This window comes from Deinococcus murrayi DSM 11303 (assembly GCF_000482805.1).
Lineage (GTDB): Bacteria > Deinococcota > Deinococci > Deinococcales > Deinococcaceae > Deinococcus > Deinococcus murrayi.
Genome location: NZ_AXWT01000028.1, coordinates 1 through 44,535 on the forward strand (window position 1 = coordinate 1; position 44,535 = coordinate 44,535).

44 protein-coding genes are annotated in these 44,535 nt (G+C 70.6%); 23 read left to right on the forward strand and 21 right to left on the reverse strand.

Annotated elements, in window-relative coordinates; all coding sequences use genetic code 11:
* Positions 1-47: 47 nt before the first annotated feature.
* Positions 48-1,262, forward strand: coding sequence for an NADH:flavin oxidoreductase/NADH oxidase family protein (locus tag H565_RS0106990; protein ID WP_027460413.1), 1,215 nt, complete (start codon positions 48-50; stop codon positions 1,260-1,262).
* Positions 1,263-1,311: 49 nt separating this feature from the next.
* On the opposite strand, the gene H565_RS0106995 is transcribed toward H565_RS0106990, so the two are convergent.
* Genes H565_RS0106995 through pheS form a run of 5 tightly spaced genes read right to left on the reverse strand, consistent with a single transcriptional unit; the run spans position 1,312 to position 5,852 of the window.
* Positions 1,312-3,771, reverse strand: a complete 2,460-nt coding sequence (locus tag H565_RS0106995; RefSeq protein WP_027460414.1) for a phenylalanine--tRNA ligase subunit beta — start codon at positions 3,769-3,771, stop codon at positions 1,312-1,314.
* 22 nt (positions 3,772-3,793) lie between these two features.
* Entirely contained in the window at positions 3,794-4,153 is a 360-nt protein-coding gene (locus tag H565_RS0107000) for a type II toxin-antitoxin system PemK/MazF family toxin (protein WP_027460415.1), read from the reverse strand.
* Positions 4,150-4,395 (reverse strand): hypothetical protein, encoded by a 246-nt coding sequence (locus H565_RS0107005; RefSeq protein ID WP_034405534.1) that lies wholly within the window; start codon positions 4,393-4,395, stop codon positions 4,150-4,152. The genes H565_RS0107000 and H565_RS0107005 overlap by 4 nt, the downstream gene beginning before the upstream one ends.
* A gap of 9 nt (positions 4,396-4,404) precedes the next feature.
* Complete coding sequence (locus H565_RS0107010; protein WP_027460417.1) at positions 4,405-4,812, reverse strand: NUDIX hydrolase; 408 nt, start codon at positions 4,810-4,812, stop codon at positions 4,405-4,407.
* Positions 4,809-5,852 carry a phenylalanine--tRNA ligase subunit alpha gene (pheS, locus tag H565_RS0107015; protein WP_157468912.1) on the reverse strand — a complete coding sequence of 348 codons (1,044 nt, stop codon included), beginning with the start codon at positions 5,850-5,852 and terminating at the stop codon, positions 4,809-4,811. The genes H565_RS0107010 and pheS overlap by 4 nt, the downstream gene beginning before the upstream one ends.
* Positions 5,853-6,098: 246 nt before the next feature.
* Between pheS and glyA the strand changes: the two genes are divergently transcribed.
* Positions 6,099-7,334: a serine hydroxymethyltransferase gene (glyA, locus tag H565_RS0107020; RefSeq protein ID WP_027460419.1), complete on the forward strand. Its 1,236-nt coding sequence runs from the start codon at positions 6,099-6,101 to the stop codon at positions 7,332-7,334.
* Between the two features lie 41 nt (positions 7,335-7,375).
* Here the strand turns inward: glyA and H565_RS0107025 are convergent, their stop codons facing one another.
* Complete coding sequence (locus H565_RS0107025; protein WP_027460420.1) at positions 7,376-8,281, reverse strand: metallophosphoesterase; 906 nt, start codon at positions 8,279-8,281, stop codon at positions 7,376-7,378.
* Positions 8,282-8,482: 201 nt separating this feature from the next.
* Between H565_RS0107025 and H565_RS0107030 the strand changes: the two genes are divergently transcribed.
* From H565_RS0107030 to H565_RS0107045, 4 genes are read left to right on the forward strand one after another with little or no spacing between them, the layout of a single operon-like run.
* Complete coding sequence (locus H565_RS0107030; RefSeq protein WP_027460421.1) at positions 8,483-8,761, forward strand: hypothetical protein; 279 nt, start codon at positions 8,483-8,485, stop codon at positions 8,759-8,761.
* A 1-nt stretch (position 8,762) separates the two neighbouring features.
* Complete coding sequence (locus H565_RS0107035) at positions 8,763-9,599, forward strand: metallophosphoesterase (protein WP_027460422.1); 837 nt, start codon at positions 8,763-8,765, stop codon at positions 9,597-9,599.
* A gap of 43 nt (positions 9,600-9,642) precedes the next feature.
* Positions 9,643-10,419 (forward strand): CHAD domain-containing protein, encoded by a 777-nt coding sequence (locus H565_RS14620; RefSeq protein WP_051363462.1) that lies wholly within the window; start codon positions 9,643-9,645, stop codon positions 10,417-10,419.
* A 20-nt stretch (positions 10,420-10,439) separates the two neighbouring features.
* On the forward strand, positions 10,440-10,904 hold the full coding sequence (locus H565_RS0107045; RefSeq protein ID WP_027460423.1) for an SRPBCC family protein: 465 nt from the start codon (positions 10,440-10,442) through the stop codon (positions 10,902-10,904).
* 3 nt (positions 10,905-10,907) lie between these two features.
* Here the strand turns inward: H565_RS0107045 and H565_RS0107050 are convergent, their stop codons facing one another.
* From H565_RS0107050 to H565_RS0107060, 3 genes are read right to left on the reverse strand one after another with little or no spacing between them, the layout of a single operon-like run.
* On the reverse strand, positions 10,908-11,219 hold the full coding sequence (locus H565_RS0107050; RefSeq protein ID WP_027460424.1) for a metal-sensitive transcriptional regulator: 312 nt from the start codon (positions 11,217-11,219) through the stop codon (positions 10,908-10,910).
* Positions 11,216-11,764 carry a DUF305 domain-containing protein gene (locus H565_RS0107055; RefSeq protein WP_027460425.1) on the reverse strand — a complete coding sequence of 183 codons (549 nt, stop codon included), beginning with the start codon at positions 11,762-11,764 and terminating at the stop codon, positions 11,216-11,218. Before H565_RS0107055 ends, H565_RS0107050 begins: the two co-directional genes overlap by 4 nt.
* Positions 11,761-11,970: a CopZ family metallochaperone gene (locus tag H565_RS0107060; RefSeq protein ID WP_027460426.1), complete on the reverse strand. Its 210-nt coding sequence runs from the start codon at positions 11,968-11,970 to the stop codon at positions 11,761-11,763. The genes H565_RS0107055 and H565_RS0107060 overlap by 4 nt, the downstream gene beginning before the upstream one ends.
* 171 nt (positions 11,971-12,141) lie before the next feature.
* Here H565_RS0107060 and H565_RS0107065 point away from each other — a divergent pair, with 171 nt between their 5' ends.
* The 4 genes from H565_RS0107065 to H565_RS0107080 all read left to right on the forward strand — a co-directional run bounded on the left by H565_RS0107065 (position 12,142) and on the right by H565_RS0107080 (position 16,750).
* Positions 12,142-14,655: a heavy metal translocating P-type ATPase gene (locus H565_RS0107065; protein ID WP_027460427.1), complete on the forward strand. Its 2,514-nt coding sequence runs from the start codon at positions 12,142-12,144 to the stop codon at positions 14,653-14,655.
* 258 nt (positions 14,656-14,913) lie between these two features.
* Positions 14,914-15,234, forward strand: coding sequence for a four-helix bundle copper-binding protein (locus tag H565_RS0107070; protein ID WP_483782839.1), 321 nt, complete (start codon positions 14,914-14,916; stop codon positions 15,232-15,234).
* 89 nt (positions 15,235-15,323) lie between these two features.
* The gene (locus H565_RS0107075; protein ID WP_027460429.1) at positions 15,324-16,265 is read left to right on the forward strand and encodes a CobW family GTP-binding protein; all 942 of its coding nucleotides are present in this window, start codon (positions 15,324-15,326) and stop codon (positions 16,263-16,265) included.
* Between the two features lie 17 nt (positions 16,266-16,282).
* Entirely contained in the window at positions 16,283-16,750 is a 468-nt protein-coding gene (locus tag H565_RS0107080; protein ID WP_027460430.1) for a PaaI family thioesterase, read from the forward strand.
* A gap of 168 nt (positions 16,751-16,918) precedes the next feature.
* On the opposite strand, the gene csaB is transcribed toward H565_RS0107080, so the two are convergent.
* The 4 genes from csaB to H565_RS0107100 all read right to left on the reverse strand — a co-directional run bounded on the left by csaB (position 16,919) and on the right by H565_RS0107100 (position 21,909).
* Entirely contained in the window at positions 16,919-17,890 is a 972-nt protein-coding gene (gene csaB, locus H565_RS0107085; protein WP_027460431.1) for a polysaccharide pyruvyl transferase CsaB, read from the reverse strand.
* Between the two features lie 130 nt (positions 17,891-18,020).
* Positions 18,021-19,955: a DUF5693 family protein gene (locus tag H565_RS0107090; RefSeq protein ID WP_245576183.1), complete on the reverse strand. Its 1,935-nt coding sequence runs from the start codon at positions 19,953-19,955 to the stop codon at positions 18,021-18,023.
* 162 nt (positions 19,956-20,117) lie between these two features.
* Positions 20,118-20,732, reverse strand: a complete 615-nt coding sequence (udk, locus tag H565_RS0107095; protein ID WP_027460433.1) for a uridine kinase — start codon at positions 20,730-20,732, stop codon at positions 20,118-20,120.
* 121 nt (positions 20,733-20,853) lie between these two features.
* On the reverse strand, positions 20,854-21,909 hold the full coding sequence (locus H565_RS0107100) for a Glu/Leu/Phe/Val dehydrogenase family protein (protein WP_027460434.1): 1,056 nt from the start codon (positions 21,907-21,909) through the stop codon (positions 20,854-20,856).
* A 200-nt stretch (positions 21,910-22,109) separates the two neighbouring features.
* Here H565_RS0107100 and H565_RS0107105 point away from each other — a divergent pair, with 200 nt between their 5' ends.
* The 4 genes from H565_RS0107105 (at position 22,110) to H565_RS15720 (ending at position 28,509) form a co-directional block, all read left to right on the forward strand.
* Positions 22,110-23,444 carry an E3 binding domain-containing protein gene (locus H565_RS0107105; RefSeq protein ID WP_027460435.1) on the forward strand — a complete coding sequence of 445 codons (1,335 nt, stop codon included), beginning with the start codon at positions 22,110-22,112 and terminating at the stop codon, positions 23,442-23,444.
* Positions 23,445-23,602: 158 nt separating this feature from the next.
* Positions 23,603-24,817: an adenylosuccinate synthase gene (locus H565_RS0107110; RefSeq protein WP_027460436.1), complete on the forward strand. Its 1,215-nt coding sequence runs from the start codon at positions 23,603-23,605 to the stop codon at positions 24,815-24,817.
* A gap of 126 nt (positions 24,818-24,943) precedes the next feature.
* The gene (folE, locus tag H565_RS0107115) at positions 24,944-25,555 is read left to right on the forward strand and encodes a GTP cyclohydrolase I FolE (protein WP_027460437.1); all 612 of its coding nucleotides are present in this window, start codon (positions 24,944-24,946) and stop codon (positions 25,553-25,555) included.
* A 191-nt stretch (positions 25,556-25,746) separates the two neighbouring features.
* Complete coding sequence (locus tag H565_RS15720; RefSeq protein WP_051363463.1) at positions 25,747-28,509, forward strand: HD domain-containing phosphohydrolase; 2,763 nt, start codon at positions 25,747-25,749, stop codon at positions 28,507-28,509.
* A 15-nt stretch (positions 28,510-28,524) separates the two neighbouring features.
* On the opposite strand, the gene H565_RS0107125 is transcribed toward H565_RS15720, so the two are convergent.
* Positions 28,525-29,727 carry a M20 family metallopeptidase gene (locus H565_RS0107125; protein WP_027460438.1) on the reverse strand — a complete coding sequence of 401 codons (1,203 nt, stop codon included), beginning with the start codon at positions 29,725-29,727 and terminating at the stop codon, positions 28,525-28,527.
* An 89-nt stretch (positions 29,728-29,816) separates the two neighbouring features.
* On the opposite strand from H565_RS0107125, the gene H565_RS0107130 reads away from it, so the two are divergent.
* Entirely contained in the window at positions 29,817-30,029 is a 213-nt protein-coding gene (locus tag H565_RS0107130; RefSeq protein WP_027460439.1) for a hypothetical protein, read from the forward strand.
* Between the two features lie 47 nt (positions 30,030-30,076).
* On the opposite strand, the gene H565_RS0107135 is transcribed toward H565_RS0107130, so the two are convergent.
* On the reverse strand, positions 30,077-30,388 hold the full coding sequence (locus tag H565_RS0107135) for a hypothetical protein (protein ID WP_027460440.1): 312 nt from the start codon (positions 30,386-30,388) through the stop codon (positions 30,077-30,079).
* A 104-nt stretch (positions 30,389-30,492) separates the two neighbouring features.
* Here H565_RS0107135 and H565_RS0107140 point away from each other — a divergent pair, with 104 nt between their 5' ends.
* The 4 genes from H565_RS0107140 to H565_RS0107155 all read left to right on the forward strand — a co-directional run bounded on the left by H565_RS0107140 (position 30,493) and on the right by H565_RS0107155 (position 33,482).
* A complete protein-coding gene (locus H565_RS0107140; RefSeq protein WP_027460441.1) occupies positions 30,493-31,407 on the forward strand; it encodes an alpha/beta fold hydrolase in 915 nt (304 codons plus the stop codon).
* Between the two features lie 54 nt (positions 31,408-31,461).
* Complete coding sequence (locus H565_RS16970; RefSeq protein WP_027460442.1) at positions 31,462-32,499, forward strand: sugar phosphate nucleotidyltransferase; 1,038 nt, start codon at positions 31,462-31,464, stop codon at positions 32,497-32,499.
* 27 nt (positions 32,500-32,526) lie between these two features.
* A complete protein-coding gene (locus H565_RS0107150; RefSeq protein ID WP_027460443.1) occupies positions 32,527-32,706 on the forward strand; it encodes a hypothetical protein in 180 nt (59 codons plus the stop codon).
* A gap of 71 nt (positions 32,707-32,777) precedes the next feature.
* On the forward strand, positions 32,778-33,482 hold the full coding sequence (locus H565_RS0107155; RefSeq protein WP_027460444.1) for an IclR family transcriptional regulator: 705 nt from the start codon (positions 32,778-32,780) through the stop codon (positions 33,480-33,482).
* Between the two features lie 54 nt (positions 33,483-33,536).
* Here the strand turns inward: H565_RS0107155 and tnpB are convergent, their stop codons facing one another.
* Together tnpB and H565_RS14630 are read right to left on the reverse strand one after the other, a co-directional pair.
* Positions 33,537-34,754, reverse strand: coding sequence for an IS200/IS605 family element RNA-guided endonuclease TnpB (gene tnpB, locus H565_RS0107160; protein ID WP_027460445.1), 1,218 nt, complete (start codon positions 34,752-34,754; stop codon positions 33,537-33,539).
* A 158-nt stretch (positions 34,755-34,912) separates the two neighbouring features.
* A complete protein-coding gene (locus H565_RS14630; protein ID WP_245576184.1) occupies positions 34,913-35,287 on the reverse strand; it encodes a VOC family protein in 375 nt (124 codons plus the stop codon).
* Positions 35,288-35,385: 98 nt separating this feature from the next.
* On the opposite strand from H565_RS14630, the gene H565_RS0107170 reads away from it, so the two are divergent.
* Entirely contained in the window at positions 35,386-37,386 is a 2,001-nt protein-coding gene (locus H565_RS0107170; protein WP_027460446.1) for a GMC family oxidoreductase, read from the forward strand.
* A gap of 23 nt (positions 37,387-37,409) precedes the next feature.
* A complete protein-coding gene (kynA, locus tag H565_RS0107175; RefSeq protein ID WP_027460447.1) occupies positions 37,410-38,255 on the forward strand; it encodes a tryptophan 2,3-dioxygenase in 846 nt (281 codons plus the stop codon).
* A 70-nt stretch (positions 38,256-38,325) separates the two neighbouring features.
* Here the strand turns inward: kynA and glf are convergent, their stop codons facing one another.
* Together glf and H565_RS0107185 are read right to left on the reverse strand one after the other, a co-directional pair.
* A complete protein-coding gene (glf, locus tag H565_RS0107180) occupies positions 38,326-39,474 on the reverse strand; it encodes a UDP-galactopyranose mutase (RefSeq protein ID WP_027460448.1) in 1,149 nt (382 codons plus the stop codon).
* A complete protein-coding gene (locus tag H565_RS0107185; RefSeq protein WP_051363464.1) occupies positions 39,467-40,651 on the reverse strand; it encodes a glycosyltransferase family 1 protein in 1,185 nt (394 codons plus the stop codon). The genes glf and H565_RS0107185 overlap by 8 nt, the downstream gene beginning before the upstream one ends.
* 387 nt (positions 40,652-41,038) lie before the next feature.
* Between H565_RS0107185 and H565_RS14635 the strand changes: the two genes are divergently transcribed.
* Positions 41,039-42,169, forward strand: a complete 1,131-nt coding sequence (locus H565_RS14635; RefSeq protein WP_051363465.1) for a GGDEF domain-containing protein — start codon at positions 41,039-41,041, stop codon at positions 42,167-42,169.
* Between the two features lie 451 nt (positions 42,170-42,620).
* Entirely contained in the window at positions 42,621-43,154 is a 534-nt protein-coding gene (locus H565_RS14640) for an HD-GYP domain-containing protein (protein WP_051363466.1), read from the forward strand.
* Here H565_RS14640 and H565_RS0107200 read toward each other — a convergent pair.
* Positions 43,144-44,025 (reverse strand): hypothetical protein, encoded by an 882-nt coding sequence (locus H565_RS0107200; protein WP_027460450.1) that lies wholly within the window; start codon positions 44,023-44,025, stop codon positions 43,144-43,146. The genes H565_RS14640 and H565_RS0107200 overlap by 11 nt on opposite strands.
* Positions 44,026-44,082: 57 nt before the next feature.
* A partial coding sequence (locus H565_RS0107205; protein ID WP_027460451.1) for a sensor histidine kinase occupies positions 44,083-44,535 on the reverse strand: 453 nt, incomplete at its 5' end.

Consider the following 44,535-nt stretch of genomic DNA (forward strand, 5'->3'; position numbering starts at 1 on the left):
TTCTCAAGTCTCCATCTGACTTTTGACCCCTAGAGAGGCCTCAGACCATGGCTGCCGTGACCGACCCCCTGACCCTGCCCTGCGGGGTGACGCTGAAAAACCGGCTCCTCAAGGGGGCCATGAGCGAGGCGCTGGGCACCCGCGACCACGCCCCCCGGCCTGAGCTGCCCCTCCTGTATGCCCGCTGGGCGCGGGGCGGCACCGGCCTGCTGCTCACCGGCAACGTGATGGTGGACGCCCGCGCCCTGGGCGAACCCGGCAATGTGGTCCTGGAAGACGAGCGGCACCTCGCCGACTTTCACCGCTGGGCGGTGCAGGGGTCGCGGGACGGGGCTGCCCTGTGGGTGCAGCTCAACCACCCCGGCAAGCAGGCCCCGCGCGGCCTGAACGCGGGCGGCACGGTGGCCCCCAGCGCCCTGCCCTTTGAGGGCAGCTTGAGCCGCGCCTTCGCCGCACCGCGTGAGCTGACCGTCACCGAGATTCGGGGGCTGACCGCCCGCTTCGCCCGCTCCGCACGGCTCGCCCAGCGGGCGGGGTTCGGCGGCGTGCAGCTTCACGCGGCGCACGGCTACCTCTTCTCGCAGTTCCTCTCGCCCCGGCACAACGTCCGCGCCGACGAATACGGCGGGAGTCTGGAGAATCGGATGCGCTTCTTGCTGGAGACCTACGACGCGGTGCGGGCGGCGGTGGGGCCGCGCTTTCCGGTCGGCGTAAAGCTGAACTCCTCCGACTTCGTGCGGGGCGGCTTCGCGGAAGAAGAGAGCCTCACGGTGGTGCGGGCGCTCGGCGAGCGGGGGTGCGACCTCATCGAGCTGTCGGGCGGCACCTACGAGAAACCGATGATGATGCTGGGCCGGGGCGAACCGGGCGGCTTCTTCGCGGACTTCTCGCGCCGGGCGCGGGCGGTGGCGGGCGTGCCGATTGGCGTGACCGGGGGCTTCCGCGACGCCGCCACCATCCGGGGGGCGCTGGAGGAGGGGGCCGCCGACCTGGTGGGCCTGGGCCGCCCGCTGGTGCTGGACCCCGCCTTCAGTGCGCGGGTGCTGCGCGGGGAGAACGCGAGCAGCGAGGTCCGGCCCCTGAAGACCGGCCTCGCCCCCCTCGACCGCAGCGGCTACCTCGAAATCGCCCGGTACGAGGACGCGCTGCGGCGGCTGGCGCGGGGGGAGGACGTGAGGACGGGGGAAGCCCCGCTGCTCGCCCTGGCCCGCATGACGGCGGAGATGGGGGCGGCGGCGGTGTTTCGGCGGCGGCGGGCGTAAAGAAAGGGGGCCGGAGCCTCCCCGCCCCAGCCCCCCTCCCCCTCCCGGCCTACTTCTCGCGGATGCTCCAGCCCTGCCCGCGCACCGCGTCCATCAGGCGGGCCATCACGGGGTCAATCTCGGCGTCGGTGAGGGTGCGCTCGCCGCGGAAGACGAGACGCACGGCCACGCTGCGGTTTCCTGCGCCGACCTGCTCGCCCTCGTAGACGTCAAAGGGCTGCACGCTTTCGAGCAGCCCGCCTGCCTCGCCCCGCAGGAGCTGGGCGACCTCGCCGTAGCTCACGGTGCGCGGGGTGATGACGGCCAGGTCGCGCCACGCCGCAGGAGCGCGGCTGGGGTCGCGGAAGGCCCAGGGGCGGCCCGGCAGCGGCAGGGCGGCCTCCAGCACGAAGGTCTCCCCCTTCAGGCCGAACTCGGCAGCGACCTCCGGATGGAGTGCCCCCAGCCAGCCCACGCTCTGCCCGTTCCACAGGACCTCGCCCGCGATGCCGGGGTGCAGGGCGGGCGGCACCGCGTCCCCCCGCAGTTGGCGCACCTCCAGCGCCGCGCCCTGTCCGGCGGCAAAGGCCTCGACCAACCCCTTAAAGGCCGCGAACGACCCCGCCACGCCGGGCTGGTAGGTGGCCGGGGCGAGGGGACCGCGCATGAGCAGGCCCAGGCGCTCGGCCTCGCCCGACGCCGGAAAGACGCGGCCCATCTCGAACAGCAGGACCCGCTCGCCTTTGGGGTGGACCTGAGCGGCCCGCAGCAGGCTGGGGTAGAGGGCGGTCCGCATCCCGGTGCGGTCGGCGGTCAGAGGATTGCGCAGCCGCACGCTGGGGCGCTCGCTGCGGGCTTTCTCGGCCTCCTCGTCGCTCGTAAAGGTGTAGGTCACGACCTCCTGAAAGCCCAACCCGGCCAGCGCCCGGCGCAGCTCGGTGCGAACCGCACTCTCCCGGCCCGCGCCGACATTGCTCTCGTGAACACGCAGGGTGGGCAGCGTCTCCGGAAGGCGGGCGTAGCCGTGCAGCCGCGCCACCTCCTCCGCAAGGTCCTGCCACAGGGCCAGGTCCACCCGCCAGGAGGGGGGGGTCACGCTCAGGCGGTCGCCCTCCCGCGTGACCCGGCAGCCCAAGCGAGTCAGAATGGCCGCCATCTCGGCGGTCGGAATGTCCATACCCAGCAGGGCGCGAATCTGCTCGCCCGTCGCCTCAATGGGAGCGGGGAGTTCCGGCTCGCCCACCACGGTCGCGCCGGGGTGGACCTGACCGCCCCCGCAGGCCGCGAGCAGCCCCGCCACCCGGTCGGCGGCGCGGGGCGCGAGCAGGGGGTCGACCCCACGCTCGTAGCGGTAGGCGGCGTCGGTCTTGAGGCCCAGGCGGGTGCTCGTGCGGCGCAGCAAGACGGGGTCAAAGTGCGCGGACTCAATGACCACGTCGGAGGTGTCCGCCCGCACGTGCCCGTGCTCGCCGCCCACGACCCCCGCGATGCCGAGGACGCCCTGCCCGGCTTTGGGCTGGCCCGCCGCAGCGAAGGCCTCCGCCACACTGGGAATGCCCACCTCGCGCCCGTCGCGAATCAGGAGGTCTTCGGGGCCGACCGTGTGTTCACCGCCCAACAAGTCGCGCACCGTCTCGCCCTGCCGCAGCCCGAAGGAGACGATGAGCTGGTCGCCCGCCACGTCGCGGCGGTCGTAGAGGGCGGTGGGCTGGCCGAGTTCCAGCATCACGTAGTTGCTGGTATCGACGATGAGGTCGATGGGCCGCAGCCCGGCCAGGCTCAGGCGGCGCTGCATCCACAGCGGCGCGGGGCCGTTGTGCACGCCCCCTACGGTGCGGGCGACAAAGTGGTCGCAGCCGAAGCGCACCTTGCCCGACGGGTCGCGGTCCAGCACCACCCCGCGGGGGGGCAGGACGACGCGAATCTCGCCCTCCCCGTGGGGGGCGGGGCCGGCTTCCGGCTCTACCCACTCGGTGCCCAGCGCTGCCGCGAGGTCGCGGGCGAGGCCCAGGGCGCTCAGCACGTCGGCGCGGTTGGGGGTGACCTCCACGTCGAGGACCGCATCGGCGGCCCACAGGTCCCGCAGGGGCGTGCCGGGGGCCGCCGTCCCCGCCGGAAACAGCAGCAGCCCGGCGCTGCTCTCGCCGAGGCCGAGTTCCTTGGCGCTCGCGGCCATGCCCCAGGACTCGACGCCCTGCATGGCGCGCACCCCGTACTCCACGTCACCCAGGCGGGTGCCGGGGGTGACCAGGGCGACCATCGTTCCGGCGGGGAGGCCCACGGCGTTGGGAGCGCCGGAGACGACCGCCCGCGTGCCGTGCGGCCCCGCGTCCAGGATGAGGTGGGTGAGCTGGGTGCCGGGCAGAGGCTGGGCTGCCGTGACCGCCGCGAGGATGACGCCCTCCGCCGGGGCGGGCACTTCCTCCACCCCCTCCAGCGGCAGCCCCAGCGAGGCGAGCAGGGGTTCGAGGTCAGGCAGGGGCGGGAGGGCGGGGACGAGTTCCTTGAGCCAGGAGTAGGGCAGTTTCATAGAAATCCTTTGGGGGCAGGGGTCAGGGCAAAAAGCGCAGCATATCCAGGGCCTTGATGAGGCCAACTTCGACGTCCCGAAGCTCGGAGTCGGGCAGGGTGCCCAACTTGCGGATGAACTTGCTGCGGTCGATGGTGGTGATTTGGTGGCAGAGGGCCACGCTGTCTTCGGTCAGGCCCGCCGTTCCTGCGGTCAGAGGCACCGTCGTATGGGTGCGCCGCGCTTGCTGGCCGCTTCTAGAGATGGGCACGACGTTGAAGGACCGCCAGGACGGGACTTCGTTGAAGGTATCGCTGCTCACGACCAAGACGGGGCGGGTTCCGGTCTGCTCGCTGCCACTGCGCGGCGCGAGGCTGGCGAGCCAGACTTCAGCCCGCCTCACGGGGTTCTCCGCAGGACTTCCAACCCGGCTTCTTCCAGCTCCGGGTCTAAATCCCATGCGGTGCCCGCGTATTCCTCGGCAAAAGCCCGCATCTCCGCGCGAATCCGCTCGTGCTCCAGCTCGCGCACCAACTGTTCGATGGCCCCGCGAGCGAGCGAGGTCGCGCTTTCGCCCATCGCTTTGGCGTGCGCCATCAACGCCTGATGGACGTGGTCGGGAAGGGGAACATGCATGTTTTTCATGTCAAAAGTCTATGGCATCTTCCGTGCCAGCTCCCGCACCAGCGCCCGCACCTCCTCCGGCACGAGGTTGACCTCGTCCAGCCGCTCCAGCCCCACCCACTCCGGCGAGTACCAGTTCTCGTCGCTGTGGCGCAGGCCTTCGGGGCCGTCTCCCAGGCGCAGCTCGCCGCCCCGCAGGCGGGTCAGGAAGTAGTGCTCGCGGTTGCCGAGGTTCTCCAGCGTCAGGACTTCCCGGACGACCTCCACAGCGAGGTTCACTTCCTCCAGCATCTCGCGGACGCAGGCCCCTTCGGGCGTCTCGCCGGGTTCGAGGCCGCCGCCGGGCAGGGTGGCGTAGACGCGGCCCTCCTTGCGGCGGCGCATCAGCAGCACTTCCTGGCGGCCATTGAAGAGGATGCCGACGGCCCGCTCTCTCATCCCAGCTCTCCCCGGAACTGTCCCAGCACCCGCGGGTCGTTGGCGTAGAAGTAGCGGATATCGGGAATCCCGTACTTCAGCATGGCGATGCGCTCTGGCCCCAACCCGAAGGCGAAGCCCGTCTTGCCCTCGTACACGCGCTCCCGGCCCGCCGCCTCGCGCAGGTCGTCCACGGCCCGCAGGACGCTGGGGTGCACCATGCCGCAGCCGCCGAGTTCCAGCCATTTGCTCTCGCCGCGGGGGTTGTCCCACCACACCGCGAAGTCGGCCCCCGGCTCCACGAAGGGATAGTAGGAGGGCTGAAAGCGCACCCGCGCCCCCGGCCCAAAGAGGCCCCGCGCCATCTCCGCCAGGGTGCCCTTGAGGTCGGCCATCGAGATGCCGTCGCCGACGACGAGGCCTTCGAGCTGGTGAAACATCGCCTCGTGGGTGGCGTCGGTGGCTTCATAGCGGTAGACCTTGCCACGGCTGACCATCTTCAGCGGCGGGTCGTGGGTCACCATGTAGCGAATCTGCATGTTGGAGGTATGGGTCCGCAGCAGCCGCCCGTCTTCCAGCCAGAAGGTGTCCTGGAGGTCGCGGGCGGGGTGGTACCAGGGGATATTCAGCGCCTCGAAGTTGTGCTGCTCGTCCTCGACCTCCGGCCCCTCGACGACCTCGTAGCCCATCCGCTCGAAGATGCCCGTGAGGTCGCCGAGCACTCGGCCCGTGGGGTGCAGCCCGCCCGCCGGAAGGGGCAGGCCGGGAAGGGTCACGTCGAGGGCCTCGGAGGCGAGGCGGGCGTCCAGCGCTTCCCGCTTCAGCACGGCTTCCCGTTCCGTGAGAGCCGCTTCTATGGCCTGGCGCAGGACGTTCAGCTCCGCGCCGCGGCGGCGGCGTTCTTCCGGGGGAAGCTGACCGAGGCGGCCAAGTTCCTTGGTCACCAGGCCGCTCTTGCCCAGATAGCGGGTCTTGACCGCTTGCAGGGCGGGAAGGTCGGGGGCGGCCCCGACAGCGTGCAGGGCTTCTTCTCGCAGGGTTTCAGACAGGACTTCTGACATGGCGTCTCCTGGTGGGGGATGGGGGAAAGGGAGGGCAAGAAAAATCCCGCCACCGTGGGAACGGGGCGGGGACGGCGCGAACGCTCTGGCTTCAGGCGAACGCGGCCCCGCGGCGCGAAAACGGCGAAGGTGCACCGGGGCGGGGCGTCATAGGCTCCAGGGTAGCAGATGGGTGCGGGGGGGGCGCGTCTGCCCTGCACAGACACCGCTCGTCTGCGGGGGGGAGGGGGGTGCTACCGTACCCCCATGACGACCGCCGAACAGCCCCTCGCGGACGTGGCCGCGCACGACCCGGCCCTCTTTGACCTCATCGCGCAGGAACAGGAGCGTCAGCGCTGCGGCCTAGAGCTGATTGCTTCCGAGAACTTCACCTCGGCGGCGGTGCGGGCGGCGCAGGGCAGCGTGCTGACGAACAAGTACGCCGAAGGCTACCCTGGCAAGCGCTGGTACGGGGGCTGCGAGGTCGTCGACCAGGTCGAGCAGCTCGCCATCGACCGGGTGAAAGAGCTGTTCGGGGCTGAGTGGGCCAACGTGCAGCCGCACTCCGGCAGCAGCGCCAACCTCGCCGTGTACAACGCGCTGATTGAGCCGGGGTCGGTCGTGCTGGGGATGGACCTCTCGCACGGGGGGCACCTCACCCACGGCAACCCGGTCAACTTTTCGGGGCTGCGCTATCAGATTGTGGGCTACAAGGTGCACCCCGAAACCGAGCGCATCGACATGGCGGAGGTCCGCCGCCTCGCCCACGAGCACCGCCCCAAGATGATCATCGCGGGGGCGAGCGCCTACAGCCGCATCATCGACTTTGCGGCCTTCCGCGAGGTGGCCGACGAGGTAGGGGCCATCCTGTTCGCGGACATCGCGCACATCGCGGGGCTGGTCGCGGCGGGGCTGCACCCCAACCCGCTGCCGCACGCGCACGTGGTCGCCTCCACCACCCACAAGACGCTGCGGGGGCCACGCGGCGGCATCATCCTCAGCAATGACCCCGAACTGGGGGCCAAGATTGACCGGGCCGTCTTTCCCGGCTACCAGGGCGGCCCGCTGGAGCACGTCATCGCGGCCAAAGCGGTGGCCTTTGGCGAGGCGCTGCGGCCCCAGTTCCGCGAGTACGCCGCGCAGGTCATCAAAAACGCGCAGGCCCTTGCCGCCGCCTTCGGGGAGCGCGGCTACCGGGTCGTGTCGGGCGGCACCGACAACCACCTCTTCGTGCTCGACCTGCGGCCCCAAGGGCTGAACGGCACCAAGGCCACCCGGCGGCTCGACGCCAACCACATCACCATCTCCAAGTCCACCCTTCCCTACGACACCGAGAAAATCCTGCACGGCGGCGGCATCCGCCTCGGCACGCCCGCCGTGACCACGCGCGGCATGACCGAAGCCGACATGCCCCGCGTGGCCGACCTGATTGACCGGGCCTTGAAGGGTGAGGATGTGAAGGCCGAGGTGCAGGGGTGGATGAAGGGGTTTCCGTTGCCCTAGGGGCGGTCAGCTGTCAGCTCTCAGCTTTCAGCCGTCCGCTTTCAGCCGTCCGCTTTCGGGAGGGGCCGCAGGGTCAGCAGCGTCACTTCCGGCGGGCAGAGGTTGCGCAGCGGCACCCCGCTCACGCCCAAGCCCCGGCTGACGTAGCCCGGCGTGCCGTGTGCCCCCGGCACCCAGCCCATCGCGTAGCGCTGGCCGTATTTGCTCGGCACGACCGGAGCGCCCAGCAGCGGCAGCCGAATCTGGCCGCCGTGGGTGTGCCCCGACAGGACCAGCCCAACGCGCCGGGGCAGGTCGGGGAGAAGGTCGGGGTTGTGGCTCAGCAGCACGGTGGCCTGCCCCTCCCCCGCCCCAGCGAGCGCTGCCGCCGCATCCGGCTCGCCGCGCCACAGGTCGTCCACGCCGCCGACCCAGAGGTCATCCCGCACGGCGCGGCCCTCATTCCTCAGCACGGTGATGCCCGCACGGGCGAAGGCCGCCGCCACCTCCCCGCGCCGCGCGGCCCAGCCGGGGACGCCCTGGCCCAACACCCCCCGGTCATAGGCCCCGAAGGAGCCGTAGTCGTGGTTGCCCCACACCGCGTAGACCCCCAGCGGGGCACGCAGCCGCGCGAGTTCGGTCAGCAGGGGCGTGGGGTCCGCGCCGGGGCGCACGTCCAGAAAGTCGCCCCCCAGCAGCACGAGGTCGGGCCGGGCCGCGTTCGCCGTGTCCACCCAGCCGCGCACCTGCCGCCCGAAGATGTAGAGGCCATAGTGCAGGTCGGTCAGAAAGGCGACCCGCAGCGGCGATCGCAACCCCGGCAAGGCGGCTTCCTCGCGCACGGTGCCGAAGTCGTAGGCCTGCGCCACGCCCACGCCCCCCAGGGTGCCCAGCGCCAGCGTGCCCCCCAGCAGCCCGCGCAGGAAGCGGCGGCGGGCGGGGTCGGGGGGCGAGTCGGGAGCCTGCATATGCCCAGGCTAGAAGCTGGACGTGAGAGGGGCACCCGTCAAAAGGTGGAGGGAGCGCTACACTCGGCGCATGATTCCGATTGCAAGGGTGTCCTGGACACCCGGAAATCCGACCGAAGGGAGTAGGAACGAGGACGGATTCTGGGAGATGGATGAACAGGCGGTGCCCTCCCGCCTGTTCAGGAATCGGACGGAATCCGCATGACCCCCCCCTCCCCTTCTCCGGACACCTGGGCCGACCTGCTCGTTGTGGACGTGCTGGACGAGGACGCGGGCCTCGCCGAGGTGGAAGACAGCCGGGGCCGCACCTACGCCGTGCCCGCCGAGTGGCTGCCCGGTGTCTCGGACGGCGCGGCGTACCGGGTGAGCGGGGAGGCCGGGCAGCTCACCTTTACCCCCGACCCCACAGGTGCCCGCGAGCTGCGCGAGCGCTCCAAGCAGACGCTGCTCGACTTCTCGGACGAGCCGGGGGGCGACTGAGGTGACCCGGCCCGTCGTCATCCTGCCCGACTTGCACGGGCGGCCCGACCTGCTGGAGGCGGCGCTGGAGTACGCCGAGCGCGAGTGGGGGCCGGATGCCCACCTCCTGAGCCTGGGGGACGCCATCGACCGGGGGCCGCAGAGCCTGGCCTGCGCGGGAACGCTGCTGGCCCTCGCGCGGGCGGGGCGGGCCACCCTCCTGATGGGCAACCACGAGCGCATGGCGGAGGAGGGAGTGCGGTGGTACCGCCGCTTTCTCACCTCGCGCGACCCCGCCGACGAACGCCGGGCGCTGGAGGGCTTTCGCTGGTGGATGGGCAATGGCGGCGAGAGCGTGCGCCGCGAGCTGAGCGGACGGCTCACCCTGGAGGCTTTTCCGCCCGCGCTCGCGGAGTATCTGGACGCCCTGACGCGGGTGGTGTACGTGACCGGGGACGGGCAGGTACACCTCGCGGTGCCCGCCGAACCCAGCGTGCTCGTCGCGCACGCCAGCCCGCCCGTCCCGCACCCCCAGTACCCTACTCCCCAGTCGGCGGCGCTGTGGCTGCGGCCCTTCGAGGGTCCCTTTGCGCTGCCGCCGGGGGTGACCTACAGCGTGCACGGGCATACCCCGGTGCGGACACCCACCCGGCTGGGGCGGCACGTCTACCTCGACCTGGGGGCCTACCAGACCGGGCGGCTCGCCCTGCTCGTGCTGGGGGGACCGGGAGACGTGGCGGCTCCGCCCCCCGTCACCGTGTTGGAGGGCCGGGGTGACCCCGCCACCGCTCGCCGCTATCCCACCTTTGGCGAGCCTCTCCCGGTGAGGCTCGCCGCCCGCACCGGAGGCTCACCATGACCCGACCCCTGCCCCTGCTCCTGCCCGCCCCCCGGAGGTTGCCGTGAGCCGCCGCAGCGAGGCCGCCGAGCGGCTGCGCCCCCTGTGGGACGCCCTGACCGCCGGAGACCCGGAGGCGATTCACCGCGCCCGCAAGCTCAGCCGCCGCGCTGGGGCCGAACTGCGGGTGGCCGAGGCGGGCAAAAAGACCGAGCGGGCCTGGCGCGAGTTGCGCCGCGCCGCCGCCCCTCTGCGCGACCACGACGTCGCGGGCGGGCACATCCTGCAGGCGCTGGAAGCGCTGGGTGCCCCGCCCGGCACGCGGAGCGCCTTTGCGCGGAGCTGGGCCTTGCGCCGCAGCGGGCTGCTCGCGGCGACCCGCTGGCCCGCGCCGCCGCCGAGCTTCCGGCTGAAGAAGGGCTGGGAAGACCGCGCCCGCCGCCTGCTCCTGCGCGACCGCCCCAGGCTGCTCGCGGCGGGTGAGGCGGCACTCGCGTCCCCCGACCCGGAGGTTTGGCACGACTGGCGCAAGCGCCTCAAGCGCACCCGCTATACCTGGGCGCTGCTGGGGGAGGTGCCCCCCGCCCTCACCGACATCCTCGAAGCCCTGGGACGCTTTCAGGATGCCGAGGTCGTGCTGGGGCTGCTGGAGACCCACCCCGACCTGCTGCGAACCCGGCGCGGCGACCTCATCGCCCACGAACAGCGGGCGCGGGCCGCCGCGCAAGAGCAGGTGCGCGAGCTGTTTCCGGCCCTGGCGCAGGTCCTCGCGGCAGAGCTGCCGCTGAGCGAGGAAGAGGAAGAAGACGGGGAGGCTCCCGCCCCAGCGCAAGAGGACTAGCCCCCCGCAGCAGGTGACCCATGGACTTCAGCGCTCGCGGCCAAGAACACGTACCCGCCCCTCCAGCGGCGGTCTGGGCCTTCCTCCAGGACCCCGAACGGGTGGCCCGCTGCCTTCCCGACGTGGAGGAGGTCGTGGGGCGTGGCCCGGCCCAAGCCGAAGCGACCGTGCGGGTGGGGGTCAGCAGGCTGCGCGGCAGGTTCCGGGTGACCCTCGACGTGCAGCCCCGCGAGGCCGAGCAGCGCGTCACCGTCGAGGTGCGGGGGGGCGGTCTGGGCAGCGCGGTGCACCTGACGGCGGGCGCGACCGTCCGGGACAACGGGGACGGCACGACCGCGCTCGACTGGTACGGTCACGCGGCCCTGCGCGGCCCAGTCGCGGCGGTGGGGGGGCGGGCGCTGGAGGCGCGGGCGCAACGGCTCATCGCGCAGACCTTCCAAAACCTCAGCTCTCACCTCGGCGCACAGGCCGGAACCCTGGCTTGAGTTCTACCTGTACCGCAGCGCCTCCATCAGCTCTTCGACCATCTCCACGGTGTCCCCGCGCTCGTGGGCGGTGGCGACGTGCGCTTCAAGGTGGCCGCGCAAAACGACCTCGCCCGCACCGGAAAGCGCCCCCTGCACTGCCTTGAGCTGGCGCAGCACGTCGACGCAGTACACGTCGTCCTTTTCCAGCATCCGCACGATGGCGTCGAGGTGCCCCCGCGCAATGCTCAGGCGGCGGGCGGCGCGGCGGCGGGCGTCCTCCGGCATACACAACTTGTTCTCGGCATGGCAGGAGGGGGAGGCGGGGTCGGTCATTTCATGGTCCCCAGCCAGGCGCGGTACTGATTGATTTCGGCACTCTGGGTGCGGATGATGGCCTGCGAAAGCTTGCGCAGGGCCGCGTTTTGGGTGCGGGCGGGCACGAGCCGCGCCATCTGCACCGCCCCCTGGTGGTGAGGAATCATCTCGGTGAGAAACCAGCGGTCAACGCCGCTGCGGGGCACGTTGAGGGGCAGGGCGGCGGGGCGGTAGGTCTGGCCCGTCCAGGCTTTGACCCAAGCGCCGAGCTGCGCGAGTTCCTGTTCCTGCGCGGCGATGACCTCACGAGCGGCGGCCCGAACCCGCGCGTCGCGGCCTGACTTCAGGGCGGCGCGCGCCATATCCACCGCCATCCGGTGGTGGTCCATCATGAGCTGCGAGAAACGCACGTCAAAGGCCCGTCCCTTCAGGGGGCGCAGTTCGGCCAGCATCTGCGCGTTCATCGCTTCCATCGTCATGGCCCCGCCGTGCCCCGCGTGACCGTGGGTCTGGGCGCTGGCGCTTGCGCCCAGCACCAGCCCCAGCAGCAGCACCCGTCTCATTGCCCGGCAGCCACTGCCGCCCCGTAGCCTTCCTCCTTCACGGCGGCCATCAGGGCCTCCGGGCTGGCCTGCCCCTCGACGGTGGCCCGGCCCGCCGCGAGGTCGACCCGCACGTCCTGCACGCCGGGCACCCCCCGCAGCGCCGTCTCGACGGCCTTCACGCAGTGCCCGCAGCTCATTCCGGAGATGGTCAGTTCGGTGGTCATGGGGCGAGCATAGACCCAGGGGGGGAGGGTGTCAAGGAGAGGGAGCAGCCAGCGGCCGGCAAGAGAAGCTTTCGCCCCTGCATAAGCTTTTGGATGAAAGCTGGTGACTGGCTGCTGGCGGCTGGCCGCTCCACCCTTGCCCAATCCCCCCCAGGGGGATACACTGACCCTATGACGACGAAGACCCTCGACCTCGACATCGGTGGGATGACCTGCGCGGCGTGCGTAGGGCGAGTCGAGCGCGGGCTGAAGAAGGTGGACGGGGTGGAGTCGGCGGTGGTCAACCTCGCCACCGAGCGGGCCACCGTGACCTTTGACCCAGAGCGGACGAGTCCAGCGGCCCTCATTCAACAGGTGCAGGACGCCGGGTACGAGGCCCGCACCGCCGAGCTGAGCTTTCCGGTGGAGGGCATGACCTGCGCAGCCTGCGTGGGCCGGGTGGAGCGGGCGCTGGGCAAGGCCGAAGGGGTGCTGAGCGCCTCGGTCAACCTCGCGACCGAACGGGCCACCGTGACCTACCTGCCCGCCGCGACCTCCCCCGCCGCGCTGCGGGAGGCCGTGAGGGAGGCCGGGTACGGGGTGCCCGATGAGGCCAGCCAAACCCAGTCGCGTCTCGACGCCGAGCGCGAGCGTAAGGCAGCCGAGATTGCAGGACTGCGGCGGGACGTGACCTTTGCGGCAGCCTTTAGCATCCCGCTCTTTTTGGTGGCGATGGTGCCCATGCTCTATGCCCCGCTGCACCACTGGCTGCTCGGTGCGGTGGGCGAGCGGGCGCTGAACTGGGTCATGCTGCTGCTCGCCGCGCCCGTGCAGTTTGGCCCCGGCCTGCGCTTTTACCGCAGCGGCTGGGCGGCCCTGCGGCACCGCTCGCCCGACATGAATAGCCTCGTCATGCTGGGCACGACCGCCGCTTTCGGGTATTCGGTGCTGGCGACCGTTGCCCCCGGCCTCTTCCCGCCCGGCAGCGCCCACGTCTATTTCGAGGCGTCGGCGGTCGTCATCACCCTGATTTTGCTCGGCAAGCTCTTTGAGGCGGTCGCCAAGGGCCGCAGCAGCGAGGCGATGCGGACCCTGCTCGCCCTGCAACCGAACACGGCGCGGGTGCAGCGCGGGGGCCAGGTGCTGGAGGTCGCGGCGGATGACGTGCGGGTGGGCGACCTCGTGCTCGTGCGCGCTGGCGAGCGGCTTCCGGTCGACGGCGAGGTCGTGGAGGGCCGCTCTTACGTCGACGAGTCCATGTTGACCGGAGAACCTGTCCCGGTCGAGAAGGTGCCCGGCGCGAAGGTCACGGGCGGCACAGTGAACGGCACCGGGGCGCTGACCTTCCGGGCGACCGGAGTGGGCGCGGACACGGCCCTCTCGCGCATCATCCGGCTGGTGGAGGGGGCGCAGGCGAGCCGCCCGCCCATCCAGGGCCTTGCCGACCGGGTGGTCGCCGTGTTCGTGCCGGTCGTGTTGGTCATCGCCGCGCTGACCTTCCTGACCTGGCTGCTCCTCGGCGGGGAGGGAGCGCTGGCGCGGGCGCTGGTGCACACGGTCGCGGTCCTCATCATCGCTTGCCCCTGCGCGATGGGCCTGGCGACCCCCGTCAGCATCATGGTGGGCAGCGGCCAGGGGGCGGGGATGGGCGTGCTCTTCCGCACTGGGGCCGCGCTGGAGGGTCTGGGCCGCGCGGAGGTCGTCGCCCTGGACAAGACGGGGACGGTGACGCGGGGGGCACCGGAAGTGACGGAGGTGGTGAGTGGTGAGTGGTCAGTGGTCAGTGGGGACGAACTGCTGAGGTTGACCGCCGCCGCCGAAAGCGCCTCCGAGCATCCGCTCGCGCGGGCGATTGAGCGGGCGGCCAAGGAACGCGGGCTGACCCTTCCGACCGCGACGGACTTTGAGGCGGTCCCCGGTTACGGCCTGCGGGCTACGGTGGAGGGCCGCCGGGTGGAGGTCGGCGCGGCACGGTACATGGCGCGGCTGGGGCTGGACCTCGGCGAGCTAAGAGCGCAGGCAGACGCGCTCTCGCAGCGGGGCCGGACCCCGGTCTTCGTGGCGGTGGACGGCGTGCTCGCCGGACTGCTCGGCGTGGCCGACCCGGTGCGGGAGGGCAGCGCGGCGGCCATTCGCACCCTGCGGGCACAGGGAGCCGAGGTCGCCCTGGTGACCGGGGACACCCGCGCCACCGCAGAGGCGGTCGCCCGCGAGGTCGGGGTGACCCACGTGCTAGCGGAGGTGCTGCCGGAGGGCAAGGCGGACGCGGTGGCCGAGTTGCAGGCGGGGGGCCGCCGAGTGGCCTTTGTCGGGGACGGCATCAACGACGCCCCCGCCCTCGCCCGCGCCGACGTGGGCGTCGCCATCGGCACCGGGACGGACGTGGCCGTCGAGACCGCCGACGTCATCCTCATGTCGGGCGACCTGCGCGGGGTGCCGAACGCCGTCGCGCTCTCGCGGGCGACCCTGCGGAACATCCGGGTCAACCTCTTTTGGGCCTTTGCCTACAACGTGCTGCTGATTCCGGTCGCGGCGGGCGTGCTCGCCCCCTGGGGCGTGACCCTCTCGCCCGTGCTGGCCGCTGCCGCGATGGGCCTGAGCAGCGTCTTTGTGCTCACGAACGCGCTGCGGCTGCGCGGCTTCCGCCCCCCGCTGACCGCCGCGCTGCCCCAGGGACAGCCGGAGGCCCGGCCCGTCAGTGCCTGAGTGCCCAGGGCGCGTGGGGTCTGCGGCGATTGCGACTCGCTCTGCGGGGAGACGAGGCGGGTCTCAAACGGATCCTGAAGAGTTGACCTGTCCGCCGGACCTCAAAGCGGACTTGCCCAGCTTACGAAGGTGAGAAGGAGAACCGACGGGTTCCGGCAGCCGCAACCCAATCTGAAGAGCACCTCAACGGTGAAATCATCCACTCGACCCGGGCAGGGTAAACGGTAGGGCATGACTCCATCCACCCAGACTCAACGGATGCAAGAATGCCTTGATGCTTGCCTGGCCTGTTTGCGGGCCTGCGAGATGTGCGCTGAAGCTTGCTTGGACGAGCCGGACGTGAAGATGATGGCCGAATGCATTCGCCGCGACCGCGACTGTGCCGACGCCTGCGCCTTTACCGCTCGGCTGCTGATGCGGGCGAGCGCCTTGCACCCCGAAGCTTGCCGCCTGTGTGCCGAAGCCTGTGCTCGCTGCGCCGAGGAATGCGAGCGCCACGCCGCGCACCACGAGCACTGCCGAGTCTGCGCCGAAGCCTGCCGCCGCTGCGAGGCCCTGTGCCGCGAGCTGGCGGCGTAACGGGCCCGTAACAGGCCGCCGCAGCCTCAGCAAACCAACATCACGCCCGTTCCGCCGTCACCGAAAGCAAGCCATATCATGCTCCGCGTATGAGCATCCCCCACCCCGACCACCGCATTCCCGTCTTGGTGATTGGCGGCTTTCTGGGGGCGGGCAAGACCACCCTCGTCAACCACCTGATTCGCTCGCTGCCGCGCCGCCTCGGCGTGATTGTCAATGAGTTTGGGGCCACGGGCGTGGACGGCAGCCTCATCGAGCGCCTCGAAGAAGATGTGCAGGAGCTGACCGCCGGGTGCCTATGCTGCACCGGGCGGGATGACCTGCTGCGGGCGCTCGTGACCACCTCGATGCGGGAGGACAAACCCGATGCCGTCCTCGTCGAGCTGAGCGGGGTGGCCGACCCCACGCCCGTGCTGACCACCCTGCTGGAACGCTCGGTTCGGGCGGCCTTCCGGGTGACCACCCTCGTCGCCGTGGCCGACGCCCGGCACGTCCTCCAGACCCTGCGCGAGCACCCCGAAGCGGCGCGGCAGCTCGCCTATGCCAACGTGGTCGTGCTGAACAAGACCGACCTCGCGGACCCGGCCCTGCTCGGCCACGCCGAGGAGGTGCTGCGCGGGGTCAATCCCCTCGCCCGCGTGGTGCGGGTGGAGCGCGGCCAGGTGGACGCCGAAGCCCTGCTCGCCCGCGCCGACTTCGACCCCCGTGCGCTGGAGGGCACCGGGCCCGTGCAGCACACGCCGGGCCTGACCTCTTTCACCCTGCGCTCGGACGCGCCGCTGGACCCCTACCGCTGGGGGCGCTTCCTGACCGACTTCATCCTGTCCCGGCCCGCCGAGGTGCTGCGGGTCAAGGGCACGCTCTCGCTGCATGGCTACCCCCACCCGGTGCTGTTCCAGGCCGTGCGCGACCTCTTCACCGCCGACGCCTGGGAGGGCGAGCCGGGGGCGTCCGAACTCGTCTTCATCGGGCGGGGCCTGGACCGGGCGGAGTACGAGGCGGCGTGGGCGGGGTGCGGGGCGGAGGGCTGAGCGCCTATCCTCCCCCCATGACCCTCCACCCCGACCTCCGAATGCCTGACCCCGATGAGCTGGATACCCTGACGCCCGAAGACCTCGCCGCCCGCCTGAACGGGCTTTCGGGCACCCTGGGCGAGCGGCTGGGCATCGAGCTGCTGAGCGCCTCGCGGGAGCGCCTGATCGCCCGCATGCCCGTGGAGGGCAACCGCCAGCCCGCCGGACGGCTGCACGGCGGAGCCAGCCTCGCCCTCGCGGAGGAACTCGCCAGCATCGGCACCTGGCTCAATCTGGACGTGCGGCGGCAGGTCGGCGTGGGCGTGGACGTGAGCGGCACCCACGTGCGCGGGGTCACGGACGGCTACGTCACCGCCGAAGCTACCCTCGCTTACCGGGGCCGCACGGTGATGGTCTGGACGGTGGAGGTCCGCAACGAGCGGGGCCGCACGACGACGCTGGCGCGGTGCACCTGCAACGTGGTGACGCACGGGGGAGAGTAGGGAGAGAACAGCGGCCAGCACTCGGAGGACCAAACCGAACAATCTTTGGCTCCTCCCCCCTGGTGGGGGAGGTTGGGAGGGGGGGACGGCGAAGCCGTTCCAGCGCCAAGAAACGAGGAGCTACAAAGCTGAGTTGAGGCTTTGGCACCCGCACCCCCGCCCCGGACCTCACCCCCCCAGCGCCCACCCGAAGCTCTCCCGCGCTCTGCCCTTCATCGCGCCCACCGCGTCCCAGTCGGGGGCGGTGCGGGCGAGGGCCTGGGCGGTCAGGGCGTCCACGTCGGGGGTGACGGGGTGGGCGGGGGCACCCGCATCCGCGCAGAAGCCCGCGACCTTGGGGTCGTAGGCCACCCCCGCAAAGGGGACCCCGGCGGCGGCGGCCAGGATGACCGCGTGCAGCCGCACGCCTATCACGAAGCCGCAAGAAGCGATGGCGTCGAGCGCTTCCCCTGGGTCGCGGGTGCTGAGCACGTGGTCGGCCCCCAGCGCCCGCGCCGCCGCGTCGTCGTGGCTCGGCATGAAGCTCAGGGCGGTCACCCGGCGGCCCTCCGCCCGCAGCCGCCGCACCGTCTCGGCGAGGGCCGGGGCCGCCGCCGTCACGTCCCCGCGCGGGGCGACGATCACGTGGGCGGGGTCGGGCGTCAAGCCCGGCGTGGGCGCGAGGAGCAGCGCCGGGTCCCCGCCCAGCCGCCCTTCCAGCCCCAGCCCGCGCAGCGTCTCTAGGCTGCCCCGGTCGCGCACGATGAGGGGCACGCCCTTGAGGGCCGAGGCGACCTTCTGCCCGCCCGCCTCGCTGAGGGGACCGACGCTCTGGTTGAAGACCACGACCCGCTTGCCGAGCAGCCGCGCCAGCCGAATCACGCCGAGGTAGTAGGTCAGGGTGCGCCCGCTCGTCTTGTCTTGCAGCAGCCCGCCGCCGCCCGACAGCAGCACCTGCGAGCGGGCCAGCGCCGCGAGCAGCCCCAGCGGCTGCATCCGGGGGGCACTCTCGACCCCGTAGGTCCGCGCCGTCTCGCCCGGCGTCTGCGACAGCAAAAGCGGCGTGTGCCCGGCGGCCTTCAGCTCCCGCGTGATGGCGAGGGCGATGGCCTCGTCGCCGGTATTCCCGAACCCGTAGTATCCGCTGACGGCGACCCTCATAGAACCTCCGGCCAGTGCCGTGTTCTCCAGCACCGGCCCGACCGGAGGGAGAGGGAGCAAGGCGGAATCTCGTGGAGTGGAAGACTTCCCGGTGATTTTCCGGGGAGTCTGAAACGGAGCGGAATCCCCCTCACGCCCGGTTCCCTTCACCGGCGACAGGCGACGGGCGACTGGCCCCCCCCTTGCCCCAGGTCTGCCACAGCCGCAGCAGGGACTTCACGACCCCAATGGCGACCAGGCCCAGCAGCAGCCCTACCCCCAGCCCGATAAAGCAGCGGGCCGCGCTGATGAGGAGCGGCGTGTGGAAGTGCGAGAAGGTGTTCAGGATGCTCGCCTGCCCCACCACCCCGCCCAGGATGAGCAGCGGGCTGAAGTAGCCCGGCAGCGCCCCGCTCAGGCCCACGAGGGCGAGGGGATGCCCGGCGAGTTCCTTGAAGCGGGGCCGCACAATGGTGTCTTGCAAGCCCTGGCGCAGTTGGGCCTCGGCGTCGCTCACGCCAACCGCGCTGACGTTGCCCCGGCGCAGAAACACCAGCGCGAAGACGGCCAGCCCCAGCCCCATCACGGCGAGGTCGCCCAGGCGGATGGGCCGGGCATACAGCTCCCGCGCCGTCTTCCGCAAGTCCTGCCGGGGCAGGAAGCTCAGGGCCACGAGCACCAGCGGCACCAGCAGGGTCAGGCCCACCCCCCGGAAGGGTTCGAGGCCCAGCACGCTCTCGCGGCTCGCTCCCAGCGCCGAGACGAACAGCACCCCGACGAGCGAGAGGCCCGTCGCCAAGAACCAGTCGGTGACTCGCGAGCGCCGCAGCACCAGCCCCAGGGCCGGGAAGGTCACGGCGGCGAGGAGCGCCCCGCCCGCAAAGGGCTGAAAGCCGTCCAGGCTGTTGAGGGCAAAAGCCAGCCCGGTCACCCCCGCCATCACCAGCAGCCCCAGCCGGGGCAGCGGAAAACTCAGCGCGAGCAGCAGCGCGGCGGCGAGCGGCCCCAGCAGGCTGAGCGCCCGCAAGGTAGGGTTGGGGTCATAGGGGCGCACCTGCGGGGCACCCACCGTGAGGCCAGAGCGCCGCAGCAGCTCGGTGGTGCGGCTCAGCAGGGCTTCGGTTTCATTCACCGTCGGGTAGGGCCGCAGGTACAGCAGGCGATGGCCGCGCTCGCGGGCGGCGAGGTTGTATTTGCTGGCGACCTCCTCCGGCGCGAGGCGGTTTTGCCACGATGGGTTCATCGCAAAGGTCCGCACCGCCCCCCGGTCCGCAATCAGCGTGTCCAGACCGCGCTGGGTCGTGCCCTCAATCAGGGCGGGCAGGCGCTCTCCCATCGCCCGGTCGATGCGCTCCAGCCGCTCCGGAGTCCGCGCCCCGATGACCTCATCCCCGGTAAAGGCGATAAAGGGCACGTCGGGCCAGTCCCCGCCGGGATTTTTCACCGCCACATCGTCGTAGGGGCGGTAGACGGTCACCAGGCCCTGCCGCTTCAGGTCCGCAATGAGCGAAGTGTTCGGCCCGGCGGGCAGAAAGGAGGGGTCGGTCGGCCACTCCAGCCAGGTCTGCCCCGCCACGCGGACCGTCCGGGTGGGGATGGTGTAGCGGCCCGGCAGGTCGTCCAGGGCACCGGGCCGCAGCGCCCGCATATAGACCCACTGGGGGTTCACGCCCGCGCCGGGATTCTCGGCGGCGAGGTCCGCACCCCGCTTGACGTACAGGTCGCCGCGCTGCTCGCGGTTGCCAATCACGTCCTCGTAGACGGCAACCCCGTTGACCCCCAGCGCCTTGTAGCGGTCGAGCAGCGCCTGCGGGGTTAGGCCCACCCGCTGCGCCTGCACCGCGAGGGCCGGATAATCCATCACCAGCGCGACCGTCTTTTCATTCTGCTCGTAGGTCGCCCGGTCCCAGGCGAGCAGCAGCGCCGGAATGAGGGCCAGCAAGATGGCCCCCAGCAGCGGAAGGGTCAGGCGAGAGCGGCTTGCGGGTGGGAGCGGCGCGGCGGGGGCCAGCGTCCCACCCGGTGCAGAGGGCGGTGTGAGGCCAGGGCGGACGGGAGGCGGCGGGGTCGGGGCGGGGTCGGTCACGGGGTCATCCTAGGGGGCGCGGGTGAGGGTTGGGGCGGGCAGGGAGGGGGCCGGGGTCAGGGGAACAGCGTGCGGCCAGGTCCGGGGCGGGTCATCCGCCGAAAGGGGGAAGGGCGCGTGGGCCGAAGCTGCTGCCCTCCACAAGCCACACGCCCCCTACCCTCACACCGCCCCGCGAATCCGCGCCGCGAGCATGTCGAGCGCGGGTTCATTCATGCCGCCGTGGGGAATGATGACGTCGGCGTATCTCTTGGTGGGTTCCACAAACGAGAGGTGCATGGGCCGCACGAACTCCAGGTACTGCTGAATGACGCTCTCGGCGCTGCGGCCCCGCTCCTGGGTGTCGCGCAGCAGCCGGCGAATAAAGCGCACGTCGGGGTCGGCATCCACAAAGACCTTGAGGTGCATCTGCTCCCGCACCTCCTCGTCGTACAGGGCGAAAAAGCCCTCCAGCACCACCACGGGCGCGGGCAGCACCGGGGTGGTCCGGGCCGAGCGGGTGTGGCGGACAAAGTCGTACTCCGGCATCTCGATGGGCACCCCGGCCAGCAGCGCCCCCAGATGCTCGCGCAGCAGCGTCCAGTCAAAGGCCGCCGGGTGGTCGTAGTTGGTGGTCAGCCGGGCCTCAAAGGGGATGTCGTCCTGCGCCCGGTAGTAGTTGTCCTGGTTCAGCACGGCCACGCTGCCCGCCCCCACCGTCTCGATCACCCGCCGAGTCACGGTGGTCTTGCCGCTGCCAGAGCCGCCCGCCACGCCGATGACGAAGGGAGAGGTCATGGGTGCCTCCGGTACGGGGAGGGGGAAGTGGGAAGTGGGCAGTGGGCAGTGGGGAGAAGAAGGGCCGTTCCACTGACCACTGCCCACGGACCACTGACTACTGACACCGATTGCCCCCCCATCACGCGCTCCTCCCGTACGTTCCCGCTCCGGCCCCCAGGCTGCCGATGAGGTCGATGCGGCGCTCGGCCATGCGCCGGGCGATGATGTGGGGCGGCTTGCCGTACTGCTCGGCGGCGGCGGTGATGCGCGAGACGGTCGCGTACACCCGCTCGGCAGCCTGCTCCGGCGTGAGGTTGGTGGCGGCGGCAATCAGGCCCGCCGCGTTGATGGCAAAGTCGGGCATGTACACGATTCCGGCCTCCCGCACGGCTCCCTCGCCCCGGCGGGAGAGGGGATGATGCTCGCCCCCCGCAATAAGGCGGCACTGCAAGCGGGGCACGTCCGCGCTGCGAATGGAGTGTCCGTAGCCGCAGGGCGCGAGAATGTCGCAGGGCACGTCGAACAGCTCCTGGGTGCAGACCACGCTGACCCCGTCGAGGTCCTCGGCGAGGGCCTGTGCCCGTTCGGGCCGGGTGTCGGCCACGGTGAGGCGAGCGCCCTCGCGGTGCAGGTGTTCCGCGAGGGCGCGGCCCACCGCCCCCACCCCCAGGAGGGCTACCCGCACCCCGCGCATGCTCTCGGAGCCGAGGGCGTAGCGGGCGGCGGCCTTCATGCCCCGGTAGACGCCGTAGCCCGTCACGCTGCTGGTGTCGGTATTCACGCCCAGGGTGGCAGGGGTCTCCTGCGCGACAAAGGCGATGTCGGTGGGCGTCACGCCGATGTCCTCTGTCAGAACCACCCGCGACTCCAGCGGGCGCACCTGCCGCCCCAACGCCCGGAAGAGGGCTTCTCTGGCGTGCGGGTCGTCCACCCCCCCTTCGGGCAGCAGCAGGACGCACGCGCCGCCGCCGTAGTTCAGCCCCGCCAGCGCTGCTTTGAGGGTCAGGCTCTCGGAGAGGGCCAGCGCCCCGCGCAGGGCTTCGCCCTCTTCCAGGGGCCGCAGCCGCACCCCGGCGATGGCTGGACCCAGTACCGTCGAATGCACCGCGAGCGCCGCCTTAAGGCCGCTGGGCGCGTGGTGCAGCAGCGTCAGCGCCTCGTGGCCTCGCGCCTGCATCTCTTCGAATATCTGCATGTCAGACTCCTGGCCGCGACGGGCGCGGCAACCCCCGTAGGGTAGCAAGGCGCGGTGCCGGAGCGAACGGGGCCAGCTCCCCTTGCCCCCCGCATGCCCCCTCTCTGAAAGAAGCCTGTCAGGGGACGGGTGCCACCTTAGGGCCTATGCAAGGCAGTGTGTTGGTGCCCGGCCCCCGCGGCACCCGAAGGGGGACATGAATGGAACGGATTGCTCCGCTCGCCAAGATTCTGGCGGAAGCGAACGGCATCGACTGGCAGCATCTCAGCGGCAGCGGAGAAGGCGGCATGATTGTCGAGCAGGACATCCTGAACTACCTCACCCGCGTCATGAGCGGCGAGGAAGACCCGCCCGCCACCCCCGTGGACGCGCCCCCGCCAGAGTGGACGGGCACCGAGCTGCCCCCCGGCGGCGGCCTGCTGGCCCCCGGCATGCCCAGCATGGACATGCTCAGCAGCGCGGGCGTGGATTCGGACCTCGCCGCCCTGGTGGGGCAATCGGCAGCCCCGGCGGCCCCCGCAGCAAGCCAGCCCGCGGCGGACCTGGCTGACGAAGCGCTGGAGTTCGAGCTGGAAGACGAGCCGCTGCCCCCGCCCCCGGTGTCCATTGTGCCGCCCCCCGCGCCCGTTCAGGCGGCGAGCGGGGCCGCGCCGGAGCCTGTGCTCCCCCCGCCGCCGCCCCCCGCACCCGCTCCGGCAGTCCTCGGCGAAGCTGCCGCCCCAGAGCCGGCCACGTCCGCTCCAGCAGCGGCGGCAGCGGGCGGTGTGATGGGCGGCCTCGGCGGCCTGCTCTCGCGCCTCTATCAGAAGCCTGGCCAGGACGCAGCGGCTCCGGCGGCCCCCGCCCCGCAGGTTCCCACGCCTGCTCCTGCGCCCGCCCCCCAACCCGCACCAGCACCGATTCCGGAGGTGGCCGCCGCCACCGCAGAAGCACCCCAGCCCGCAGTCACAGCACCCGAAGTCCCTGCGCCGGAAGCTCCTGTGCCTGCAGTGACCGCCCCGGAGGTCACCGCGCCCGCAGAGGTCGCTCCCGCCGTGGCTGCCCCCAGCCCCGCCGTGGCCGCACCCGTCCGCGAGGCAGTCTGGTTTGGTCCCTATCTGCGCCGGGACGGGAGCATGGCCCCCGCCCTGGAGCTGTGCCGCCAGCTCTCCGGGGCGCTGGGGCAGGACGTGCCGCTCGCCCTCCTCGTGGCCCGCGCCGCGCTGCGCCACGCCGAGCTGCTGGAACTGGGGACGGTCGGCCTCTACCGAACAGGCGGCGAACAGGCCCGCCCCGTGCAGCCCGGCGGCCTGCGCGAGGCCCTCGCCGCCCTAGACGGCGAGTTGGCTGCAACCCCTGACCTCCTCGTCACCGATGCTGGGGCGCTCGACCTCGACGAGCTGCACCTGCCGCACGCCCTCACCCTCAGCGTGGGGCGCGTGGAGGGGGGCCGCGCGGCCCTCACCCTCAATGGCCCGGTGGACCCCACGCAGGGTGCCCGCTTCCTGACTGCCGTGGCGGGAACGCTGGAAGAGCCGATTATCCTGGTGATTTAAGCAGCGGTGCGCCGTCAGCTGGCAGCATGGGGCTGACGGCTCCCGCCCCCGGCGGGCTACACTGGGGCACGGTGCCGCGCGCCGTGCTTTTTTTTGGCGAGGGTTGTTGGCCAGGGCCGGAGAAAAGCAAGTCTGTGTGCGCGGCTGGAGGCTGAGCAATGCCGGGAATCGCCATCATCGGGGCGCAGTGGGGAGACGAGGGCAAGGGCAAAATCACCGACTTTCTGGCACCGGAAGCCCGCTACGTGGTGCGCTATCAGGGCGGGGCGAACGCGGGGCACACCGTCACCGCGAAGGGCCAGACCTTCAAGCTCAATCTGCTGCCCAGCGGGGTGCTGCATGAGGGCGTGGTCAGCGTGCTGGGCGACGGGATGGTCATCGACCCCGAAAAGTTCCTTGCCGAGCGCCAGAGCCTGCTCGCGGGGGGCCTCTCGCCGGAGCTGCGCATCAGCGACCGCGCCCACCTCGTGCTGCCGCACCACAAGTACGTGGATGGCCGCAAGGACTTTGTGGGCACGACCGGGCGCGGCATTGGCCCCGCCTACGCGGACCGGGCGCGGCGGGTGGGGCTACGCTTCGGGGACCTTGCCGACGAGGGGGTCTTGCGCGAGCGCGTGGGGCGGCTGCTGGAGGCCAAGCCCAACTCCACCCGTGACGCGGGCTGGGCCACCGTAGAGGATGCGCTGGGGTACCTGCTGCCCATTCGGGATGCCCTGCTGCCCTTCGTCCACGACACGGGCGCGGAGCTGCGCCGGGCCATCCGGGACGGCGAGAACGTGCTGTTCGAGGGAGCACAGGCCACCCTGCTCGACCTGAACTACGGCACCTATCCCTTTGTCACGAGCAGCCACCCCACCGTGGGCGGCATTCTGGTGGGGGCGGGCGTGAACCACCGGGCGATTGGGCAGGTGTACGGGGTCGCCAAGGCCTTTAACACCCGCGTGGGCCACGGCCCCTTTCCCACCGAGGTTTTTGGGGAGATGGAGTTGCGGCTGCGCGGCGACGGCTCGCAGCCCTGGGACGAGTTCGGCACCACGACGGGCCGCGCCCGCCGGGTGGGCTGGCTCGACCTCGCCCTGCTGCGCTACGCCGCTGAGGTCAACGGGCTGGACGGCCTGGTCATCAACAAGATGGATATCCTCGCGGGGCTGGAGACGGTCAAGGTCTGCGTCGCCCACGGCACGGAGGGGCAACCCCTCTACCGCGAACTGCCCGGCTGGGCCACCACTGAGGGGGCCACGAGCCGGGAGACCCTGCCCCGCGAGGCGCAGGCCTACCTCGACCTGATTGAGGAAACGGTGGGCGTGCCCGTGGTGATTTTCTCGTGTGGCCCCGCTCGCGAGCAGACTTACGGGGCCGTGAGCTGGGGCTAGGCCCGGCGGACAGGCTACAGTCCCTCTTCCTTTCCGCTCCTACACTCCGGGCACTGCTGCGGGCTGGCTCGGTATCTGCCGGGCCAACAATCGGACGCAGCTCCCAAGGACCAAAGGAGAAGGATCTTGACGATTTCACCCACGATCAGTGCCGCCGACGAGCGGCTGGAAGTGCCGGGCCTGCGTGACCTCACCGCTGGCTGGCTCGCGGCCATCGGCGAAGACCCGGAGCGCGAGGGCCTGCAAAAGACCCCGCAGCGGGTGGCCAAAGCCTGGGCCTTTCTCACCGCTGGCTATGGCCGCACCCTCGCGGACGCCGCCGGGGACGCCGTCTTTGCCGCCGAGGGCAGCGAGATGGTGATCGTCAAAGACATCGAGTTTTATTCGATGTGCGAGCATCACATGCTGCCCTTTTATGGGCGGGCGCACGTCGCCTATATCCCCGACCGCCAGATTCTGGGCCTGAGCAAGTTTGCCCGCATCGTCGACCTCTATGCCCGGCGGTTGCAGGTCCAAGAGCGCCTCACCACCCAGATTGCGGACGCCCTTGAAGAACTGCTCGCCCCCCGTGGGGTGGCGGTGTTGCTGGAAGGCGTGCACCTGTGTATGGCGATGCGCGGGGTCCAAAAGCAAAACTCGTCCACCACCACGAGCGCCATGCGCGGCCTCTTCAAAGAGGATGCCCGCACCCGCGCCGAGTTTATGAGCGCGGTGCAGACCACCCTGCGCGGGCGCTGAGGGAGGGCACCCCCCCCCCCAGTCGGGGGGCAGTCCAAAAAGAGGAAAAAGTCACGTTCTGGTGCAGAAAACCTGGCATTTCGGTGCAGGGTGGGACACAATGGTCCCCATGGGGCGGCGGGAGATGAGCTTCTGTCGCCCCCTCCGCCTTTGACTCGGCTGGTGCTCCACCGGCGGATGGCCCCTCTGTCATGACATCCCTGCTGCTCAATCTCTGTTTGCTGATTGCCTGCGCCTTTGCGGTCAGCCTCACCTACCGGGAGTGGCCGGTCAAGCGCCGGGGCAGCGAACATGTGGCGCGGCTGGTGCTGACGGCGGGGGCCACCCTCCTGCTCGCGATGGTGAGCATGGAAGCTGGAAACTTCCGGCTGGACCTGCGGTACGTGCCCATTGCGCTTGTCACCCTCTCCAACGGCCCGTGGGTGGGAGCGCTGGTGGCCGCGCCCGCGCTCGTCTGGCGGCTGGCGGGCACGAGCGACCCTACGGTGTGGGCGGTGGTGTGGCTGCACCTCCTCAGCGTGCTGCTCCTCAGCAGCCTGCTCCGGCCCTGGGCGCAGCGGCTCATGGACCTGCGCGCGCGTGACCTGTGGCTCGCCCCGCTGCCCTTCCTGGGAGTGGGCTGGGGGCTGCTGCTGTCGCCCGAAGGCCGCGAACTGTTCTGGGGGTCTTATCCGCTGCGGGTGCTGCTGAGCAGCGCCGGGCTGATAGCCACGCTCTTTATCTTGCAGTCGCGGCTGCGGCTGCTGCGGCTGGCCTTCATCCTGCGGACCCAGGCTCACACGGACGCCCTGACCGGGCTGCCCAACCGCCGCCGCTTTGACCGTGACCTCGCGGCGCTGGAGCCGGGCGGTCACCTCGCCCTGCTGGACCTCGACCACTTCAAGGCCATCAACGACCGCTACGGCCACAGCACCGGAGACCGCGTGCTGCGGCAGGTTGGGCGGCAGTTGGCCGGGCCGGAGGAGGGCGGGGTGCGGGCCTACCGGGTGGGCGGCGAGGAGTTCGCCCTGCTTGCCGGGGCAGCAGAGGGAGGGGCGCTGCGGGCCTGGCTAGAGAGCGTGCGCGGGGCGCTGCGGCAAGGCGAGTTGCCCTGCGGTCCGCTGACCCTCTCGGCGGGCTGGGCGACCCGCCTGCCCGGTGAAACGCCCGACGCGCTGCTGCGCCGCGCCGACGAGGCCCTCTACCTCGCCAAGACGAACGGGCGCGACCAGCTCGTGGTTTGGACCCCGCGCCCGGCCCAAGACCCTCCGGCGACAGGTCACCCGCCCGCTGCCGAGCCGCCTCAGCCGCGGCATTCGGTGTGGCAGGGGCTACGAACCACGGTGGCCCTGCTCGCCGGACGCCGCACCCTGAGCGACGCCGACTGGGCCGAGGTGCTGCACCACGCCGTCAATGCCGTGGACGGCGCGGGGTGCGGCACCCTGGACATCCGCCGGGGCCGGGGCTTTCGGGTGGTCGCCGCGCACGGCTACGGCCCCGGCTTGGTGGGCCTGACCCTCAGCGAGGCCTCGCAACAGCGCTGGTACGGCGAGGGCGCGGTCGCCGCGTGGCGGGCCGGAGCGCCGCGGGTGGTGCGGGGCGAGGCCCTCGCACGGGCCTTTGCCGAGTCAGACGCGGCGCTGGATTCACCGGAAGCCCGGCTGCTGAGCGAGGTGGGCCGCCGCCAGGAGGTGCGGGCCAACCTTTGCTTTCCAGTGGTGCTGGAGGGCGAGGTCGTCGCGCACCTCAACCTCGACGCCCTGGCACCGAGCGAGGACTTCGGGCCGCAGGCGGTGGCCGACGCAGGCCTCTTTGCCCAGCAGATTGCGGCGCTGCTGCACCTGCAAGAGCGCTGGCACGAGCTGACCCGGCTGGTCGAGCTGCACACCTCGCTCAGCGTGTCGCCGGAGGGGGCACACCTCGAAGACCTGCTCACCGCCGGGGCGCAGGAGCTGCTGCGGTCCAGGTGCGCCCTGCTGCTGCGGCACGACCCGGTGACCGATACCCTGCGCTCGACCGGGCCAGAGCGCCACGACCCGCCGCTGGGTCCGGTCGTGCTGGGCCGCGGTGAGGGCCTGGCCTGGGCCGCGCTGGAAGCCAAGCAGGTGCTGTGCGTGGACGACGTCACCGCTGACCCCCGCGTGTACCGCCGCGACCAACTGGGCCGGGGCGCGATGATGGCGGTGCCGCTGCTCGACGGCCATGACGAGCCGCTCGGTGCTCTCATCCTCACCCGCGAGCCAGAGCGCCCCTTTGGAGCTGCCGACCGTCACCTCGCCCTGCTCTTGGGAAGCCTCGCTGCCCGGTTGCTGGAGCGTGACGCCCACCTCGCTGACCTGCGAACCACCCTGGATGCCGCGTTGGAGACACTGGGGGTCGCGGTCGAGCTGCGCGACTTCGAGACCCAAGGCCACACCGAGCGGGTGACCCACCTCGCCCTGACCTTCGGGCGGGCGCTGGGACTTCCCGAAGGCCGCTTGCTGGGGCTGCGGCAAGGGGCTTCGCTGCACGACATCGGCAAGCTGGGGGTACCCGACGCGGTGCTGCTCAAGCCCGGCGCACTCACCCCCGAAGAGCGCCTGCTCATCGAAACCCACGCCCCCCGCGGGGCCGAACTCGCCGCCCGCATCCCCTTCTTGCATCCCGAAGCCCACGGGGTCATTCGCTCGCACCACGAGCGCTGGGACGGGACGGGCTACCCCGACGGGCTGCGCGGCGAGGCCATTCCCCTCCTCGCCCGCATCTTTGCCCTGTGCGACGTGTACGACGCCCTCACGAGCGACCGTCCCTACCGCGCCGCCTTGCCCCCCGCAGAGGCCCTCGCCATCCTGGAAGCCGGGCGCGGCACCCAGTTTGACCCGGACCTGGTCGTCCGCTTCGTGGCCCTGCAGCGGAGCGGGCGGTTCGGGCCGCCCTGGACGGCCCCCCTGCCCACGGCCTTTCTCCCAGAGCGGTCCGCGTCGGGAGAGGACTGACCCGGAACGCGTGGATTAGCCCCCGCTCTCTGCCCCTTCCCCTGGCCCCCCGGTCAGGCGCAGCGCCGCCGCGTGCAGCATCCGCACGCCCGTGACCAGGCTCTCCTCGTCAATCGTGAAGCGGGGATGGTGGTGTGGCCAGCGGCTGTCCGCCTCGTCGCTGCCCGAACCGACGTTGAAGTACGCGCCGGGAGCTTTCTCCAGGTAGGCGCTGAAGTCTTCTCCGCCCATGGTGGGCTGGGCGTCTTGGTAATGCTTCGGCCCCACCGTCTCCAGCGCGATGTCCCGCAGTTGGGCGGCCACCCAGTCCGTGTTGATGAGGGGCCGGTACCCCCGCTCGTAGCGGAAGTCGTACTCCGCCCCGTGGGCCGCCGTCACGCCCCGCACCACCCGCTCAATCAGCTCCGGTGCCCGCTCCCGCAGCGCGGGGTCAAAGGTGCGCACCGTGCCCATCATCGTCGCGGTGTCGGGAATGACGTTGTGGGTGGTGCCGCTGTGGAAAGAGGTGATGGAGACGACGAGCGCATCGAGCGCGGCCACCTGGCGGCTCACGACATGCTGCAGATTGGTCACAACCTGCGCCCCCACCGCGATGGGGTCCACCGTCTGTTCGGGGTGCGCCCCGTGGCCGCCCTTGCCCTTCACCGTGATGTGCACGGTGTCGGGCGCGGCCATAAACGCCCCCGGCTTGACCACGACCAGCCCCGCCGGAAGCTGGGAGTTCAGGTGCAGGCCCGTCACCACGTCCACCCCGTCCATCAGGTCCGTTTCCATGACGAGTTCCTCGGCGCCGCCCGGCCCAATCTCCTCGGCGTGCTGGAAAATCATGCGGACCTCGCCGGGCACCTCTTCGGGGCGCTCGGACAGCAGGCGGGCCACCCCCAACAACATCGCCGTGTGGCCGTCGTGTCCGCAGGCGTGCATCACGCCGGGGCGGGTGGACTTAAACTCGAAGGTGTTCTCTTCTTCGATGGGAAGGGCATCGATGTCGGCCCGCAGCAAGAGCGTGCGCCCCGGCTTCTCGCCCCGGAGGACTGCCAGCACGCTGGTGGGGGTGGGGCGGGTCACGGTCAGGCCGGGCATCTTTCGCAGCTCGGCCTCGACGAAGTCGGCGGTGTCGTACTCGTGAAAGCCGACTTCGGGATGCATGTGCAGGTGCCGCCGCCACGCGATGAGCTGCTCGCGCAAGCTCGCCACTCGGTCCTGGGTGGTGGTCATGCCCCAGTGTAGGGCGCGGGAGGAAGGGTGAAGGCGGGTCAGAAGCGACCCTCAGCAACTTTCTTGCCCCCCCTGCCGTAATGGGAGGCATGAAAGCACGCCGCTCTTCCGGCAAACTCGGCAAACTGATGGTCTACGCGCCCCTGATTTTGCAGGTCATCTCGGCCCTGCGCCGCCAGCGAATGGCGAGCCGCAGCAAATACACCAAGCCCCGCAAACGCGACCGCGCCCTCGACTTCGCCCTCGCGCAGGCCGAGCGTAGGCTGGGCGGGAAGCGGACGCGGCGGCGCGGCGGGTTCTGAGCGGGGTTCCGGCTTCCGGCTGCGACGGGGGAGCGTCTCTCGCCCGCTCAGAAAGCGCCCTCGCCGGGCACCCGCACCGAGTCCACCTGCACCCCGTAGCGCAGCAGCACCGTCTTGAGGCGCTGCATCGCCGCGACCGCCCGCGTGCGCTCGCCCGGCGCGAAGACCAGCGTCAAGCGGGCGTCCTGGCCGGGGCGGGGTTCCCGCGCCTCCAGCGCCAGGGGCCGGGCAAAAGCAGGGTCCCGTGTCACGTCGCGCAGAATGCGGGCGAAGGTCAGCTCATCTACCCCAGCCAGCGTAAAGGCGATGCCCTGCACGGGGCCGTCTGGTGTGGGACCGGGGGTCGAGGCATCCGTCATGCCCGCCAGGGTAGTTCGCCCCCCCCACTCCGGCGGGGGGGGACGGCACAATGCCCCGGCCTCTTAGCATCTTGCCCCCCACTTCCCCCGCCTACAATGCCCGCATGACCTGGCCAGACGAGCCGACACCGACGCGCCTGAATGGGGCCGACCTGTATTTCGAGGTGACGGGGCCGGAAGACAGTGACCTGCCGCCCCTGGTCTTCTTGCACGGCGGCCCCGGCTACAACAGCTACTCCTTCCAGGCCCTCTTTGGCGAGCGGTTGGAGGGACGGCGGCGGGTGGTGTACCTCGACCAGCGCGGCTCTGGGCGCAGCGGGCCGCTGGAGGACACTGAGCAGGGGGCCGAGACCCTCGACCTCGATACCCTCGTCGCGGACGTGGAAGCGCTGCGCGAGCACCTGGGCTTCGAGAGGCTCGTGCCGCTGGGCCACGGCTTCGGGGCGCTGCCCGCCCTGGAGTACGCCCGGCGGCACCCGGAGCGCACCGAACGCGTGGTCGTGGTTAATCCCTGGGTGCACTTTCCCGAACTCGCCCTGACCCTGCTCGCGGAGGCTGCCGCTCGCCGGGGCCAGCCCCTGGAGGACCCCGCCGAGGCTGTGCGGGCGCGGACTCCGGAAGGCGAATATCCGCCCGTGGGCGCGGCCCGCATCGAGGCGGCTTTCTCGCTTCTCAATGCCCGCGACCTGCTCAACGCGCTGCACTTCCGCGACGCCCCCAGCCGGATGCGGCTGGAGTTCATTGACGCCGAGGGGCAGCTCGCTGGGGGCGGGGAGGTGCAGCAGGCCCTCGTCAACCAGGGCCTGTGGGAGTTCGAGTACCCGCCCTTCTTGACGGACCTGCGCCGCCCGGTCTTCGTGATTGCGGGGCTGCACGACTGCACCAGCTACCCCCAGCAGGTCGAGTGGCTGGCCGACCTTGCCGGAGCGGACGTAACCGTGCTCGATGCCGGGCATTACCCCTGGCTGGACGACGAGGACGCCTTTGCCGAGGCGCTGGAGGAGGCGCTGACCCGCTGACGGACTCCCCTTCCCGCCTCTTCGCCCCAAACCCGCTAGACTGGCACCATCCTTATGAAAGCTGCCATCCTCGCTGCTGGGCGTGGTCGCCGCCTGCTGCCCCTGAGTGCGGGGCGGCCCAAGCCGGCGCTGCCCATTGCGGGGGTGTCCCTGCTGGCGCGGGGGGTGCGGGCGCTGCGGGCGGCGGGCGTCAGCGACATCGCCGTCGTCACCAGCCCTGCCTACGAAGCCGAGCTGCGTGAGGCGGCCCGCGGCGAAGGCCCCCTGACCTTCCTGCACCAGCATGAGGCCCGTGGCACCGGGCACGCGGCGCTCGTGGCCCGCGAGTTTTTCGGGGGCGAGGCGGGCGTGGTGTACCTGGGCGACAACCTCTTTGCCGACCCGCTCGCGCCGCTGCTCTCGGCGCTCGACGGGGCCGACGCGGTGCTGGCTGTCAAACAGGTCCCCGACCCCCGCGCCTATGGGGTGGCGACGGTGCGGGAAGGCTGGCTCACCGGGCTGCACGAGAAGCCCGCCGAGCCGCCCAGCGACCTCGCCGCCTGCGGGGTGTTCGCCTTTCAGCCCCACGTGCTCGGCGAGGTGGCCCGCCTTCCGGCCAGCGAGCGCGGCGAAATCGAGTTCCCGCAGGCGCTCGCGCGGGTGGCGGCGGGGGGCGGGCGGGTGCGGGTGGTCCCCCTGGGGGGCTACTGGGCCGACGCGGGCACCCCCGGCGACCTGCTCGCGGCAGGAGCGCACCTCCTCGCAGGCCTCACGGCGCGGGTGGCGGGCGAGGTGGAGGGCAGCACCCTGACGGGCGCGGTCGTGGTGGAGGCGGGGGCGGAGGTTCACGGGTCGCACCTCACCGGGCCGCTGTGGATTGGCCCCGGCGCAAGCGTGCGCGGCTGCGTGCTGGGGCCAAACGTGAGCGTGGGGCCGGGGGCCACCCTGGAGGGGGCCACCGTGCGCGACTCGCTCATTGACGAGGGGGCACGGGTCTTGCACCCTTCACGGCCCCTCGCGCACGCGGTGATTGGCCGCCGGGCCACCGTGACCGCGCCCACCGGCGAAGGCGTGCAGCTCGCGCTGGGCGACCACAGCGTGCTGCGGATGTAGGGTGCCCGCCGCGTCGTACCCTGGGGCATGACCCGCCCTCCAGACGACCCGTTCGGTGCCGCGTCCCCGGCCCCCCAGGGGGAAGTCCTCATCAGCGGGGTGGACACTGGCCCCGCTGAGGACGAACGTGGGAACCTCACCCCCACCGAGGACCACGCCCGCTTTCAGCCCCCGGAAGAACGCGAGCCGGAGGACGAGGACGGCTAAGCCGCCCCAGCGCCAGGCCGGCGGCAGCCCCCCGCGTAGCGCAACGGCCTATGTCCCTGTAAGCTGGACGGGTGCTCTCTTTGCAGAAAGCGGCCAGCATCCTGGGGGCCTTTAGCGCCGAGCAGCCCGAATGGGGGGTGCGGGCGCTCGCGGCGCACCTCGGCGTGCCGCGGGCAACGGCCCACGCTTACCTGGCCGGGCTGACCGGGGCCGGGTTTTTGCGCCGCACCCCGGCGGGGCGCTACCGCCTCTCGTGGCATATCGCGGAGATGGGGGCGCACCTCACCTCGGCGCTGCCCTGGTTTGCGGACGCCCGTGCGCTGATTACCCGATTGGCGCTGGAGGTGCGCTCGGTGGCTTTCCTGTGCCTGCTGGAGGGCGAGGAAGTCGTGTGCGCCATCCGGGAGCGCCATCCCGACGCCGACATCGACCTGCCGCTCGACATCTACCTCCCGGCGACGGCCACCGCGAGCGGCAAGATTCTGTACGCCTACGGCGACTTGCAACCTCGTGAGTTTGCCGCCTGCACCCAAAGCAGCATCACCACCCCCGACGAGTGGCGCACCGAGCTGGGGCGGGTGCGGCGCCGGGGCTACGCCTACTCCATCGAGGAATGGATTCCGGGGCAATGCACCCTGGGCGTGCCCTACCACCACGGCGGGCAGGTCGTCGCCGCCATCGGCGTGCAGATGAGTGCTCGGCGCTACCTGCGCGAAGAGAGGGCCATCCGCGAGCGCGTGCTGGGCATCGTGCGCGAGGCCGAGGGGCTGGGCTAACCGCGCAGGGCCATCAGTTGAACCTCCCACGACTGAAGTCGCGGGATTCCCGCTTCAGCGAACGTTGCCAGCCGGAGCTGGGCTTACACATTCTCGACGGGCGTTTTGGGTGTCCGAAATCCCTGCGGCCACCAGTCCTTCACGCCGGATGTTCAGCGCGGCGTTCTCGTCTCGGTCATGGGTTTCCCCGCAGTTCGGGCAAGTCCATTCGCGGACGGCAAGATTCTTCACGGCGGGGTTCAGAGACCCGCAGTCGTGGCACATCTGGCTCGACGGGAAGTGGGGACTGATTTTGGACACCAGCCGCCCGTACCACGTCGCCTTGTACTCCAACTGCCGGATGAACTCGCCCCACCCCGCATCACTAATGCTGAGTGCCAGCCTGCGATTTTTCCGCATGTTATCGGGCTTGAGGTGTTCGGTGCAGGTGATTTCGTACTCACGCACCAGGGCGGTGGTGAGCTTGTGGATGAAGTCCTGACGCTTGTTGGCAACGCGCTTGTGAATCCGAGCCAGCTTGGTTTTCGCTTTCCCGTAACGAGCGCTGCCCTTCTTGCGGCGGGACAGGGTTTTCTGAGCCTTGCGAAGCTTCTTCAGGCCATTGCGGTAGTATTTCGGATTCGCATGGTGGGTGAACTCCCCCTCGCCATCGGTCACGATGGCAAAGTCCTTGATGCCGACATCCACTCCCGCCGCGAATCTGGGAGCCGCAGGCAGATAGGGAATCTCGACTTCGCAGAGAACGGACGCTTCGTAGTGGCCTTCATGGACGCGACGCACCGTGACGTTCAGGATTTTGCCTTGCATGTCCCGTTGCCCCCTGGTCTTGACCCAGCCCAGCTTGGGGAGCTTGATGCACCCCTTGCCAATCTCGATGTTGTTGTTGGTGAACTGGGTGCGATACGCCTCACCCGTGCGCTTCTTCTTGAACTTCGGGAAGCCCACCTTCTTGCCAGATTTCTTGACGGTGCGGAAGAAGTTCTGGTACGCCCTTTCGAGGTCGCGCAGGGACTGCTGAAGCGCGAACTTGTCCACCTCGGCCAGCCACGCCGTCCCCTCTTCCCGCTTCAGCAGCGTCAGCGCCCTGTCGGTCGCGGCGTAGGTCATGCCCTTGCCGTCCTGACGGTAGGTTTCGATGCGGCGGGCCAGGAAGTGGTTGTAGACGAACCGGGCACATCCCAGCGTGCGGTTGATTCGCTCGGCCTGAGCCTTGTTCGGGTAGAGGCGGATGACGAACGCCTTATTCCGCTTGGGGGCCGTGGTAGATTCCATCTCGCAACACCCTCCTACAGGTGCTTGCCACGCTCCCAGCGGTTCCAGCCGCGTGGGGGCATTGCTCGTTTAGCTTATCACAGAACGGCAGGCTTCGGCTTCGCCGCCCTACGGGCGGGAGGGGCTAACCCATGACTGAAGTCACGGGCTTGCGCCCCTCAATCGTCAAAGAAATACACGGTGGGGTCGGGCCGCTGCGGGGTGCCGAGGTCGATTTCTTGCCAGCTCAGGCCATGCTCGTCCAGCAGGGCCTTGCTGCGCGCCAGGTCGTGAGGCTGCACCTGCCAGGCGTAGTGCAGGTGCGAAGCCCCCCGCGCCCGCAGCGGCGCGAGCCGGGGGTCATTCGCCTGCCGGGTCTGCGGTTGCCAGAGGGTCAGGGTCTGAGCGTCATTGACCCGAAAGCGGGCCACGCCCCGGCCCTCGTCATGTTCCAGCAGGCTGAGGCCGAGCACCTGGGTATAGAAGCGCACCCCACGCGGCAGATGGTTGACCTCCAGCGTGACGCCCGCGAGGTCGAGGATGGGCGAAGGCATGGCAGCAGCGTACGGCGGCGATGCCGGGGAGTTTGCTAGGCTGACTTCATCCACCTTCTGGATTCTCCCAACGCGGCGTTCCGCCTAGAGGCCCGGCCATGCCCCAACCCGCTCCCCTGACCCCCACCCAGCGCCGGACCCTGCGGGCGCTGACCGACACCTACGTCCCTGCGCTGCGGCGGCCCCCGGACCCGCGCTTCCCGCACCTCCAGCGCTTTTACGCCACCCCCGGCAGCGCGACCGGAGCGCCAGAGCGGGCCGCCGACCTGATGGCCGGATTGCCGCCCGCCGAGCGCCGAGAGGCCGAGCGCCTGCTGGACGCGCTGGCCCGCATGGGGGTACGCCCAGAGACGCCGCTCGCGCTGCGGGAGGCCCTGCTGCGCGGGGTGGCCCGCCTCAGTCCGCCCGCCGCGCAGGGCCTAGAACAGCTGCGCCGCTTGCTGCTCATGCTGAGTTATGCCCTTCCCGGCGAGGATGGCCGTCCCAACCCCTTCTGGGCGCAGTTCGGGTATCCGGGGCCGACCTTTGCGGGGGGGAGCACCAAGCCTCCCTTGCCGACCCTCACCCCGCGGGAGGGCGAGACGCTGGAAGCCGACGTGGTGGTCGTGGGGTCCGGGGCGGGGGGCGGGGTGATGGCGGGCGAGCTGGCCGGGGCGGGGCTGCGGGTCGTCGTGCTGGAGGCGGGGCGGCAGCACGACGACACCGACCTGGGCCGCTCGGAGCTGTGGGCCTACCAGCACCTCTACTGGCGCGGGGGCTTTACGCCGAGCGCCGACGGCCACGTCTCCTTGATTGCCGGGCGCACCCTGGGCGGCGGCACCAGCGTCAACTGGATGAACTGCGTCCGCACGCCCCCCCACGTGCGGCGCGAGTGGGTGCAGGCCGGACTGGAGGGAGTGGACGGCCCGGAGTTTGACGCCGACACCGACGCCGTGCTGAGCCGCATCGGGGCGACCGACCAGGCCAGCGAACTCAACGGCACCCACAAGCGGATGCTCGAAGGGGCGCTGCGGCTGGGCTACCGCTGGCGGCGGGCCTGGCGCAATGTGGACCTCGCTCGGCATGACCCCCAGCACGCCGGACACATCGGCTTCGGGGACCCGACGGGGGCCAAGCAGAGCACCCTCACGACCTACCTCCGGGATGCGGCGGCGCGGGGTGCCCGCCTCCTGGAGGGGGCGACCGCCGAGCGCATCCTGACCGAAGGCGGGCGCGCCGCGGGGGTCGCGGTGACCGTGCAGACGGAGGGCGGCCCCCGGCGAGTCACCGTGCGGGCGCCGCAGGTCGTGGTGGCAGGAGGAGCGTTGGAGACGCCCGCCCTGCTGCGGCGCTCTGGGCTGGGGGGACCTGCCGCCGGGAAGTTCTTGCACCTGCATCCCTGCGGGGCGCTGACGGGCCTCTTTCCCCATGACCAACGGAACTGGTGGGGGCCGACCCAAGCCGCCATTGTGGACGAGTTCGCAGAGCGCGAACAGGGGTTCGGGTACCTCATCGAGACGAGCCAATACACGACCGGGCTGTTTGCCGCCGCCGCCGCCTGGGCGGGGGGCGCGGCCCACAAGACCCTGATGGCCGACCACGCCCGCAGCGTCACCCTGATTCACCTCGCCCGCGACCGCGGCAGCGGCGAGGTCACGCTGGACGAAGGGGGCCAGCCCCAGGTGACCTACGCCCCGACCGACCCCCTCGACATCGAGAACTTCTGGCACGGCCAGGGCACTGTTGCCCGGCTGCTCGCGGCGGCGGGGGCCGAGCGCCTCTATGCCCTGGCACCGGGGGCGCGGCCTTGGACGCGGGGCGAGGACCTGGAGGAGTGGCTCGCTGGTCTGCGCCGCTTTCCCATCGGGCGCGGCGGGCACCCGCTCTTTAGTGCCCACCAGATGGGCAGCGCCCGCATGGGCCGCGACCCCCGCACGAGCGTGGCCGACCCCCGCGGCGAGCTGCACGGCACCCCTGGCGTCTGGATTGGGGACGCCAGCGCCTTTCCCAGCGCCTGCGGGGTCAACCCCATGGTCAGCGTGATGGCACTGGCCCGCCGCACCGCCCGCTTTGTCGCGGCAGCGGCGGGGCAGAAGAACAGCGCCCCAGCATCCCCCTAGACAAGTTGTCTTAAGCTGCGGGCATGGCTTCCTCTCCCGTTCCTGACCGCGACGCGCCCGAACGGGCCAGGCTGGACTTCACGCGCCGCCTGAGCTACGGCGACTACCTGCACCTCGACGCGCTGCTCGGAGCGCACCAGCCCGTCACGGACGCGCACGACGAGCACCTCTTTATCACGGTGCACCACGTCTCGGAGCTGTGGCTGTCGCTGGTCGTGCGCGAGCTGCGCGCGGCGATGGAGCAGCTCGCCGCGGGCATCACGGACGCGCCCCTCAAGGGCCTCACGCGGGTGGTGCGGGCGCAGGAGCAGCTCACGGCAGCCTGGGAGGTCCTCAAAACGATGACTCCGGCGGACTACCTGCAGTTCCGCTGGGCGTTTGGGGAGGCGTCGGGCTTTCAGTCGGCGGGCTACCGAATGGTCGAGGTGCTGCTGGGCAACCGCAACCCCACCTTCCTCAAGCCTCACGCCCACCGCCCCGACCTCTACGGCCCTCTGGACGCCGCGCTGCATGCCCCCAGCGTGTATGACCTGACCCTGCGCCTCCTGGCCCGGCGGGGCCTGCCCATCCCTGCGGAGGTGCTGGAGCGCGACCTCACCCGCCCGCATGAGGCGCACGCCGGGGTGCTGGAAGCGTGGCTCACCGTCTACCGCGACCCCGAACGGTACTGGGACCTCTATGAACTGGCCGAGAAACTGCTTGATGTGGAGGATAACTTCCGGGCCTGGCGCTTTAACCACCTCACCACCGTCGAGCGCACCATCGGCCTCAAGCGCGGCAGCGGGGGCACCAGCGGGGCGGGGTACCTGCGCCGGGCGCTGGAGGTCGTGCTGTTTCCGGAGCTGTGGGAGGTGCGGACGCATTTGTAGCGGCCAGCTTCCAGCCGCCAGCAAAGTGCCCCCGCTGGGTGGGGCGGGGGCAGAACGAGGGGAGGGGAGGTCAACCGACCGAGGCGGGTTCGGGGGCTGCCTTCTGGCCGGAGAGCTTGCGGTGGGTGGCGAGGGCCTGGGCGACCACCTGGTCCATGTTGTAGTAGCGGTAGGTGGCGAGGCGGCCCACAAAGGTCACGTCGGGGCGCTCGGCGGCCAGCGCCGCGTACTTCTTGTACAGCTCCTGATTTTCGGGGCGCGGCACCGGGTAGTAGGGATCGCCCTCGGCGCGGGGGTACTCGTAGACAACCGAGGTGTGCTTGTGCTCCTGCCCGGTGATGTGCTTGAACTCGCTGATGCGGGTGTAGCCGTAGTCGTTGGGGTAGTTCACGGTGCCGGTGGGCTGGAACCACTCGCGGGCGTGCGTCTCGTGCACGAACTCCAGGCTGCGGTAGGGCAGCTTGCCGTAGCAGTAATCAAAGAAGGCGTCGACTGGCCCAGTGTAAATCATGTGCCCAAAGGGGATGAAGTCCTGAATCTCGCGGTAGTCGGTGTTCAGCATCACCTTGATGTTGGGATGGGCCAGCATGTTCTCGAACATCCGAGTGTAGCCGTGCAGGGGCATCGCCTGGTAGGTGTCCGAGAAGTAGCGGTCGTCGCGGTTGGTGCGGGTGGGCACGCGGGCCGTCACCGACGCGTCAAGTTCACTGGGGTCAAGGCCCCACTGTTTGCGGGTATAGCCCCGGAAGAACTTGTTGTAGAGGTCGCGCCCCACCTTGCTGACAACCACGTCTTCGGAGGTGCGGACCTGCTCGACTTTCTCCGCGACCGACGCGAAGAACTCCTCAACCTGAAAGGAGGTCAGGTTCAGGCCGTAGAGGCGATTGACGGTGTCGAGGTTGATCGGGATGGGCAAAAGCTGACCGTCCACGCTGGCGAGCACCCGGTGCTCGTAGGGCCGCCACGCCGTAAAGCGCGAGAGGTAGTCAAAGACTTCCTTGGAGTTGGTGTGGAAGATATGCGGGCCGTAGGGATGAATCAGGATGCCCGCGTCGTCGTAGCGGTCGTAGGCGTTGCCGCCGATGTGCGGGCGGCGGTCCACGATGAGGACGCGCTTGCCGTCCGAGGCGAGGCGCTCAGCGAGCACGCTGCCCGCAAAGCCCGCGCCCACGATGAGGTAATCGAAGCCGGGCGAGCACTGGGGCATCCGCTCAGTCATCGGCCACTCCCGCCAGGGTGTTCGCGCCCTGCTTCTCTGCCGCCGCCCGCTCGATGAGGGCGCTCATATCGCGCCAAGTGCGGTCCCAGGAAAGGTGCGCCAGGTGCGCGTCGGCGCGGGCACGGCGCTCTTCTCCTGCCGGGGTGTGTCGCTCGGCGAGGGCCGCGGCGCAAGCTGCTTCAAAGGCATCCACGCCGTCCGCGATGCGTACCAGGTCTTTTTCGCCGTAGGGCCGCACCACGTCGCGAATGGGGGTCGACACGACGGGCACCCCCGCCGCGAGGTACTCCGGCGTCTTCGTGGGGCTGATGAACTCGGTCGCCTCGTTGAGCGCAAAGGGCAACAGCGCGACGTCCCAGTGGGCGAGGTAGGTGGGCAGCTCGCCGTAGCTCTTCATGCCGAGGTAATGCAGGTTCTCGCCGCGGGGCAGCTCGGCGGGGTCGATTTTGACGACTGGCCCCAGCAGCACGAATTGCCACTCCGGGCGGCGTCGGGCGAGTTCTCCGATGAGCTGGATGTCAAAGCGCTCGTCAATCACTCCGTAAAAGCCCAATCGGGGCCGGGGCAGCCCCGCTTGGTCGGGGGCGTCGGCCAGGGCTTGGCGGGCGCGGGCAAAGTGATCGACCTCCACGCTGGAGGGAAAGGGATGCGCGCCCGCGTGCCGCTCGCGTTTGGCCTCGTACAAGCGGTAACCGCCAGTAAAGACGAGGTCAGCCCGTTCAAAGAGCTGCTCCTCGCGCTCGCGCAGCTCTGGCGGCGCTCCCTTAAACTGGGCGAGTTCGTCCATGCAGTCGTAGACGGTGACCCGTGGGGTCATCCCCTCCGTAATCGGCAGCTCGTAGGGCGTGTAGACCCACAGGTCGTATTCGGTCAACCCTTCTTCGCGCACCAGCTCGCGCAGCAGCCGGGCCGTCCGCGCCTGCGACTCGGCGGGCGAGTGGCCCTCTTCGATGTGGGGCCGCAGCACAGTCACGCCGCACGGCTCCTCGCGCCGCTGAAGGTGGTCGGCGTGGGGGCCAAAGAACGGCTCCTCGATGTAATACACCCGCCGCGAACGGGCCGCCCGCGTCATCAGGTGCTGGGGCCGCTGAAACACAAAATCCCAGCGCAGATGGGCCACGACCAAGAGGGCGGGTGCAGAGAGACGACCAGGCAACGGAGTCGCAGATAGATTCATGAAAAGCCCTCCCAGAAAATGTCAGAATGCCGAGCAGCCATCAAAAGAAATGGCCGCGTACCCAACACAACGGACACAACAGCCCGTGAAAACCCCAGCAATCACTCCTGCTGCCCTGGTGCTGGCGGGGGAACGTCCAGCAACTGCCTCGCAGCAGATGGCTGGACGCCCGCGGCTTCCGTTTACCAGCACGCAAAGCCTGCGTGTGGAGACAGGGCATTTTATGGCTCCTGGAGCGCAGGCCGCCAGAACCGCCTCGCCAAAAAGCTTCATCGAGCTGTGAAAAATCCCACCAAGAATCTTCAGGTGCTTCTCAGGCTGGGAAGAACCCCCCCCCGCTGGGTGTGACGCAAGAAAGGTGTGGGGAGAGGGTACGCTCGTGAACAGATGAGCCGTCCGGACCGCCGCCGATTTGCGCCGCCCGCTCGCCCAGCGGCGGCGCAGGGTCCCGTGGCCGAGCCGCTGCGCCGCCGCCTCTACCTCGCCGCGCTGAGCGCGGGGTCCGCCGTGCTCGTGTTGGTCTGGTTGCTGACCTGGCAACGCGGTCCCTACGACCCCTACGTCCTGTACGTGCATCCGCTGCTGCTGCTGATGTGCGTGTGGGCCGCCGCGTGGCTGTGGCAGGGACGCTCTTTGGTCGTGGCCGAGCGGGTGGTGTTCATCTGCAACGTGCTCGCGGTTGGTGCCCAGATGGGGCTGGCCCTCATCGCGCCGGAGGCGGACGCGCTGGGGCTGGCGAGCGCGGCCTACTGGATGCTCGTCGCACTGTCCATCCTGAGTTACCTGTTGCTGAGTGCGCGCGGGGCGTTGTGGGTGTCGCTGGCGCTGTATGCGCTGTGCGTGGTGCTGCCCTGGGCAGGGCTGGCCCTGCGCGGGCGCGGCCCCGGCGACCTCCCCGAACTCGTGCGGGTCCAGCTCACCTGCGGGGCGATTTTGGTGCTCCTTTACGGACTGGCATGGTACCGCGAGCGCTTCTTGCTGGAGCGCGGCGAGCGCCTCACCCTGGAAGCCTTGGCCAACACCGACGCCCTCACCGGGCTGCCCAACCGCCGCGCCCTGTACGGGGCGGTCGAGGGGGTGCTGAGGGACGCGGCGCAAGACCACCCCGCCTGCCTGATTCTGCTCGACCTCGACCACTTCAAGGGCATCAACGACCGGTACGGCCACAACGCCGGAGACGCCGTCCTCATCCAGGCGGCCCAGCGGCTGCGGGGCCACTTGCGCAGCACGGACACCGTGGGACGTTGGGGCGGCGAAGAATACCTGATTGTGTTGCCGGGAGCCGACGCCGCCGGAGCCACACAGGTAGCCGAGCGCCTGCGCCGGGAGATAGGCAGCCTGCCCTTTGCGGAAGTCGGCCCAGTCACCGCCAGCTTGGGGGTCGCCGAAGCCCAGCCCGGCGACGACCTCGACCGCTGGGTCGCCCGCGCCGACGCCGCCCTCTACCGCGCCAAAGCGGGCGGGCGCAACCGCGTCTGCGTGGGAGGACCTCCCCCCGCCGGGGTGGTCGGGGCCTAGGGTGCACCCCAGTAAGCCATACGTTTCTAGAGTGATACGTTTCTAGAGTGAGCGGCTCATTCAGTTCACATTTGAGGTGACAGAGATGTGAGCGAGCTGAAGTTATAACGGGGCGGCAGGGGAGCAGGCCCCTTCATCTCCTCCGGACCGTTGCCGCAAGGAGTTGACCTGGTCCGCTACAAAACCACCCACCGACTGACGGGTTGAGGAAACTTGCTGCTCACTTGGAGAGGCACACGAGGCCTACCGGGCCTGCTCTGCCCGCCCCCAACCGCACGCAGAGGCGTGGGCCTCCCGCCTCCTCCCCCGTCCCGCCAGAGGTTCTCCCCGCATGCCGCTGCCCCCGACTGCCCCCCCGTTGCCGCCCCGCCCCTCTTGCCTCCGTCCGCTGCTTCCGCAAGGGGGGCGCGGTTGGTCCTCCCGCGCCGCCCACTTGGTCGCGAAGCGGGCGATGGGGTGGCCGCCCACCGCGCACGCGGGGCGGGTGGCTTGTCTCGCGGCGGCGGTCGCGCGCGCCCTGGGCCTCAGCCCCGCGCAGGTGCGAGAGGCGTACCTCGCCGGGCTGCTGCACGACAGCGGCAAGTTGCTGGTTGCCCGGCGCGTGCGGCACAAGGCTGGGCCGCTCGACCCGCAGGAGTGGCGGCAGATGCAGCGCCACCCGGTGTACAGCGCCCGGCTCTTGCGAGGGCTGCCGGGGCTGCCCCGCAGCGTGCGGCAGGCGGTGCGCCACCACCACGAGCGGCTCGACGGCAGCGGGTACCCCGGTGGCCTCGCCGGGGACGCGGTGCCGCTGCTCGCCCGTATTCTGGCCGCTTGCGACGTGTACGACGCCCTGAGTTCGCCGCGCTCCTATAAGGCCGCGTGGCCCGCCGAAGCCGTGTGGGCCGAACTGAGCGCCCAAGCCGAATGCCGCCTTGACTCTGGGGTGCTCGCCGCCCTGAAGCGCTGCGTGGCGGAAGAGGCCACCCCACCCCTCAGGGTTTGAAGCCCTGCACGCTCACGGTGAGCACGTAGCCGCCCCCTTCCTTTTCCCAGGGGCGGATGCCCAGGGTGCCCAACGCCTCACGCCCGTTGAGGTCCCGCAGGCTGTAGGTCACCACCCGTAGAGGACCGTCGGTGGTGTCGGTGCGGGCCTTCCACCCGGCGGCCTTGAGCTGCGCCGAGTAGAAGTTGAAGACTTCGCCCGCCGAACGGGTGGTTTGCACGTGCGCGGAGCTGATGGCCCCGTTGGGGGCGGTCGGCGTGTACCCGCTCTTCACGGTCGCGTTGGGGAAGGGGCGCAGTTGCGGCAGGCTGGACTGCGGGCGATAGGTGGGCGCTTTTTTCAGGTTGGCGATGGCCTGCGGGGGCACCACATTGACGCTGAGTTCGACCTCGGTGCGGCCCTCGCGCTCGGTGAGGACCGCGTTGAGGACGAAGTTGGTGCTCCCCTCGCGGTAGTAGCCCACGTTGCGGGGCGTCTGGTTGGTGACGAAGCCGATGGGCTGGCCGTACTGGGGCTGAGGCTTCCAGCCGCCCGCCTCCAGCGACTTTTGCAATGCGGCGCGGGTCTCGTCGGCAGGAAGGGCGCTCCCGGCCAGAATGCGCCAGTACACGTACTGCCCTCCCTGCTGGGCGGTGCGAATGCTGGCGAGCACCTCCAGCGGCGCCCCCAGCCGCAGCGGCAGCGTGTCCGGCACCGCACCGTAGGTGGTCTGGATGTCGGCGCTCGGCCCGCCCATGCTGCGCAGCAGGCGCTCGGCGAGCTGCGCGGCCTGGGCGGTGGTGGAAGAAGACTGGGTCGGAACCGTCTGGGCGAGCGCGGGCAAGAACGTGGCCCCCACGAGGAGAGCCGCCAGCAGCGTGGGCTTGGGCATGGCCCCAGCGTACCCACCCGGCCAGGCAGGTCAATCCGGCAAAAGGTGGAGCCGCCCTTAGGCTGCGGGGAGGGTAAAGAAGAAGGTGCTGCCCTCGCCGGGCGTGCTCTCGACCCACAGCCGCCCCCCGTGCCGCTCCACAATCTTTTTGCACACCGCCAGCCCTATCCCCGTCCCCTCGTACGCCTCCCGACCGTGCAGCCGCTGGAAAATCACAAAAATCCGCTCCCAGTACTGCCGCTCTATCCCAATGCCGTTGTCCCGCACCGCAAAGCGCCACATCCCCCCCTCCCGCTGTGCCCACACGTGCACCAACGGCTCTACCCCTTCCCGGCGGTACTTCAGGCCGTTCGTCAGCAGGTTCTGGAACAACTGGTCGAGCTGATACGGGTCCGCCAGCACGCGGGGCAACGCCCCGCGGGTGACCTGCGCCCCCGCCCCTTGCGCCGCCTGGAGGCGGCGGCGCACCGTGTCAAAGACCTCGCTCGCGTCCACCACTTCTGGCTCGCG

Coding starts and splice junctions, on each gene's coding strand:
- H565_RS0107125 (WP_027460438.1), bottom strand. CDS start 29,727: ATGACCACCACCCAGGACCGAGTGGCGAGCTTGCGCGAGCAGCTCATC.
- H565_RS14635 (WP_051363465.1), top strand. CDS start 41,039: ATGAGCCGTCCGGACCGCCGCCGATTTGCGCCGCCCGCTCGCCCAGCG.
- glf (WP_027460448.1), bottom strand. CDS start 39,474: ATGACTGAGCGGATGCCCCAGTGCTCGCCCGGCTTCGATTACCTCATC.
- H565_RS0107045 (WP_027460423.1), top strand. CDS start 10,440: ATGGACTTCAGCGCTCGCGGCCAAGAACACGTACCCGCCCCTCCAGCG.
- H565_RS0107185 (WP_051363464.1), bottom strand. CDS start 40,651: ATGAATCTATCTGCGACTCCGTTGCCTGGTCGTCTCTCTGCACCCGCC.
- H565_RS0106990 (WP_027460413.1), top strand. CDS start 48: ATGGCTGCCGTGACCGACCCCCTGACCCTGCCCTGCGGGGTGACGCTG.
- H565_RS0107100 (WP_027460434.1), bottom strand. CDS start 21,909: ATGCAGATATTCGAAGAGATGCAGGCGCGAGGCCACGAGGCGCTGACG.
- pheS (WP_157468912.1), bottom strand. CDS start 5,852: ATGTCAGAAGTCCTGTCTGAAACCCTGCGAGAAGAAGCCCTGCACGCT.
- H565_RS0107200 (WP_027460450.1), bottom strand. CDS start 44,025: ATGCCCAAGCCCACGCTGCTGGCGGCTCTCCTCGTGGGGGCCACGTTC.
- H565_RS0107055 (WP_027460425.1), bottom strand. CDS start 11,764: ATGAGACGGGTGCTGCTGCTGGGGCTGGTGCTGGGCGCAAGCGCCAGC.
- csaB (WP_027460431.1), bottom strand. CDS start 17,890: ATGAGGGTCGCCGTCAGCGGATACTACGGGTTCGGGAATACCGGCGAC.
- udk (WP_027460433.1), bottom strand. CDS start 20,732: ATGACCTCTCCCTTCGTCATCGGCGTGGCGGGCGGCTCTGGCAGCGGC.
- H565_RS0106995 (WP_027460414.1), bottom strand. CDS start 3,771: ATGAAACTGCCCTACTCCTGGCTCAAGGAACTCGTCCCCGCCCTCCCG.
- H565_RS0107150 (WP_027460443.1), top strand. CDS start 32,527: ATGACCCGCCCTCCAGACGACCCGTTCGGTGCCGCGTCCCCGGCCCCC.
- H565_RS0107010 (WP_027460417.1), bottom strand. CDS start 4,812: ATGAGAGAGCGGGCCGTCGGCATCCTCTTCAATGGCCGCCAGGAAGTG.
- H565_RS0107170 (WP_027460446.1), top strand. CDS start 35,386: ATGCCCCAACCCGCTCCCCTGACCCCCACCCAGCGCCGGACCCTGCGG.
- H565_RS0107075 (WP_027460429.1), top strand. CDS start 15,324: ATGAGCATCCCCCACCCCGACCACCGCATTCCCGTCTTGGTGATTGGC.
- H565_RS0107050 (WP_027460424.1), bottom strand. CDS start 11,219: ATGACCGACCCCGCCTCCCCCTCCTGCCATGCCGAGAACAAGTTGTGT.
- tnpB (WP_027460445.1), bottom strand. CDS start 34,754: ATGGAATCTACCACGGCCCCCAAGCGGAATAAGGCGTTCGTCATCCGC.
- H565_RS0107005 (WP_034405534.1), bottom strand. CDS start 4,395: ATGAAAAACATGCATGTTCCCCTTCCCGACCACGTCCATCAGGCGTTG.
- H565_RS14640 (WP_051363466.1), top strand. CDS start 42,621: ATGGGGTGGCCGCCCACCGCGCACGCGGGGCGGGTGGCTTGTCTCGCG.
- H565_RS0107080 (WP_027460430.1), top strand. CDS start 16,283: ATGACCCTCCACCCCGACCTCCGAATGCCTGACCCCGATGAGCTGGAT.
- glyA (WP_027460419.1), top strand. CDS start 6,099: ATGACGACCGCCGAACAGCCCCTCGCGGACGTGGCCGCGCACGACCCG.
- H565_RS0107025 (WP_027460420.1), bottom strand. CDS start 8,281: ATGCAGGCTCCCGACTCGCCCCCCGACCCCGCCCGCCGCCGCTTCCTG.
- H565_RS16970 (WP_027460442.1), top strand. CDS start 31,462: ATGAAAGCTGCCATCCTCGCTGCTGGGCGTGGTCGCCGCCTGCTGCCC.
- H565_RS0107065 (WP_027460427.1), top strand. CDS start 12,142: ATGACGACGAAGACCCTCGACCTCGACATCGGTGGGATGACCTGCGCG.
- kynA (WP_027460447.1), top strand. CDS start 37,410: ATGGCTTCCTCTCCCGTTCCTGACCGCGACGCGCCCGAACGGGCCAGG.
- H565_RS15720 (WP_051363463.1), top strand. CDS start 25,747: ATGACATCCCTGCTGCTCAATCTCTGTTTGCTGATTGCCTGCGCCTTT.
- H565_RS0107030 (WP_027460421.1), top strand. CDS start 8,483: ATGACCCCCCCCTCCCCTTCTCCGGACACCTGGGCCGACCTGCTCGTT.
- H565_RS0107105 (WP_027460435.1), top strand. CDS start 22,110: ATGGAACGGATTGCTCCGCTCGCCAAGATTCTGGCGGAAGCGAACGGC.
- H565_RS0107140 (WP_027460441.1), top strand. CDS start 30,493: ATGACCTGGCCAGACGAGCCGACACCGACGCGCCTGAATGGGGCCGAC.
- H565_RS0107135 (WP_027460440.1), bottom strand. CDS start 30,388: ATGACGGATGCCTCGACCCCCGGTCCCACACCAGACGGCCCCGTGCAG.
- H565_RS0107130 (WP_027460439.1), top strand. CDS start 29,817: ATGAAAGCACGCCGCTCTTCCGGCAAACTCGGCAAACTGATGGTCTAC.
- H565_RS0107060 (WP_027460426.1), bottom strand. CDS start 11,970: ATGACCACCGAACTGACCATCTCCGGAATGAGCTGCGGGCACTGCGTG.
- H565_RS0107110 (WP_027460436.1), top strand. CDS start 23,603: ATGCCGGGAATCGCCATCATCGGGGCGCAGTGGGGAGACGAGGGCAAG.
- H565_RS14630 (WP_245576184.1), bottom strand. CDS start 35,287: ATGCCTTCGCCCATCCTCGACCTCGCGGGCGTCACGCTGGAGGTCAAC.
- H565_RS0107070 (WP_483782839.1), top strand. CDS start 14,914: ATGCAAGAATGCCTTGATGCTTGCCTGGCCTGTTTGCGGGCCTGCGAG.